General features: G+C 70.1%; 56 protein-coding genes, 1 pseudogene and 1 riboswitch. Of the genes and pseudogenes, 37 read left to right on the top strand and 20 right to left on the bottom strand.

Features of this window, described 5'->3' with window-relative positions:
• The first annotated feature begins 209 nt into the window (after positions 1–209).
• Both KUM03_RS11035 and KUM03_RS11030 read left to right on the top strand, forming a co-directional pair.
• A complete protein-coding gene (locus KUM03_RS11035) occupies positions 210–713 on the top strand; it encodes an ATP-binding protein (RefSeq protein ID WP_217246849.1) in 504 nt (167 codons plus the stop codon).
• Positions 714–834: 121 nt separating this feature from the next.
• Positions 835–1,449: an ADP-ribosyltransferase gene (locus tag KUM03_RS11030; RefSeq protein ID WP_217246848.1), complete on the top strand. Its 615-nt coding sequence runs from the start codon at positions 835–837 to the stop codon at positions 1,447–1,449.
• Between the two features lie 7 nt (positions 1,450–1,456).
• On the opposite strand, the gene KUM03_RS11025 is transcribed toward KUM03_RS11030, so the two are convergent.
• Positions 1,457–2,095 (bottom strand): GNAT family N-acetyltransferase, encoded by a 639-nt coding sequence (locus KUM03_RS11025; protein WP_217246847.1) that lies wholly within the window; start codon positions 2,093–2,095, stop codon positions 1,457–1,459.
• A gap of 48 nt (positions 2,096–2,143) precedes the next feature.
• On the opposite strand from KUM03_RS11025, the gene KUM03_RS11020 reads away from it, so the two are divergent.
• Complete coding sequence (locus tag KUM03_RS11020) at positions 2,144–3,058, top strand: MerR family transcriptional regulator (RefSeq protein ID WP_217246846.1); 915 nt, start codon at positions 2,144–2,146, stop codon at positions 3,056–3,058.
• A gap of 60 nt (positions 3,059–3,118) precedes the next feature.
• A complete protein-coding gene (locus KUM03_RS11015) occupies positions 3,119–3,331 on the top strand; it encodes an EF-hand domain-containing protein (RefSeq protein WP_043379704.1) in 213 nt (70 codons plus the stop codon).
• Between the two features lie 186 nt (positions 3,332–3,517).
• Here KUM03_RS11015 and KUM03_RS11010 read toward each other — a convergent pair whose 3' ends face one another.
• The 3 genes from KUM03_RS11010 to KUM03_RS11000 form a co-directional block, all read right to left on the bottom strand.
• Complete coding sequence (locus KUM03_RS11010; protein WP_217246845.1) at positions 3,518–4,753, bottom strand: IS701 family transposase; 1,236 nt, start codon at positions 4,751–4,753, stop codon at positions 3,518–3,520.
• Between the two features lie 128 nt (positions 4,754–4,881).
• The gene (locus KUM03_RS11005; RefSeq protein ID WP_217246844.1) at positions 4,882–6,099 is read right to left on the bottom strand and encodes an acyl-CoA dehydrogenase family protein; all 1,218 of its coding nucleotides are present in this window, start codon (positions 6,097–6,099) and stop codon (positions 4,882–4,884) included.
• Between the two features lie 17 nt (positions 6,100–6,116).
• Positions 6,117–7,313, bottom strand: coding sequence for an acyl-CoA dehydrogenase family protein (locus KUM03_RS11000; protein WP_217246843.1), 1,197 nt, complete (start codon positions 7,311–7,313; stop codon positions 6,117–6,119).
• 292 nt (positions 7,314–7,605) lie between these two features.
• Here KUM03_RS11000 and KUM03_RS10995 point away from each other — a divergent pair, with 292 nt between their 5' ends.
• The 10 genes from KUM03_RS10995 to KUM03_RS10950 all read left to right on the top strand — a co-directional run bounded on the left by KUM03_RS10995 (position 7,606) and on the right by KUM03_RS10950 (position 17,490).
• Positions 7,606–8,760: an isopropylmalate synthase gene (locus KUM03_RS10995; protein WP_217246842.1), complete on the top strand. Its 1,155-nt coding sequence runs from the start codon at positions 7,606–7,608 to the stop codon at positions 8,758–8,760.
• A gap of 68 nt (positions 8,761–8,828) precedes the next feature.
• Positions 8,829–9,014 (top strand): lysine biosynthesis protein LysW, encoded by a 186-nt coding sequence (locus tag KUM03_RS10990; RefSeq protein ID WP_217246841.1) that lies wholly within the window; start codon positions 8,829–8,831, stop codon positions 9,012–9,014.
• 22 nt (positions 9,015–9,036) lie between these two features.
• Positions 9,037–9,864 carry a RimK family alpha-L-glutamate ligase gene (locus KUM03_RS10985; protein WP_308406292.1) on the top strand — a complete coding sequence of 276 codons (828 nt, stop codon included), beginning with the start codon at positions 9,037–9,039 and terminating at the stop codon, positions 9,862–9,864.
• Positions 9,861–10,919 carry an N-acetyl-gamma-glutamyl-phosphate reductase gene (argC, locus tag KUM03_RS10980; protein WP_217246839.1) on the top strand — a complete coding sequence of 353 codons (1,059 nt, stop codon included), beginning with the start codon at positions 9,861–9,863 and terminating at the stop codon, positions 10,917–10,919. Before KUM03_RS10985 ends, argC begins: the two co-directional genes overlap by 4 nt.
• A complete protein-coding gene (locus tag KUM03_RS10975; RefSeq protein WP_217246838.1) occupies positions 10,916–11,719 on the top strand; it encodes an acetylglutamate kinase in 804 nt (267 codons plus the stop codon). The genes argC and KUM03_RS10975 overlap by 4 nt, the downstream gene beginning before the upstream one ends.
• Positions 11,720–11,730: 11 nt before the next feature.
• Entirely contained in the window at positions 11,731–12,294 is a 564-nt protein-coding gene (locus KUM03_RS10970; RefSeq protein ID WP_217246837.1) for a gamma-glutamyl-gamma-aminobutyrate hydrolase family protein, read from the top strand.
• 56 nt (positions 12,295–12,350) lie between these two features.
• The gene (locus tag KUM03_RS10965; protein WP_217246836.1) at positions 12,351–13,469 is read left to right on the top strand and encodes a Glu/Leu/Phe/Val dehydrogenase dimerization domain-containing protein; all 1,119 of its coding nucleotides are present in this window, start codon (positions 12,351–12,353) and stop codon (positions 13,467–13,469) included.
• On the top strand, positions 13,466–15,118 hold the full coding sequence (locus KUM03_RS10960; RefSeq protein ID WP_217246835.1) for an AMP-binding protein: 1,653 nt from the start codon (positions 13,466–13,468) through the stop codon (positions 15,116–15,118). Before KUM03_RS10965 ends, KUM03_RS10960 begins: the two co-directional genes overlap by 4 nt.
• Positions 15,119–15,187: 69 nt before the next feature.
• Positions 15,188–16,492 (top strand): pyridoxal phosphate-dependent aminotransferase, encoded by a 1,305-nt coding sequence (locus KUM03_RS10955; protein ID WP_217246834.1) that lies wholly within the window; start codon positions 15,188–15,190, stop codon positions 16,490–16,492.
• Positions 16,493–16,575: 83 nt separating this feature from the next.
• Positions 16,576–17,490, top strand: coding sequence for a fumarylacetoacetate (FAA) hydrolase (locus tag KUM03_RS10950; RefSeq protein ID WP_217246833.1), 915 nt, complete (start codon positions 16,576–16,578; stop codon positions 17,488–17,490).
• On the opposite strand, the gene KUM03_RS10945 is transcribed toward KUM03_RS10950, so the two are convergent.
• Complete coding sequence (locus tag KUM03_RS10945) at positions 17,454–17,879, bottom strand: MerR family transcriptional regulator (RefSeq protein ID WP_217246832.1); 426 nt, start codon at positions 17,877–17,879, stop codon at positions 17,454–17,456. The two genes, KUM03_RS10950 and KUM03_RS10945, sit on opposite strands and share 37 nt — an antisense overlap.
• A gap of 64 nt (positions 17,880–17,943) precedes the next feature.
• Here KUM03_RS10945 and KUM03_RS10940 point away from each other — a divergent pair, with 64 nt between their 5' ends.
• Entirely contained in the window at positions 17,944–19,152 is a 1,209-nt protein-coding gene (locus tag KUM03_RS10940; protein WP_217246831.1) for an MFS transporter, read from the top strand.
• A 128-nt stretch (positions 19,153–19,280) separates the two neighbouring features.
• Here KUM03_RS10940 and KUM03_RS10935 read toward each other — a convergent pair whose 3' ends face one another.
• A complete protein-coding gene (locus tag KUM03_RS10935) occupies positions 19,281–19,946 on the bottom strand; it encodes a ScbR family autoregulator-binding transcription factor (protein ID WP_217246870.1) in 666 nt (221 codons plus the stop codon).
• Positions 19,947–20,294: 348 nt separating this feature from the next.
• On the opposite strand from KUM03_RS10935, the gene KUM03_RS10930 reads away from it, so the two are divergent.
• Positions 20,295–21,164, top strand: coding sequence for a ScbA/BarX family gamma-butyrolactone biosynthesis protein (locus tag KUM03_RS10930; protein WP_217246830.1), 870 nt, complete (start codon positions 20,295–20,297; stop codon positions 21,162–21,164).
• On the top strand, positions 21,161–22,027 hold the full coding sequence (locus KUM03_RS10925) for an NAD(P)H-binding protein (RefSeq protein ID WP_217246829.1): 867 nt from the start codon (positions 21,161–21,163) through the stop codon (positions 22,025–22,027). Before KUM03_RS10930 ends, KUM03_RS10925 begins: the two co-directional genes overlap by 4 nt.
• Before the next feature lie 68 nt (positions 22,028–22,095).
• On the opposite strand, the gene KUM03_RS10920 is transcribed toward KUM03_RS10925, so the two are convergent.
• Together KUM03_RS10920 and KUM03_RS10915 are read right to left on the bottom strand one after the other, a co-directional pair.
• A complete protein-coding gene (locus KUM03_RS10920; RefSeq protein ID WP_217246828.1) occupies positions 22,096–23,232 on the bottom strand; it encodes a cytochrome P450 in 1,137 nt (378 codons plus the stop codon).
• 234 nt (positions 23,233–23,466) lie between these two features.
• Entirely contained in the window at positions 23,467–24,138 is a 672-nt protein-coding gene (locus KUM03_RS10915) for a ScbR family autoregulator-binding transcription factor (RefSeq protein ID WP_217246827.1), read from the bottom strand.
• A 378-nt stretch (positions 24,139–24,516) separates the two neighbouring features.
• Here KUM03_RS10915 and KUM03_RS10910 point away from each other — a divergent pair, with 378 nt between their 5' ends.
• Positions 24,517–25,194: a response regulator transcription factor gene (locus KUM03_RS10910; protein WP_308406291.1), complete on the top strand. Its 678-nt coding sequence runs from the start codon at positions 24,517–24,519 to the stop codon at positions 25,192–25,194.
• On the opposite strand, the pseudogene KUM03_RS10905 reads toward KUM03_RS10910, so the two are convergent.
• From KUM03_RS10905 to gcvT, 7 genes and pseudogenes are all read right to left on the bottom strand, one after another.
• A pseudogene (locus KUM03_RS10905) lies at positions 25,191–25,990 on the bottom strand (helix-turn-helix domain-containing protein). The gene KUM03_RS10910 and the pseudogene KUM03_RS10905 overlap by 4 nt on opposite strands.
• A 101-nt stretch (positions 25,991–26,091) precedes the next feature.
• On the bottom strand, positions 26,092–26,652 hold the full coding sequence (locus KUM03_RS10900; RefSeq protein WP_217246825.1) for a glycoside hydrolase family 25 protein: 561 nt from the start codon (positions 26,650–26,652) through the stop codon (positions 26,092–26,094).
• A gap of 130 nt (positions 26,653–26,782) precedes the next feature.
• Complete coding sequence (locus KUM03_RS10895; protein ID WP_217246824.1) at positions 26,783–28,198, bottom strand: MFS transporter; 1,416 nt, start codon at positions 28,196–28,198, stop codon at positions 26,783–26,785.
• Positions 28,199–28,332: 134 nt separating this feature from the next.
• Positions 28,333–29,700, bottom strand: a complete 1,368-nt coding sequence (locus KUM03_RS10890) for an L-serine ammonia-lyase (protein WP_217246823.1) — start codon at positions 29,698–29,700, stop codon at positions 28,333–28,335.
• A gap of 102 nt (positions 29,701–29,802) precedes the next feature.
• Positions 29,803–31,080 carry a serine hydroxymethyltransferase gene (glyA, locus tag KUM03_RS10885; protein ID WP_217246822.1) on the bottom strand — a complete coding sequence of 426 codons (1,278 nt, stop codon included), beginning with the start codon at positions 31,078–31,080 and terminating at the stop codon, positions 29,803–29,805.
• Positions 31,081–31,095: 15 nt separating this feature from the next.
• Positions 31,096–31,473: a glycine cleavage system protein GcvH gene (gcvH, locus tag KUM03_RS10880; RefSeq protein ID WP_217246821.1), complete on the bottom strand. Its 378-nt coding sequence runs from the start codon at positions 31,471–31,473 to the stop codon at positions 31,096–31,098.
• A gap of 110 nt (positions 31,474–31,583) precedes the next feature.
• Complete coding sequence (gene gcvT / locus KUM03_RS10875; protein WP_217246820.1) at positions 31,584–32,702, bottom strand: glycine cleavage system aminomethyltransferase GcvT; 1,119 nt, start codon at positions 32,700–32,702, stop codon at positions 31,584–31,586.
• Between the two features lie 160 nt (positions 32,703–32,862).
• A riboswitch (glycine riboswitch) is annotated at positions 32,863–32,956 on the bottom strand.
• 180 nt (positions 32,957–33,136) lie between these two features.
• On the opposite strand from gcvT, the gene KUM03_RS10870 reads away from it, so the two are divergent.
• The 9 genes from KUM03_RS10870 to KUM03_RS10830 all read left to right on the top strand — a co-directional run bounded on the left by KUM03_RS10870 (position 33,137) and on the right by KUM03_RS10830 (position 43,048).
• On the top strand, positions 33,137–33,805 hold the full coding sequence (locus tag KUM03_RS10870; protein WP_217246819.1) for an AAA family ATPase: 669 nt from the start codon (positions 33,137–33,139) through the stop codon (positions 33,803–33,805).
• 79 nt (positions 33,806–33,884) lie between these two features.
• Entirely contained in the window at positions 33,885–34,652 is a 768-nt protein-coding gene (locus KUM03_RS10865; protein ID WP_217246818.1) for an enhanced serine sensitivity protein SseB, read from the top strand.
• Between the two features lie 167 nt (positions 34,653–34,819).
• Entirely contained in the window at positions 34,820–35,617 is a 798-nt protein-coding gene (locus tag KUM03_RS10860) for an enhanced serine sensitivity protein SseB C-terminal domain-containing protein (protein WP_217246817.1), read from the top strand.
• Positions 35,618–35,932: 315 nt separating this feature from the next.
• Positions 35,933–36,940: an ABC transporter permease gene (locus KUM03_RS10855; RefSeq protein WP_217246816.1), complete on the top strand. Its 1,008-nt coding sequence runs from the start codon at positions 35,933–35,935 to the stop codon at positions 36,938–36,940.
• 70 nt (positions 36,941–37,010) lie between these two features.
• On the top strand, positions 37,011–38,810 hold the full coding sequence (locus tag KUM03_RS10850; protein WP_217246815.1) for an ABC transporter substrate-binding protein: 1,800 nt from the start codon (positions 37,011–37,013) through the stop codon (positions 38,808–38,810).
• A 106-nt stretch (positions 38,811–38,916) separates the two neighbouring features.
• Positions 38,917–39,915 carry an ABC transporter permease gene (locus tag KUM03_RS10845; RefSeq protein WP_217246869.1) on the top strand — a complete coding sequence of 333 codons (999 nt, stop codon included), beginning with the start codon at positions 38,917–38,919 and terminating at the stop codon, positions 39,913–39,915.
• Positions 39,912–41,009 carry an ABC transporter ATP-binding protein gene (locus KUM03_RS10840; protein ID WP_217246814.1) on the top strand — a complete coding sequence of 366 codons (1,098 nt, stop codon included), beginning with the start codon at positions 39,912–39,914 and terminating at the stop codon, positions 41,007–41,009. The genes KUM03_RS10845 and KUM03_RS10840 overlap by 4 nt, the downstream gene beginning before the upstream one ends.
• A 35-nt stretch (positions 41,010–41,044) precedes the next feature.
• Entirely contained in the window at positions 41,045–42,307 is a 1,263-nt protein-coding gene (locus KUM03_RS10835) for an ABC transporter ATP-binding protein (protein WP_217246813.1), read from the top strand.
• 81 nt (positions 42,308–42,388) lie between these two features.
• Positions 42,389–43,048, top strand: a complete 660-nt coding sequence (locus tag KUM03_RS10830) for a trimeric intracellular cation channel family protein (protein ID WP_073731674.1) — start codon at positions 42,389–42,391, stop codon at positions 43,046–43,048.
• A gap of 1 nt (position 43,049) precedes the next feature.
• Here KUM03_RS10830 and KUM03_RS10825 read toward each other — a convergent pair whose 3' ends face one another.
• Positions 43,050–44,279: an erythromycin esterase family protein gene (locus tag KUM03_RS10825; protein ID WP_217246812.1), complete on the bottom strand. Its 1,230-nt coding sequence runs from the start codon at positions 44,277–44,279 to the stop codon at positions 43,050–43,052.
• Positions 44,280–44,337: 58 nt separating this feature from the next.
• On the opposite strand from KUM03_RS10825, the gene KUM03_RS10820 reads away from it, so the two are divergent.
• On the top strand, positions 44,338–45,060 hold the full coding sequence (locus tag KUM03_RS10820) for a TioE family transcriptional regulator (protein ID WP_217246811.1): 723 nt from the start codon (positions 44,338–44,340) through the stop codon (positions 45,058–45,060).
• 50 nt (positions 45,061–45,110) lie between these two features.
• Positions 45,111–45,971: a thioesterase family protein gene (locus KUM03_RS10815; protein ID WP_217246810.1), complete on the top strand. Its 861-nt coding sequence runs from the start codon at positions 45,111–45,113 to the stop codon at positions 45,969–45,971.
• A gap of 51 nt (positions 45,972–46,022) precedes the next feature.
• On the opposite strand, the gene KUM03_RS10810 is transcribed toward KUM03_RS10815, so the two are convergent.
• The gene (locus KUM03_RS10810; protein ID WP_217246809.1) at positions 46,023–46,649 is read right to left on the bottom strand and encodes a TetR family transcriptional regulator; all 627 of its coding nucleotides are present in this window, start codon (positions 46,647–46,649) and stop codon (positions 46,023–46,025) included.
• A 115-nt stretch (positions 46,650–46,764) separates the two neighbouring features.
• Here KUM03_RS10810 and KUM03_RS10805 point away from each other — a divergent pair, with 115 nt between their 5' ends.
• The 3 genes from KUM03_RS10805 (at position 46,765) to KUM03_RS10795 (ending at position 48,497) form a co-directional block, all read left to right on the top strand.
• Entirely contained in the window at positions 46,765–46,932 is a 168-nt protein-coding gene (locus tag KUM03_RS10805) for a hypothetical protein (protein ID WP_217246808.1), read from the top strand.
• 35 nt (positions 46,933–46,967) lie between these two features.
• Positions 46,968–47,234: a DUF4190 domain-containing protein gene (locus KUM03_RS10800; protein WP_217246807.1), complete on the top strand. Its 267-nt coding sequence runs from the start codon at positions 46,968–46,970 to the stop codon at positions 47,232–47,234.
• A 93-nt stretch (positions 47,235–47,327) separates the two neighbouring features.
• A complete protein-coding gene (locus KUM03_RS10795) occupies positions 47,328–48,497 on the top strand; it encodes a cysteine desulfurase family protein (protein WP_217246806.1) in 1,170 nt (389 codons plus the stop codon).
• A gap of 23 nt (positions 48,498–48,520) precedes the next feature.
• Here KUM03_RS10795 and KUM03_RS10790 read toward each other — a convergent pair whose 3' ends face one another.
• Positions 48,521–49,234: an N-acetylmuramoyl-L-alanine amidase gene (locus KUM03_RS10790; protein WP_217246805.1), complete on the bottom strand. Its 714-nt coding sequence runs from the start codon at positions 49,232–49,234 to the stop codon at positions 48,521–48,523.
• A 60-nt stretch (positions 49,235–49,294) separates the two neighbouring features.
• On the opposite strand from KUM03_RS10790, the gene mnmA reads away from it, so the two are divergent.
• Positions 49,295–50,425, top strand: coding sequence for a tRNA 2-thiouridine(34) synthase MnmA (mnmA, locus tag KUM03_RS10785; protein ID WP_217246804.1), 1,131 nt, complete (start codon positions 49,295–49,297; stop codon positions 50,423–50,425).
• Positions 50,426–50,462: 37 nt separating this feature from the next.
• Here the strand turns inward: mnmA and KUM03_RS10780 are convergent, their stop codons facing one another.
• Together KUM03_RS10780 and KUM03_RS10775 are read right to left on the bottom strand one after the other, a co-directional pair.
• Entirely contained in the window at positions 50,463–51,242 is a 780-nt protein-coding gene (locus KUM03_RS10780) for an alpha/beta fold hydrolase (RefSeq protein WP_217246803.1), read from the bottom strand.
• 37 nt (positions 51,243–51,279) lie between these two features.
• A complete protein-coding gene (locus KUM03_RS10775; protein ID WP_308406290.1) occupies positions 51,280–51,606 on the bottom strand; it encodes a DUF427 domain-containing protein in 327 nt (108 codons plus the stop codon).
• Between the two features lie 91 nt (positions 51,607–51,697).
• On the opposite strand from KUM03_RS10775, the gene KUM03_RS10770 reads away from it, so the two are divergent.
• From KUM03_RS10770 to ligA, 4 genes are all read left to right on the top strand, one after another.
• On the top strand, positions 51,698–52,237 hold the full coding sequence (locus KUM03_RS10770) for a TIGR00730 family Rossman fold protein (RefSeq protein WP_217246801.1): 540 nt from the start codon (positions 51,698–51,700) through the stop codon (positions 52,235–52,237).
• Between the two features lie 27 nt (positions 52,238–52,264).
• Positions 52,265–52,954 carry an SDR family oxidoreductase gene (locus tag KUM03_RS10765; RefSeq protein ID WP_217246800.1) on the top strand — a complete coding sequence of 230 codons (690 nt, stop codon included), beginning with the start codon at positions 52,265–52,267 and terminating at the stop codon, positions 52,952–52,954.
• A gap of 160 nt (positions 52,955–53,114) precedes the next feature.
• Complete coding sequence (locus KUM03_RS10760) at positions 53,115–54,116, top strand: methionine synthase (RefSeq protein ID WP_217246799.1); 1,002 nt, start codon at positions 53,115–53,117, stop codon at positions 54,114–54,116.
• 15 nt (positions 54,117–54,131) lie between these two features.
• Entirely contained in the window at positions 54,132–56,327 is a 2,196-nt protein-coding gene (gene ligA / locus KUM03_RS10755) for an NAD-dependent DNA ligase LigA (RefSeq protein ID WP_217246798.1), read from the top strand.
• Positions 56,328–56,391: the final 64 nt, after the last annotated feature.

The following is a 56,391-nucleotide window of genomic DNA, read 5'->3' as shown; positions in this document are numbered from 1 at the left end:
TGGGAGCCTTAACGCACCATTAAGCGCGTCTTGTCGAGGGAGTCCGTCGCTTGTCTCGGGCCGAGCCGTCCGTGCAGGTCAGTGGGGTTGTTCGCGGTCCCGAACTGCCTGCGGCATATGCCGAACGACCGTCGTCGGACCCGGCCTCGGCGGGGGTGTATTCCCCGGGAACGGCCCCGGAGCCCCCCGAGGACGGCCATGATGGGGGCATGGCGGGGCTGGAGGGTACGGAACAGCCGCGGGGAGCCGGACGTGCGACCGCGGCGCGCTGGTCGCCGGCGGTCGAGGACGAACACGCGCTCAAGGCATTGGAGTTGTTCGGCAACCCCACGGAGCGCGAAGTTCCGTTACCGTCCCGCCCCGAGTCCGCCGCCACCGCCCGCCGACTGGCCCAGGTCATCGCCCTGCGTCAGTGGCAACTCGGCCCCCGCGTCACGGAGGACACCGTCCTGCTCGTCTCCGAGCTGGTGGGCAACGCCGTGCGGCACACCGGCGCCCGCGTCTTCGGCCTCCACATGCGCCGCCGCCCCGGCTGGATCCGCGTCGAGGTCCGCGACCCCTCCAGGGGGTTGCCCTGCCTGATGCCGGTGCAGGACACGGACATCAGCGGACGCGGCCTCTTCCTCGTCGACAAGCTGTCCGACCGCTGGGGCGTCGACCTGCTGCCGCGCGGCAAGACGACCTGGTTCGAGCTGCGGGTGGTCGACCGGTGAGGCGCCGGTGAGTATGCCGGTGAGTGCCCATCTTCCGCCGAGAGCAAGGTGGTTCGGCGGACACGCCACCTACGGGTGAAGATCCGGAGCCTGTCGCTCCGCACCCGGGATCGTAGGCCCCATGTTCACCACTCGCCTGCGCCGCAGGGGCGCCGCCGCCGTCCTGTCCCTCTCCGCCGTCCTCGCCACCACGGCCGCCACGGCCCCCGGGACGACGGCCGCGCCGACGGCGCCCGCCGCGAAAGCCGCCCCCGCCTGCCCCCAGTTCGACGACAAGCTCAAGGCCGCCGCCGACCCCGACGTGGACCTCGACCGCATCACGCCCGAGCCGGTCTGGCGCACCACCTGCGGCACCCTCTACCGCAGCGACAGCCGCGGCCCGCAGGTCGTCTTCGAGGAGGGCTTCCACGCCAAGGACGTCACCGACGGCCAGTACGACGTCGAGAAGTACGTCCTGGTCAACCAGCCCTCGCCGTACGTCTCGACCACCTACGACCACGACCTCTACAAGACCTGGTACAAGTCCGGCTACAACTACTACATCGACGCCCCCGGCGGCATCGACGTCAACAAGACCATCGGCGACACCCACAAGTGGGCCGACCAGGTCGAGGTCGCCTTCCCCGGCGGCATCAAGCGGCAGTACATCGTCGGCGTCTGCCCGGTCGACCGGCAGACCAAGACCGAGATCATGAGCGAGTGCGAGAGCAACCCGCACTACAAGCCCTGGCACTGAGCACCGCTCACGGGCGGACGAACAGCGCCTCCGATCCCACCGGCCGGTAATCCGCCGCCTGGAACGCCCGCAGACCGCGGGCGTTCCCCGCCGCGACCTGAGCCCACACCGGCTCACCCCCGGCCAGTTGCCGCGCCGCCGCCACCAGGCGCCGCCCCAGCCCCCGGTGCCGCGCCCCCTCCGCCACCTCCACCGCGGCCTCCAGCCGCCCGGCGACCCCGCGGCCCAGCACCAGCACCCCGCCGTCCGCCGCCCACACCCGCACCCCGTCGCGCCGCCTGCCCGCCGAGACCACCCGGGGATGCCCGGGATCGCCGACCTCCTCCAGCACCACCTCCGGCCGGCCCGGCAGCGGAGCGCCGGTCAGCAGCACGTCGATCGTGTCGTTGGTCCGCCCGGCCCGCTCCCCGAAGGCGCTCAGGAACCGGGAATTCATGGCCGCGGCGAGGGGATCGCACCGCAGCGCCCCCAGCGTCTCGCGCACCCACCCCTCCTCCTCGTCCGTGAAGACGACCGAGTGCGCCGTGAACGCGATCACCCCCGCGTCCCGGTCGCCGTGCTGCGGCACCACGGTGATCCCGCCGTCCGCCACCGGGAAGACACCCCGCCCCGCCGCCTCCAGAATGTCCCGCAGGCTCTCCGCCACACCGCGCTCCTTGAGTCTCCACCCACTGGAAGGCCCAGGCTCACACACGTGAACGACGACGGCACCGTACTGATGACCATCGGCGAGCTGGCCCGCGCCACCGGACTGACGGTGCGCACCATCCGCTACTGGTCCGACGAGGGCGCCCTGCCCCCGGTGACCCGTTCCACGGGCGGCTACCGCCTCTACGACGCCGCCTCCGTGGCCCGCCTGGAGCTGATCCGCACCCTGCGCGAACTCGGCCTCGGTCTGGACGCCGTACGCCGCGTGCTGGCCGGCGAGGAGACGGTCGCACAGGTGGCGGCGGCCCACGTGAGCGCGCTGGACGCGCAGATCAGGTCGCTGCGGGTGACCCGCGCGGTGTTGTCGACCGTGGCGAGACGTGGCTCGACCGCAGAGGAGACGACCCTGATGAACAAGCTGGCGCGACTGTCCGCCGCCGAACGGCGACGCATTATCGACGACTTCATGGCGGAGGTCTTCGAGGGTATCGACACCGCCGACCCCGACATCCGCACCCGCCTGCGCTTCGCCGCGGCCGACCTGCCGGACGATCCCACCCCCGAGCAGGTGGACGCCTGGGTGGAGCTGGCCGAGCTAATCCAGGACCCGGAGTTCCGGGCGACGATGCGCCGGATGATCGAGTTCAACGCCGCCGACCGGGGGCCGGACGTTCCCGCCGGCTCCTCCATGTGGTTCGTGAGCCGTCTGGTGCGGCTCGCGGACGAGGCGCTGAGCGAGGGCGTCGCACCGGACTCGCCCCGGGCCGCGGGCATTCTGCGCACACTCATCGGCGACGCCGACCCGGCCGCCGTACGGGAACGCCTCACCGCGGTGACCAACACCCGCCTCGCGCGCTACCGGGAACTGTCGGCTGTCGTGAACGGCGTGGAGCCACCGTCCGCCTACGAGGAGCAGTTCGGGTGGGTGGTCGCCGCACTGGGCGCTCGCACGGGCAGCTAATCTGACCTGCGTCAGACGCGTCCACAGGACGAGCAGAGCACGGAAATGAGGGGCGGACCGGTGGCGGACATCGAGGAAGCACGCAAGCAGTTCGAGCGGATCGACACGGACGGTGACGGCTTCATCACCGCGGCCGAGTTCAAGACCGCGCTGGCCCAGGGCGGCGACTGGAACGTCACCGAGTCGGTGGCCGAGGCGATCATCGCCGGCCGCGACCTGGACGGCGACAAGGTGCTGTCGTTCGACGAGTTCTGGGCGCACCTGAACAAGTAGCGACGCCGCGAGGGGCGCCCGTCCGGTCACCGGGCGGGCGCCCCTTGGCGATGACATTGCCCCTAGTAGTGCTTCGTTAGGTTCTGGATCTGATTCTGCGTGTGGTGAGTGGTCGGCCGCAGGTGGTGCAGGTGCCGGTCCAGCACCTCAGCAGGTCCTGGAGGACGTCGAGGACCTGGTAGAGGGTCAGGCCGGCATATGGGCTTTTGGGTCGAGCCGCCGGAGGGTGAGGAAGGCCTGGGCGGCGGTGACAAGGGTGACGTGGTGGTGCCAGCCGCGCCAGGTGCGGCCTTCGAAGTGGTCCAGGCCCAGGCCGTGCTTGAGGTCGCGGTAGTCGTGCTCGATCCTCCAGCGCATCTTGGCCCACCGCACCAGGTCGGTGACCGGTGTGGTGACGGGCAGGTTCGATATCCAGTAGCCCGTCGGAGCGTCCTGCCCGTCCGGCCATTCGACCAGGAGTGTCCGGGCGGGCAGGACGCCGTCCCACCGGTTGCGGCCGCCGCCCGCTTCCTGGGCTACGGCCAGGGACTGCTTGCCCGCGGGCCGCACTGTCAGTACCGCGAACCGTGAGGTCATCACGCCCTTGCTGCCGCGGCGCCAGGTCACCTCGGTGAACCGGCCGTCACCGGCCTCCGACGCGAGGACCGAGACGGCATGCGGCGGGGTGCGGTATCGAGGCAGCGTCGGCGGACCGAGCCCGCCATAGTCGGGCTGGTGCGGCAGGGCATTCTCCGGGCGAGCGACTTCTTTCCCGGTCAACGCCAGGACATAGGCCAGCCCTCGCTCCTCGAGACCGAGCCGGAACGGGGTGCTGACGCCGTAACCGGCATCGGCGACTACGACCGGCGCCTTCAACTGCCAGCCGGTGAGTGTGTCCAGCAGGCCGAGCGCCAGACGCCACTTCTCCTGGTGGGCGACGTGATCGGGCACTCCCGCCTTGCGGCATCGGCCCGGCTCGTCCGTCCACTCACGCGGCAGATACAACTCCCAGTTCAGCGGGCAGGACGCGGTGTCGGTGGCGGCATGGACGCTGACCGCGACCTGGCAGTTCGCCCGTTTCCCGACCGCTCCGCAGTACTGACGGGCCACACCCACCGACGCGGTGCCGCACTTGGGGAACGACACGTCGTCGACCACCCAGACCTCGGGCGTGACCACTTCGGTCAGCCGCTGGGCGATCCGCTGCCTGACGGGAAGCGGATCCCACGGTGACTGATTCACGAACTGCTGCAGGGCCTGCATGTTCCCGTCCGGCAGCCGCTCGGCCATGGGCTGGATCGACTTGCGCCGTCCGTCCAGCATCAGACCCCGCAGATAACAGGCACCCCACCGCCGCTGGTCCCGCCGCGGCACCGAGGCGAACACATCGGCAACGAACTCCGATAACTCACCCCGGAGCCGTTCCACCTCCCCCAACCTCATACCGGAGCAACTGCCCACCACCAGGCGAGATCACCCGACGTAACGAAGCACTACTAGACGGCTTCGTCGCCCGGTCGCGAGACCCGCGCACGCCGACCGCGTCTGCCGCAGCACGGTCCGTCGAGCGCTCAGGCGACGGCCCTCACCGGCCGTGGCGGACCCTCCAGGCCGGCCGGGTTGTGGCGCAGACCCGTGGGGGCCAGCCAGTCGAACGAACGGTAGACCGCCGGACCGAGGCCGAGCCCCTCGGCCAGCTGCTCGCGCAGGCGGTTTGACGCGAAGGCCCCGATGACGTTCATCTGGGCGTCACGGTAGTGGCGTTCCACCTCATGGCCCTGGGTCACGCCTGTCGCGCCGTGGATCTGGACGGCCCGTGCCGCCACCTGCACTGCCATTTCGGTGGCGTAGATCTTCAGCATGCCGATCAGCTGCCGGGACGGCCGGCCCGCCACACGCTCGTGCACGGCACGCCGGGCCAGGACGCGGGCGGCGTCGATCTGTGCCTGGGAGTCGGCGAGTTGGGCCTGGACTCCTTGCATGTGGGCGAGCGGGCGGCCGAAAGAGACACGCTGCTGGGCGTGGCGGACGGAAGCGGTCAGTGCCGATTCGGCAGTGGCGATCGCCGCGATGGACACCAGGAGCCAACCCCAGGTCATGCCGTCGGAGAGCGCCTGGAACGGCACCGGGACCACGTTCTGCTCGGGGATGTGTGCGTCAGTGAAGACGATGCCGCCCCAAGGCATGCCACGCAGGCCCATGTGCGGGGTCTCGTAGCGGTGGACTCCGGGTTGGTGCAGGTTCACAAAGGCCAGACACCACTCCGGGCCGCCGTCGTCCTCGTGTCCCTCGCGGCGCGCGAGGGTGACGGCCAGGTCGGCGGTCGGGGCGTTGGTGATCCGAGACTTCTCGCCCCGGATGACGAAGCCGCCGTCCGGTCCCCCGGAGGGGCGGACCGTGGTGCGGTAGGTGCCGGCGTCGCTGCCCGCGGTCGGTTCCACGATGCCGAAACACGCCAGCCGGTCCCCTGTGACGAGCGGGCGAAGCAGATGCTCGTGGTCGCGTGAGTTGCCGTACGACGAGATCAGGTTGGCGCACAGGAGCGCGGACACCGTCACCGACCAGTAGGTGCTCGAGCAGGCGCGGGCCAGTGCATCCATGGCTTGTGCCTGGGCGGCCGCGTCGGCACCAGAACCGCCGATCTCCGGTGGATGGAAGAGTCTCGGATATCCGCTGTCGACGAGGTCCGACCAGTTGGAGGCCGGTATTCGGGCAAGGGCGTCGGTCTCGGCGGCCCGGGCCGCGATGCCCGGGAAGCTCAGCGTGGTCATGTCGTGGTCGCCTTTCATGTCAGGAACTCCCCGTTTCAGCCGAGGCCGAGCAGGGCAGCCGCGATCACCGGCCGCAGCACTTCGGTGCCGCCGCCGCTCTCGCTGAGGAACAGGACATCTCGATGTGCCCGCTCGATCAGGCCGTCGCCCGAACGGGGAAGGGGGCCGGTCAGACGTGCCGCGCCCTGTACGACCGTCCGGGCAGCGGACGCCGTGAACAAACGCGCCGTGGCTGCCTCCTGCGGAGTCGGCCGGCCGCCGTGGTCGAAGCGGGAAGCGACCTGGCGCAGCAGGCCCTCGGCCAGCTCGCTCTGGGTGGTCAGGTCGGCCAGCGCGAAGCGGGCGGACTGGTCGTGGGACAACGGGCGCCCGAAGAGCCGACGGTCACGGGCGGCCTTGACGGAGTCCCGGATCAACGCCCTCATGATGCCGAGCCAGGGGGCGCTGGTGAAGACCCAGTCCAGCACTGCGAGCAGGGGCGCGACCTCGGCCGAGGCGCCGTGCACGGTGCCGAGCACCGCGTCGTCCGGGAGGAAGCAGTCGTCCAGGACCAGGCGCCCCCACGGGCAGGTAGGCATGGCCGCCGGGCCGTCGTTCGTGACGAGCAGCCCCGGCGTCTCGCGGTCCACGACGAAGGCTGTGCACGCACCGTCGCCGTGCGCCGCGATAATCAGGAAGTGGTGGGCCACCGGGGCGCCGGCCACCAGATCGATAGCGCCGCCGAGTATCCAGCCGTCCTGCCCGGGACCGGCGGGACGCGCGTGCACTGTGGGGGTGTGAGCCGTTCCCTGGGTCTGCTGCAGCGACAGCGCTCCGGTCCACTCGCCCGACGCCATCCGGGGCAGGTAGCGCTCCCGCTGTCGCGCCGTGCCGAACGCGCGTATCGGCACCGTCACGAGAGCGGCGTGCACGGCCACGGCGAGGGCCAGCCCGGGGTCGCGTGATCCTTCGGCGAGCCCTTCGAGCATGAAGCAGGCGTCCGTCGCGGTCAGAGCGGCGCCGCCCAGAGCTCGTGGGACCAGGGGGCCCGCGAAGCCCGGACCGGGTGGTGCGGTCGCGAGCTCGTCGAAGAGGCCCGCGTCCCACCGGCCGTCGTGGTCTCGCCGGCTCGTGCTGGGCCAGGCGATGCGGCCGGCCCACGCGCGGGACCGCGCCGCGAGCGCGGCGCCCGAAGTCTCTGCGAGCGGACCGGTGTCCGGGCCGTTGTGGGGCGGTGACTCTGGAAGCGCCATGATACCTACCTCTTTCTCGGGATTCTTGAGTCAGGAATGGAATCGCTGATATGGGGGGAGGCATTCCGCGTTGCGACACTAACTGAAGCGTGGGTAAACGGACTCCATTGGACGAGTATTTTCCTTGCCCTTGGTTCCGGATTGACCAATGTCAAGGGCCTTGGCGCAAGTTGACGTTGCGTGCCAGGCATTGACATTCTCACCGTTGACCTCGTTCGACGGTTCGGGCAAGGTTTTGAACGGCCGGTGACGGCAGATGTGAAATGTGCCTCCGGAAAGAGAGAGGGAAGCAATGCAATTCGCTGGTGAAGAAGGCGGCCCGGTTCGGCTGCCGCGTCTTTCGGATGCCACCCTGCGGGACTCCGCGCACATGGCCGGCGTTGAATTCGCCCCCAAGGACGCCTCGGCGATCGCGGACCTGCTCGTCAAGACGGGCGTCGAGCTGGTGGAGGTCGGCATGGTGTCCGGCCCCGGTTCCAAGGACGCCGATCTCGTGCTCGCGACGCACGAGGCAGTTGGTCCCGACCGCAGCATGACGCTCGTGGTCGTCCGCGACCGTCAGCAGGTTGCCAAGGCACTTGACGAGGCCGAGCGGCTCGGGGTGCGGCACATCATGTATTCCATCCCCACTTCCGAGCAGCACGCCAAGTTGAAGCTCGGGTCACCCAGCCCCAAATTCCTTCAGACGCTGGCCAGGTCGGCCATTGCGCAGGCCAAGGAACGCGGTTTTCACGTCACGTTCAGCGGCGAGGACGGCGCCCGTACACCGAAGGAAAGACTCGTCCCCTACGTCACCGCGGGATTCGAGGCCGGGGCGGATCGCTTCCGGCTGGCGGAGACCGTTGCCTGCCTGTCGCCCTGGCAGATGGAGGAGGTGATCGCTGATCTCACCGCGATAGACGGCTCCGAGATCGAAATCCACTCGCACAACATGCTGGGCATGGCTGTGGCCAATTCGCTTGCGGCGGTCCGCGCGGGAGCGCGCTGGATCTCGGCGACCGTCGGCGGCATCGGCGAGCGCGGTGGCAATGCGCCACTGGCCGAGCTGCTCACGAGCCTGCGGGTCATTCACGGCGATACCCGCTTCGACCTGTCCCACCTGACCGAACTCTCCCGCCTGGCGCTCACGGGCGCCCGTCTCGGAAACGCGTTCCAGTCGGGGCCGACCGCCCCCCACGCCTTCGCGTACGAACTGCCGGGGCAGCTGACGCACCCGGAGGCGTACGAGACCGTACCGGCGGAGCTCGTCGGCAACCGTCGTGACGTGCGCGTCCGCACCCGCCTCACCGCGCCGCTCGTCAGGTGGGCGCTGCAGGACTCCGGCGTGTTCGTCGACTTGGACGTGTTCACGCCGTGGCTGGTGCGGCGCCAGGAGGAGGGAGGCCGGCTGCTGCTGGACCGCGACACGATCCGCAAGGCCGCCATCGACTTCCAGGCCTCCGTCTGAGACGACGGCACCACGGGCCGAGCGCCCCGCCTCCACCCACCACATTCACCCGAAAACGGAGTTGAGTCATGACCACCGCCACACTTACCGGTGTCTGCCCCGAGTGCGAGACCGACCTGACCGTCCCGCCGATCATCCAGGGCGAGACGCTCTCCTGCCCCGAATGCATGCTCACCCTGCGTGTCGAGGACATACAGGGTGGCGAGCTCACGCTCGCGATGGTCGAGGTTCAGCTGCGCGACTGGGGCCAGTGAGGTGGGCACCACCATCGCTGTCGTGGCTGACCGCGTCGGCTGGGAGGAACGCCGGCTGATCCGGTCGGCGCCGGACGCGGGCCTGCGCATCGACTGGATCAACGACGAGTCCCTGTGTCTCGGCCAGGCGGGCGCCTCGCCCCTCGCGGAGTACGACGCCGTGCTGGTGCGCAGCCGCAGCTACACCCGTGGCGGGCTGATCGCGACCCTGGCCGAGGCGGACGGCACCCGGACACTCAACTCCGCGGCTGCGATACACGCCTGCGAGAACAAGCTGGTGCTGCGCGCTGTGCTGCGTGAGGCCGGTGTCCCCGTCCCGGACTTCCGGCTCGCCGTGTCGCGCAAGGACTTCGACAGGGCGCTGAGCCAACTGGGCACGCCCGTTGTGCTCAAGCCCGTCTACGGAGGCATGGGCAAGCGCGTCACGCTGGTCCGCGACCGCGACCTCGCGCACTCGGTCTACGACTACGTCGAGGACCTCGGCCACGCGTTCGAGCAGGCGTGCCTCGTGGAGCCGTACCTGGGCGGAGGCTCGATCCGCTGCCTGGTCATCGGCCGGGAGATCGTGGCCGCGGCGGAATTCGAGAGCGCCGGCGGCGACTGGCGCAGCAACGCAGCGCTGGGCAACCGCAGCCGATCCCTGGCTCACGACCCCGAGGTGCACAAGATCGTGGACGGGGTGGTGGACCGGCTCGGCGCCGGGCTCTACGGAATCGACCTGTTCAGGACCCCGTCGGGCTACCTCGTCAACGAGGTCAACCACGCTCCGGCCTGGCGCGGCGTGGCGTCCACCACGGATGCGGACATCACGTCCGCCGTCCTCCGCCACGTTCAGGAGGCCCTCATATGATCCGGGTAGGAATCGTCGGCGCATCCGGGCTGGCCGGCGGTGAACTCATCAGGCTCGTGCTCCAGCATCCGGAGCTCGAACTGACCTTTCTCGGCGGCAACTCCAGCGCGGGGCGGCGTCCTGCCGAGCTGCACCCCGGACTCCGGCTCGACCTGGGGCTCACCGTGGAACCGGTTGTGACAGACCGTGTCGTCGAGCGCTGCGACGTCGTCTTCCTGGCCACGCCCGCACCGGTGTCCGCCCGGCTGGCGGCCAAGCTCGCCGACCGCGTCCCGTGCGTGATCGACCTGAGCGGCGCCTTCCGGATCCGCACGCCGGAGCTGCACGAACGCTGGTACCCCCAGGCCGGGCGGTCCGGTGAGCTGGCCGACCGCTTCGTGTACGGAGTTCCGGAGCTGGTCGGGGACGAGCTCGAGTACGCGCCCCTCATCTCGGTGCCCGGATGCTACGCCACCGCCATCACCCTGGGCCTCGCACCGCTCGTCCTCGAGCTCGGCCTCGACCTCAGGACTGTGGTGGTGGACGGCAAGAGCGGATCCAGTGGTGGCGGCCTGCAGCTACGCGTTCCGGACCTGCACCCGCTGCGCAACGGGGCCATCGCCCCGTACGCCCCCACCGGGCACCGGCACGCGGCGGAGGTCGGTGACTGGTTCCAGGGCGCCAAGCCCGGCACCCTCGGCTCGCTGACCATGTCCGCGTACGGGGTGTCGCATGTGCGCGGTCTGCTGGCCAGCGCCTACGTGTTCACCGACGACGAGGTCGACGGGCGTGAACTGCAGCGTGCCTACCTGCGCTTTTACAGAGGGCACAGGTTCGTACGGGTGCGCCGCAACAACGAGACCCTCATCCCCGTCCCCGACCCGCAGGCCGTCGTCGGTTCCAACTACTGCGACGTGAGTGTGCTGCACGATCCGGACGGGGGACGCATCGTCGTTCTCGCAGCGCTGGACAACCTGGTCAAGGGCGCGTCCGGGCAGGCGGTACAGGCCCTGAACAAGCGTTTCGGACTGCCCGAGGAGACGGGCCTGACCATGCAGCCGGTGATGCCGACGTGACGCACGAACCGCACACACAGACCCCGACCGTCGTGAAACTGGGCGGCAGCTGCCTGGAGGATCTCGCGGAGGCGTGGTGGGACGATCTCGCCCGGCACGCGCAGGAGCGGCCATTGGTGCTGGTGCATGGCTGGTCGAAGCCACTGAGGAAGCTCAGCCCCCGTTACAGCGAGCCGTCGGCCGTGCTGCGTGACCGGTACGGCAACCAGAGCCGCTGGACCACGCCCGAGGTCATTGAGGACATCCGCAGGGTCAGCGCCGAACTGGCCGAGGACGTGCTGGGCCGGCTCGGACGGCGAGGTGTCGTCACCGAGCGTCTGCTCGGCAGCGACGGGCTGGTCAGGGCGGGTGAGGCCGAGCGGCTCTGGTGGAAGGACAAGCAACTCGTCGAGGTGGAGAACCTGGTCGGCCCGATCACGGGTGTCGACCCTGCCGCGCTGCAGAACCAGCGGCCGGGCCACGCGTACCTGGTCACTCCGTTGGCCCGCAACGAGTTGGGTCAGGAGGTGAACACCGACGCGGACCGGGCCGCGGCCGCGGTCGCCGGGGCCACCGGGGCGAGCGATCTGATCCTGGTCACGGACGTGGCGCACCTGCTGATCGACGGCCGGCCGGTTCGCGAGATCGGCGCTGGGGACGTGGCTCGCTTCCGCGACAAGGGCGCGACCGGCGGTATGCGCAAGAAGCTCCGGGCCGCCGGCGAGGCCCTCGACGGCGGTGTGCGGCGGGTCGTCATCGGTAGTGCCCCGGTCACCGACCTGCTCGCCGCTCGTACCGGCACTGTCATCACACGAAACTGAGGAGCATCAACGTGGCCAGACCTCGTGTCCTGGTTGTCAACAACGGAACACTTTCCCTGAAGCAACTCCGCGCCCGACTCGAGGAGCTGGGTTCGGACACCGACACGGTCGATGCGGCGTCCGTGCCGTCCCGGATCGACGGCCGGTACCAGGCCCTCGTTCTCAGCGGCACCAAGGTCAGGGCCTTCGACCAGAACTACTACAAACCCCTGACCGACCTCGTGATGGAGGCCGACGTTCCCGTCTTCGGCATCTGCGGTGGCATGCAGATCCTCGCGGTCTCGGCGGGCGGCCGTCTGACGGAAGGCCCGCAGCGGGTGGGCGGGCACGACGTCATGGTGGACAAGGAGGAACCGCTCTTCACGTACGTCAAACCGACCGTGACCGTGTTCCATCGTCACACCCTCTACCTGCGGAGGGCGCCCGCCGGGTTCCGATCCATCGGCCGGTCAGAGCACGCGCCCGTGGAGTTTCTGCGGTCTGACGACGGCCGGATCCTCGGTGCGCAGGCCCATCTGGAGTTCCGCAGCGACGGCCGGGAGATCCTCCGGGGCTTCGCGGATCTCTACCGCTGACGACGCGCCGCTACGTGTACCGCTTCACTTCCCTACACTCGATCAAGGACTTGACCATGCCACATCCGGAATCGCAGAAGCCTGCCTTCAGTGTCCACCTGCACGGCAGCGGCGGCGGACTCAGGGGCTGGGTCGTGGTCGACACACTCGTCGACGGCCTCGCCATGGGCGGCACGCGCATGACCCCCGGGGTCACCGAGGAGGAGGTCGCGGGACTCGCTCGCGACATGACCCAGAAGTTCACGCTCGCCGGACTGCGCATCGGGGGTGCCAAGGCCGGCATCGTCGCCGACGGCAGCGACCGTGAGGACACCTTCCGCACGTTCGGCCGTACAGTGAAGCCACTGCTGCACGGCGGCATCCATCTCGGCATCGACATGGGGGTAACGCCGGCCGACCGCGCCGTGTTCTTCGACGAGGCCGGCTACGACCCGCGTTTTCGTCCGGGCGTACCGGACATGCCGATCGACTGGCGCACCTACTACGAGCCACTGATCGACTGCACTGGGCACGGCGTCGGCGTAGCCGCGGTCGCCGCCCTCGAGGCCAGCGGTCGCAAGGGACCGGCCCGGGTCGTCGTGCAGGGATTCGGCGCGGTGGGCCGCGCGGTGGCGACCTTCCTGGAGGAACGGGGCCATGTCGTCGTGGGCGTCGCCGACGTCCAGGGAACCGTCAGCGCCGACCGGCTGCCGGTGGCGGACCTGATCGCCGTCACCGACGAGTTCGGCCGGATCGACCACTCCCGCCTGCCGCAGAACGTCACCGTGACCGGCGAGCCGGACGCCTGGCTGGACGTCGACGCCGACCTGCTCGTCCTCGCGGCACAGAAGCACGCGCTCAACGCAGAGAACGCGCACCGGCTGCGCGCCGGTCTGGTGGTCGAAGGCGGCAACATCTGTTCCACCGAGGAGGCGCGGGAGAAGATCGCGGCCTCCGGCTCCGTGCTGGTGCCCGGCGTGATCGCGAACATCGGCGGCGCCGGCTCGGCCGCCCTGGCCGTCACTCGCGTCGTCCCCTTCGGTCTCCCGGCCGAGGCGCGCAAGGCATGGGTGTTCGACTGGGTCGCCGACCGGGTGCGGCGCAACACCCGCGACCTGCTGGAGATCGCCGCCGCACGCGCCGGTGACCCGCTGCCGGAGCTGCTGGAGTCCCGCCGCAAGGACCTGCTGCGATGACGACGACCGCTTCCTACCTGGCCACCGCCTCGGCCGCGGACCGGATGGCCGAATACCGGCGGCGGGGCTGGTGGCGCGACGCGACCTTCCTCGACGATCTGCGCCACCAGGCGCGCGTACGGCCGCGCAAGCTCGCCATCGCGGGCCGCCGCCTGGACGAGTCCCGCACGGACACGCTCGACTACGCGGAACTGGTGCGGCTGTCCGACCGGTTCGCGGGTGCTCTGCTCGAACTGGGCGTACGGCGCGGCGACGTGGTCGCCGTGCAGCTGCCGAATCGGTGGGAGATGGTGCCGCTGATGTTCGCCTGCATGGCGGTCGGTGCCGTCATCTGCCCGGTCGCCCCAGTGTGTCAGGAGCAGGAGCTGCGGCATCGGCTGGCACTCACCGAGGCCCGGGTGTGCATCACCCTCCCGGAGTGGGATGGCTGTCCGCTGGCCGAAACCGTGAGCGCCCTGCGCTCCGAACTCCCCCTGGAACACGTAGTGGTGGTCGGCGGCCATGCGCCGGCGGGCACGGTCGACTTCCACGACCACTTCGTCTCCGCCCACTGGGAGAAGCAGCACATGGGCGACCTCGAAGGCCGCGAGCTGCGGCCCGACGAGCCGTTCGTGGTGCTGTTCACCTCGGGTACGACGGGCTTCTCCAAGGGCGTGGTGCACAGCCAGAACACGGTTCACTCGGGCGTGCGCGGCTACGTGGACACCTTCATGCTGCGCGACGACCTGGTGGCCGCCGTCACGACGCCACTGGTGCACTATTCGGGCTTCGGCCAGGGGGTCCTCGCCGGGGTGATGCTCGGTGGGACGGTCGCCTTCCAGGACGGTCCCGACCACGCCAGTCTGCTGGACCTGGTGGAACGCTACGGTGCCACGCTGCTGTACGGGCCGCCGCCCACGCTCTCCGGTGTCGCTGCGGCCCAGCAGGCGAAGCGGCACCATGTGTCCAGCCTCCGCCACACGGTCACCGGCGCGGCACCGGTCCTCCAGGAACTGGTGGACGAGCTGCGCGACACGTTCGGCGCGCGCACCTACTCGGTGTGGGGCATGTCCGAGTTCGGCCCGGTCACCATCAGCCGCCTCGACTACAACCAGGACTGGGCGGCGCACAGCCACGGACGGCCCATCGACTCGATGGAGATACGCATCGACCAGTGCCACGACGCCGGCAAACGGGCTTCGGTGGGACGGTTGCGGGTGCGCGGTGCCTCGCAGGCGCTCGGCTACTACAAGCAGCAGGACGCCTTCGATTCCGAACTCACCGTGGACGGCTGGTTCGACACGGGCGACGTGGCACGAGAGGACGGCCGCGGCGGCATCAGAATCCTGGGCCGGTCCAAGGACACCATCCTGCGCGACGGCATCGTGGTACCGATGGCCGAGCTGGAGGCGATCATCGCCCGTCACCCGAAGGTGACCGAGGCCGCCGTCGTCGGGCCCACCGGCCGGCTGGACGACCTGATCCTCGGTGTGGTTGTCCCCAGCGGGGCGGACCATCCGACGCTCGAGGAGATCCGCGGTCATCTGCGTGACTTCGACCAGGACGAACGCTTCCTGCCCGACCGGCTGGAGTTGGTCGACGACTTGCCCAAGACCCTGACCGGCAAGGTGCGCAAGGTCGAACTTCGAAAGCGGTACGCCGGGCCCTGACCGGCCACCCCGTCCACCACCCGGCGCAGCGAGCGCCGTGGTCACCGAACCGTCCCGTGGGAGTCCAACATGCCCGAAACAGCGCCGGTGAACATGTCGGCGACGCTCGCCGCCGATGAGGCGCTGGCCCGTCGCAGGCTGGCGGGGGAGCAGGTGCTGTCCCTGGCCAGCGGGGAGGTCGGGCTGCCGGTCCTGCCCGCACTGCGCGAACGGCTGGCGGCCGCGGCGGGGCTCAACGCCTACGGCCCAGTGGCCGGGAGCCTGCCGGTGCGCGCCGCGGCGGCGGGCTACTGGTCCCGCCGAGGCCTCGTCACGAGCCCTGACTCCGTGGTCTGCGGGCCGGGCAGCAAACCGCTCCTGTTCGCGCTGACGCGTGCCATCGGCGGCGACGTGGTGGTGCCCGTCCCGAGCTGGGTCAGCTATGCGGCACAGGCCGAACTGGCCGGGGTCCGGCCGGTCCCGGTGCGGACTCGTCCCGGGGAGGGGGGAGTGCCCGACCCGTCGGCGGTGCGCGAGGCAGTGCTGCGCGCCCGAGGCGCCGGCCGGGACCCGAGGTGCGTGGTGGTCACTCTGCCGGACAACCCGACCGGAACCGTCGCCGCGCCGGCGACCGTGGAGCAGCTGGGGGAGGTGGCCAGGGAGCTGGATCTGCTCATCGTCTCCGACGAGATCTACGGTGACCTGGTCTTCGGCACCGCCGAGCGGGTGGCGTCCCCCGCCATGTTCGCCCCCGAGCGTACGGTGGTCACCACCGGTCTGACCAAGAACCTGGCTCTCGGCGGCTGGCGGATCGGGGTCGCGCGCCTCCCCGACAGCGCCCTGGGGCGGCGGACTCACACCCGGCTGGTGGCCGTCGCCAGTCAGATCTGGTCGTCGACCGCGGCACCCGTGCAGGAGGCCGCGGCCTATGCCCTGCGGGAGCCACCGGAGGTGATTGCGCACATCGCCGCGGCCCGGCGGCTCCACGAGACCGTCGTGCGCGCGGTCGCCGAGCGTTTCGTCGCCATCGGGGCGAAGCTGGCGCCGGTACGGGCGACCTGTTACCTCTACCCCGACTTCGAACCGCTCCGCGAGCACCTCGTCGAGACATTCGGCGTCGACGGCAGCGACGACCTCACCGCCCTGCTGAGCGAGCGGTACGGCGTGGGGGTGCTGGCGGGCACGGCGTTCGGCGAGGACGCCCGGCCGCTGCGGATCAGGGTTGCGACAAGCCGCCTGTACGGCGACAGCGACGCCGAGCGTGCCGAGGCACTGCTCGCTGCCGATCCCCTCCGCCTCCCCTGGATATCGGCCTCGTTGACCCGCCTCGACGAGGTCCTCGGTGAACTCTGCGGAGCGTCCGCCGCCCCGTTCGAGCACGATCGGCCGGTGTGAACCTCCCCTTCCACCAGCACTCCGGCCCTGACCGGGCCGTGCCATGTACGTCCACGACAACGACCCAGGAGGTCGCCGCGGTCATGTCCATCCTTTTCGAATGCGATTACAAGGGGCGCCGGTACGCCGGGATCGGCATCCCGGAGGCCGGCAAGCCCCACACGCTGTACGCCGTGGAGGACGGTGAGCTGCTCGCCGCCGTCGTGGCCAGCGGCGAGCGGGACCTGGTCGAGCACGTCGGCTCGCGCCCGGAGACCGTCTCGGTGAGCGCCGGCGACCCGGAACTGCGTTTCCTGCCGCCGCTGCTGCCGACGAGCACGAACAACTCCCTCGTCAACGGGTTCATGGGAACTCATCGGTCCAAGTTCGACCGGGCCCCGGAGCCGGACGAGCCGTTCACACCGCCCAACTACTACATAAAGGGATTCGGCTCGTGGCTGCGGATGCCCGGCGAGCCCCTGACGACCCCGGCCGATCCGATCTGGTTGCTCGAGGAGCCGGAGGTCGTGCTGGTCTACGTCAACGACGACGAGGGGAACCCGCACTATGCCGGGTACACCTTCGGCAACGACCTGAACGACATCGGTCTGCACCTCGAGAACCGCTGGGCCTGGACCCCGTACGCCAAGCTCTGCGAGACATCCGTGACTCCATGGCTGTTTCTCGGCGCTGCGCCCCGGACGGCGACCGGCCGGGTCAGCGTCGAGCGTGGGGGCGAGACGGTGTGGCAGGGGGACTTCTCCTGCGGCGCCGACTCGATCTTCCATCGGTTCCCGGACATGACCGACTACCTGTTCTCGTACCCGATGCTGCGTCGGCCGGGCCTGGTGAACTACCTGTTCCTCGGTGCGGACAAGGCGACGTACCACGACGGGTTCCGCATCGACGACGGTGACCGCATGGTCATCGACGTGGCCAGCCACGGTGTCGTGCTCGACAACACGGTCCGGTACGACCGCCGTCAAGCGGCTCCGCTCGCGGGCACGGCGGCCTCGTAGGGTTTGGTCGGCCGCACCACTCCGGGCTGCCGCGTTCGGCGTACGGCTTCGAGGTACTGAGAGATCGCCTCGTGGCTGCGCGACAGACACGCCATCCGGTCCGCCATGCGGTCCCGTTCACGCTCCAGCACGGCGATCGTCGCTGCCGTCGCGTCGGAGACATGGATGGCCCTGGGGTCGTCGATGCACGGCAGGATCTGCTTGATGATCCTCGTCGGCAACCCGGCCTCCAGCAGGCCGCGGATCTGCAGCACCCGGTCCACGCACCCTTCGGCGTAGTCCCGGTAGCCGTTCGGCGACCGGCCCGGGACGAGGAGGCCCTGCTCCTCGTAATAGCGCAACAGGCGCCGAGGGGTTCCGGTGCGCTCGGAGAGTTCGCCGATTCGCATGTGCACGACCCCGTTTCGCGTCCATTTGACATTCACATCAATGTGAGGGTTTCAGGATACAGCCATGTCAACTTCCCAAGCAGAGCTGCTGGGCGACGGCCCCGTCGCAGCCAAGACGCAGAAGCTCCCCCTGTCTCCTCTTCTGGCGCTGGCCACCGCAGCGTTCATCGGGATTCTGACCGAGGCACTCCCGGCGGGCGTGCTTCCCGAGATGGCCCGCGACATGTCGGTCAGCGAGGCCATGATGGGCCAGGCGCTGACGGTGTACGCCATCGCCACAGGGGTGTCCGCCATCCCGCTGTCCTTCGTCACATCCGCCTGGGGGCGCAAGAACCTCCTGCTCCTGGCGGTGTCGGTCATCGCCGTCGCCAACGTCGTCACGGCCGTGTCGTCCAGCTACGCGCTGACCATGGTGTTCCGCCTCCTCGCCGGTGTGGCGGCGGCCGCGGTGTGGGCCGAACTCGTGGGCTACGCACGCCGGCTGGCCCCGCCCCACCTCCAGGGCCGTGCCATCGCCCTGACCATGGCCGGTGTACCGCTCGCTCTGTCCCTGGGCATTCCGGTCGGTACCTTCCTGGGTGGGCTCTTCGGCTGGCGTCTCACGTTCGGCCTGGTGGCCGTGGTCTGCGTCGCCCTGCTGGTGTGGATCTCCGCCAGCGTTCCGGCTCACCCGGGCCAACGGGCCGGAGCCCGTGAACCGATCCTGAAGGCCCTGTCCCTGCCCGGTGTGGTGGCAGTGCTGTTCGTCGTCGCGGCGTATGTGCTGGCCCACAATGTCCTCTACACCTACATCGCCACCTTCCTTGACGCCTATGAGGTGGGAGACGCCAGGGACACCGTCCTCCTGGTGTTCGGTATCGCCTCCGTCGTGAGTATCTTGATCACCGGAGCCCTGGTCGACCGAAGGCTGCGCCAGCTGACCATCGCCAGCACCTCTCTGTTCATCGTCGCGGCGGTCCTGCTGGGCGTTCTCGGGGGCAACCTGATCGTCATCTATGTCGCGATGGTGCTGTGGGGGCTGGGCTGGGGCGGTGTGACAACGCTGCTGCAGACGGCCGTCACCGACGCCGGCGGCGACCGGGGGCAGGCGCTGCTGGTCACGACCTGGAATTCGTTCATGGCGGGTGGCGGCGCGGTGGGCGGTATCCTCCTGGACGGCCTGGGCGCCAAGTCCTTCCCCTGGAGCGTCCTCGCGCTGCTGCTCCCCGTACTGCTCGTGGTGGTCGCCGCACGCAGGCACGCCTTCCCCGCGAAGCGTCCCGGCAACGACTGAGTTCCGGGGGTCGAACGCGCCGCGTCGCGAGCTGACTCCGCAATCCCCCGCCGGATCATCTCAGGCCCGGTGCCTGGAAGGGCCCCGTTCCGTTTGTCGGAACGGGGCCCTTCCTCCGGCTCGCACCGTCATGTACGGGGCTCGGGGTCGGATCCCTGTTCGGCCGTGGCGATGAGGTGCTTGCCCCGTTGGGCGCTGAGATCCAGGGCTCCGAGGACGACGGGCTCCGCGATGCTGGGCATGATGCCTCTCAGGAACACCGACAGGCGTTCGGGAAGATCGGCATACCCGGCGACCAGCTGCGACATCTGCTGCAGTCCCGCGAAGGTCCCCACGAAGAGCTCGGCGGTGGCCGCCAGGTCGACATGGGGCCTCAGCTCGCCCCGCCGGCGTGCCTCCTGAAGTATGGCCAGGTTGAAGTCGGACCAGATACGGAACGCGCCGCCACGGTCGAGATCCTCGGCCTGTGGGTCGAGACTGAGGCGGATGCTGGCCCGGACCAGCGGGCTGGTCCGCAGACGTTCGGCCAGCACCATGGCGGAGTCGGCGATCTCCTGCAGTTTGACCGGCTGAGGCGTGAGCGCGGGCTCCCCGTCCTGCTGTTGTTCGCCGAGGATGATCTGGGCGATCTCTTCCTTGCCGTTGAAGTGGAAGTAGACGGCCCCCTTGGTGGTGCCGGCGGTGGTGGCGATCTCGCTCACCGTGGTGGCCTCGTACCCGCGACGCTCGAAGATCGCCGCTGCTGCCTCCAGCAACTTCCGTCGGGTACGAACTGATCGATCCTGCTTGGCCACTGTGTTCCTGCCCTTCGTCACGCCCTGGGTCGTAAAAACGACGTCAGCGTACGAATTCTCGCGAAAGATTTCCGTCTCTACGGTATGCGAGCCCTCTGTACGGGTCGATCCTCAGCCGATGTGCCCACGGTTGCGCCCCCATGGAAACCGGACGGGATGCCTCCGACCTGCGAAAACGCTTGCCGACGAGAAAGTGAAACAGATCACTCGGGAGAGTGGGTTGTGAAAAATACCTTTGAGTACGTAACTTAACCGCGCGCTGCTCATGGGGGGCAGCCGAGCCAGGTGGGGGTGTGGAGCGTGACGAGCGCTGCATATACAGCTGAAGAGTCGCGTACGGGTCTGCCCATGGAATGGGTTCACCGGGTCAGACCGGAGGACGTCGTGCCGTCGGCGTGGGCGTCGCTGGGGGGCGACCGATTCCGGGTCGACGGGGTCTGGCCCCGGTCGCACCGCTTCTTCGGACCTGTGGACGGCCTGCACGATCCGCTGCTGTTGGTGGAATCCATGCGTCAGAGTACGATTTTGCTCAGCCACGCCGCATACGGTGTCCCGCTCGACAGTCACTTCTTGATGCGGTCGCTCGACTATACGGCCAGCCCGGAATGCCTCGCTGTCGAGGTGAGAGACCGGATCGACATCGAGGTGGCCTTCTCCGAGATCACTCGGCGCGGTGGCCGGCTCGCGGGGATGCGCAGTGACCTGACGGTCCGACGGAATGGTCGGACCGCCGGAACGGGCAGCAGCCGCATCGAGATACTCAGCGCGCGGGCGTACTGCCGGGTGCGCGGCGACCGTCTGCGGCGGAGTCCGCTGCCGCCACCCGAGAACGGTGTCCCGCATCAGTGGGTCGGCCGTACTCGCCCGGAAGACGTGCTGTTGGTACCGACGGCCCGGGCCGACCGGTGGCAGCTGAGAGTGGACACCGGGCACAGCACGCTCTACCAGGGGCTCAAGGATCACATCCCCGGCATGGTGCTCATCGAGGCCGCTCGGCAGGCGGCCCATACGGCGATCGGGCGGGCGGCCTTCAGGGCGTGCGCGGGGACGAACACCTTCCACCGCTACGCGGAGTTCGGGGGTCCGCTGTGGATCCGGCTGGAGGACCTGACCACGGCCGGACCGGACGGGACGAGGGTCACGGTCGAAGGCCGCCAGGACGGCGAAGTGGCCTTCGTGGCCACCCTCACGGCGCGCTGTCCGAAGAGGGCCCGATGATTCTGGTCACCGGTGCCACGGGCACCGTCGGCGGGGAGGTGGCGAAGCGGCTCGCCACCGGGCACGGGCTGCGCGTGATGACGCGGGAGCCACGGCGCTGCGCAGTGGCCGGACCACGCGCCGAGGTGGTCCGCGGCGACTACCGGGACACCGCGTCCCTCGAACGCGCGCTGTGCGGCGTTCGTGCCGCGTTCCTGGTGACGAACCACTTCACCGAACCGCACGACGAGCGCTTCCTGGAGGCGGCCCGCCGTGCCGGAGTCGAGCATGTGGTCAAGCTGTCGGCCGCGGTGGTCGACGACGACGTCGACGACGCCGTGACCCGTCGCCAGCGCCGGAACGAGGCGGCGGTCCGTGCATCCGGCATCGCGTGGACGTTGCTGCGGCCGAGGGCGTTCATGTCCAACACGCTGTCCTGGTGCTCGGACATCCGCTCGCACGGTGTCGTCAGCGCGCTGTACGGGGACGCCCCGAACGCGCCGGTCGATCCCCGCGACGTTGCCGCGGTGGCCGTGCGGGCGCTGACCGAGCCGGGGCATCGTGGACGGTGTTACACCCTGGCGGGCCCTGAGACGCTGACCGCCCGTCAGCAGACGCGCATCCTCTCCGCCGTACTGGGACGCCCGTTGATGTTCCGGGAGATGAGCCGCTTCGAGGCCGGGCGCGTCCTGCGCGCACGACACTCCCGTCCGTTGGCCGACGCGCTGCTACAGCGCGCGGACCTCCAACTGGCCGGCGGGAAGTCCCTGCTGAGCGATTCGGTGAGCGCGCTCACCGGCAGCGCACCGCGCAGCTACCGTGTCTGGGCGTCGGCCCATGCCCACTGTTTCGCGGAGGAGGGCAGCCCGGCGCTCAGGGTCTGAACCGGCGGTGCCGGCCGAGAGGGCCGTCCCTTCCAGACACCGGGGAGAGGCCCTCTCGGCCGGTCTGCTCAGTCGACGTCGCCCAGCAGGACGGGAAGCTCCTGGTGGCCATTGGAGATGAAGGTGGGCAGGAGTGCCAGACGTCTCTCCGGATGTGCGAGCCGGAGGTCGGGGAAACGCTCGAAGAGGGCCCGCACGGCGACCACTGCCTCGAGCCGGGCCAGCGGCGCGCCGAGGCAGTAGTGGACCCCGTGCCCGAAGGCGATGTGGTCGCGTCGCGTCACTCGCGTCACGTCGAATTCGTCGGCGCTCTCGCCGTGGATCTCCGGGTCCCGTCCCGCGCCGGCCGGTGAGACGAGGATGGGGTCTCCCTTGGCGATCACCACACTGCCTATGGCGATGTCCTCAACGGCGTAGCGCAGCGGTACGTGGAAGCCGGCTCCTTCCAGACGCAGGGTCTCCTCGATCACGTCGTCCCAGCCGGCCCGGCCGGCCCATACCGAAGCCAGCTGGTCCGGGTGCCGCAGCAGGCAGTGCACGGCGTGATCCAGGAGGTTCACCGTCGTCTCGTAGCCCGCGGAGATGACGAGCAGCAGGGTGTCCACCAACTCCTGCTGACTGAGTGCCCCGTCCTGTTCGTCGCGCGCTGCGATGAGATGAGTCACCAAGTCGTCCGCCGGGGTGATGCGCCGGACCTCGACCAGCTCCGCCAAAGAAGAATAGAGAGCGTTCGTGTTGCTTTCCATTTCGCGGGCCGAAATCGACGTGAGGAACGTCAGGCCAATCATTTCCTGCAGTCGATCGCGTACTTCTTCAGGTATGCCGATGAGCTCGCAGATGACCTGAGCGGGGAGACGCGCGGCGAAGTTCTTGCGTAGATCCACTACGGCACCGGCGGGCGTGGTGGCGAGCTGATCAAGCAGTGATTCCGTTATCGCTTCGATGCGTGGGCGCAGGCCGGTGACGTTGCGTGCGGTGAAGGCTTTGGCGACGAGTTTGCGCAAACGCTTGTGGTCGTCGCCGTATGCGGTGATCATGCTGCGCACGGACACCCACAGGGAGAGCGGCCACCCAGCGGGTATTTCGCCGCTCATCCAGGCGGGCCAGTGCTGTTCCGCGTCCTTGGAGACGCGTGGGTCCGTCAGCAACTCCTTGATGGCGTTCTGGCTGGTCGCTGACCAGGCGGGAATCTCGCCGGGGAGCATGACCCGGGTTAACGGGCCCTGGCGTCGGACGTCCCGGATTTCGGCGTGCGGATCGCTGCCGCGGGGATCGAGTCGGATGGGGCAGGCGATAAGTGCTTCAGAATTCCTGTCCAACGTGGCACACCCTTATGACGTCGGCCAACTGCTAGTGTCAGGCACTGCACTCTACAATAGGTATCTCGTCACTCCAGCTCCTTATATCAGCATGCGGACATTGATTGCGGGAGTCATTCCTCAGTCCGTGGCCGGCCTGCCGTCGGCCACGGCCGCGCAGGGAAGCGAGAACCGCCAGAAGTCTCTGAGCGTTTCGCGGGAGACCCACTCACCGTTGTCTCTTCCGAGCACGGCGAATCCTGTTGTCGCCGCCACCACCACTTCTCCGAGCGTGTGAAGGGAAACGCCGTCGCTAAGGCTCCCTTCCTCGGCCGCCCGCACCAGCAGGTGCTGGACACAGCCCTGCCATTCCTGGCGCAGGCTGAGGCGGGTGCGCGGTGTCGCGTCGCTGTTGAGCCGTAGGCCGGCGCGTGCGACCACGTCCTCGCGAAGCAGTCCGGCGAAGGCGTGCGAAAGATCGATCAGCTGCGCGAGGGCTGCGGCCCGCGTTCGTCGGGTGTGCCGTGCCGCTCGGTAGAAGCCGCGGATGGCGGACGCCTCGACCGCGTCGGCAAGCTCCTGCTTGTTGCTGAAGTGGAAGTACAGCGCCCCACTGGTTACCCCTGCCCCCTCGCTCACCTCGCTCAGGCGGGTTCTTTCGAAGCCGTGATGCTCGAACTGCTCGGCAGCTGAGCGGATCAGGGTGGTGCGGGTGCGGGCCGAGCGCTCCTGCTTGGTCCGAAGCCTGCAGCAGGGGCGGGGAGAACTCTTTGCGGCGGACTCCGGGTCCGGTGAGGGAGGGGGCGGCAGCATGAACAATAAGTACCGTCATGAATCTTTGAACGCCACCCTCCTGCACTGTAAGCCCGTTTTATTACTTAAGTGCAAGCTAGGGAGGTGGAGAGTGCGGCAGAGGGTGTGTGGCCTGCAGGGCGCAAATGACCCCTAACCCTCATAGCTGGACATTACTTCCAGGGTCGCAGCTTTGACAAGAACATTCGGTGCGGTATTTAATCTCGGCACTGGTCACGTGAGCGTCGATCGGAGGGGGCGGAGCAAGTCATGACCCGGACTACAGAGTCGTTGAAACGGCATCGCCGAACAGGTCACAGGCCTGCGCGGCGGCGCGACCAGGTGCGCGCACCGCGCGGCTTGCCCCGAGTGGACTCGGGCGGGGTCCAGAGGTGGTGTGTGCTGGTCGTCGATAGCGACCCGCATGACGCGGCCCCGCTCATTCGCGGCCTCCAGCGCCACGGCCACCGCGTCACGAGCGTGGACACGGGCGCGGAGGCCCTTCGGGCCTACCGGGAAGCGAATCTCGTACTCCTCGACCTCGACCTGCCCGATCTGGACGGACTGGAAGTCTGCCGGACCATTCGAGGCGCGGACGACACGCCTGTGATCGCGCTCACCACCCGGGACAGCGAGCTCGACCGGGTGCTCGGGCTGCAGGCCGGGGCCGATGACTACATGGCCAAGCCGTACGGCTTCCGTGAACTGATGGCCCGTATCGACGCCGTCATGCGCCGCGTGAGCCTGGCGGGGGAGCGGCCGGCCGACGGGGTCGTGACCCATGGCAGCCTGTGTATCGACACCGAGGCGCGCGAGGTGTACGTGGCGGGGCGCCATGTCGAGCTGACGCGCAAGGAGTTCGACCTGCTCCACCTGTTGGCTTCACATCCGCAGGACGTGGTCTCCCGCGCGCGAATCATGCAAGAGGTGTGGGGCGATTCTTGGTCCCGGCGGACGGTCGATACTCATGTCTGCAATCTACGCAGCAAGCTGGGATCGACCAGATGGATCCTCACCGTCCGGAGCGTCGGCTTCCAACTCGGCGCGGCCGACCGGTCAGGCCCGGACAGGCCCTAGGTGTATTGACCCGCAGCGTTGTTCACGCGGGTGATCGGTGGGTGGCCGCCGAGTGCGGTGTGGCAGCGGTGGTGGTTGTAGGTGTGCAGGAAGTCTGTCAGGTGGCGCGGGTGAGTTTGCCGGCCGCGCCGAGGTCGGTCAGGACTCGTTCGATGCGGTCGATGCCGTGGGCGGTGAGGAAGGCGGCGGCCCGGCGGAGGAAGGTGGCGCAGGTGGAGGCCTTCTCGTCGCCGTAGATCTCGCTGTAGGCGAGGCGGGTGTGGTCGTCGGCGGCGGAGTGGATGTAGTCGAAGCCCATGTTGCTGCGGGTGGCGCGGCCGGCTTGTCGGCCCAGGACCTTGTGGCCGCCGCCGTCGGGGATCCGGCCGAGTTTCTTGACGTCGACGTGGACGAGTTCGCCGGGCCGGTCGCGTTCGTAGCGGCGGATGGTCTCTCCGGTGGGCCGGTCCAGGAAGGCCAGACGGTTCAGGCCGTGGCGGGTCAGGATCCGGTGGGTGGTCGCGGGCAGGCCCAGGATCGGGCCGAGACGTGCGGGCCCGGGCTTGCGGTCCCGGCGGAGCCGGCATACCTGGGCCTCGGTCGCCGTCGGGGTGCGGTGCGGTGTCGTCGGGGGCCGGCCCGAGCGGTCGTGCAGCCCTTGCTCGCCTTCGGACCTCCAGCGGCGAACCCACTTGTGGGCCGTGACGCGCGAGATGCCCATCTCGGCTGTGACGTGCGCGACGGGACGGCCTGCACGGACACGCTCGAGGAGCAGCCGCTTGTCGTGAACAGTCAGCCGGGCATTACGGTGGGACAGGCAGACCTCCGTGCGGTGCAGTCCTGAACAGCTCCACCACACCGGAGGTCTTCGTCATGATCAAGCCCCGCCAGCGTTGACAACGCTCGTGATCAATACACCTAGTAGGCGCCGTCGACCCACTCCCGCAGCGCGGCCTTGCTGTCGAAGTCCGCCACGTTCGTGTCGACCGGGTCGTCGGTGTACTGGTGGAAGCGCCACTTGGCCTGGATACGGGGCTTGCCGGCCGACACGTAGTCGGCGATCCAGAGGCCGTCACCGGCGTACGAGGTCGTGTCGACGTTCAGCCAAAAGTTCCGGTTGCAGTAGAGAATGACCCGGTTGTCCGGCCGCAGCTCCTTCACCTTCCGGATGAACCGGTCCTTCTCCGAGTTGCTCGCGTGGGTGCCCTCGCCCGTCGTCTCCCAGTCGACGGCGAGGATGTCGCCCTTCCTCTCGGGCGCCTTGGAGACGAAGTACTCGGCCTGCGCGGTCAGGTTGCCGGGCCACAGGAAGTGGTAGAAGCCGACGACGAGCCCGGCGTCGCGGCCGCGTTCGGTCTGGGCCGCGAGTCTGGGGTTGACGTACGAACGGCCCTCCGTCGCCTTGATGAAGACGAAGGAGAGGCCGTCCGTGTCGTAGCTGGAGGACTGGTACGAGCTGACGTCGATGCCGCGCAGCATGCGGACTCCCTCGGATGCCGGTGGGGCGGGTGGGCCTTCGGGGCGGAGGTTGTTGTTATGCCCGGGGGGCGGCGGCCGTACGCAGGGCGCGCGGGTGTTCGGCGTACGGCGGTGGTGAACGCCGGTCGGATCAGGGGGCGGAGGTGGTGGCCGGGGCCGCCGGGGTGTCCTCGGCGGCCGGTGCGGCCTCGCCCTCGTCCAGGGAGACGTCCTTGGTCTCCTTGCCGAGGAGCAGCGCGACCAGCGTCAGTACCGCCATCGAGGACAGGTAGACGCCGACCAGCCACGGGGAGCCGCCCCCGGCCTCCCACAGCGCCACCGCGATGAACGGCGCGACGGCCGCGCCGAGGATCGAGCTGACGTTGTACGAGATGCCGGAACCGGTGTAGCGCACGCTGGTCGGGAACAGCTCGGGCAGCAGCGCGCCCATCGGGCCGAACGTCATGCCCATCAGTGTGAAGCCGAGCACCAGCCACAGCACCACACCGAGCGTGCCGAGGTCGATCAGCGGCACCCAGACCAGGCCGAAGACCACGATCGCGGCGGTGATCCAGATCAGGGTGGTGCGCCGCCCGTACTTGTCCGCGAGCGGGCCGGAGACCAGCGTGAACACGGCGAAGAACAGCACACCGAAGATCATCATCAGGACGAAGGTGGTGTAGCTGTAGCCGAGCCCGGGCACGTCGGCGTCCTCGGCGGTGCGGCCGTAGCTCAGCGAGAACGTCGTCATCAGGTAGAAGAGCACGTACGTCGCCAGCATGATGAAGGTGCCGAGGATCAGCTGCTTCCAGTGGCCCTGGACCACGGTGGCCAACGGCAGCTTGCGCACCTTCCCGGTCTCCTGCGTCTTGGCGAACACCGCCGACTCCACCAGCCGCGAGCGCACCCACAGGCCGATCGCGACCATCACGGCGGAGAACAGGAACGGGATGCGCCAGCCCCAGCTGGTGAAGGCCTCGGACGGCTGGGTGGGGTCGGCGCCGGCCGCGGACGGCAGCAGCGCGCCGATGATCAGGAACAGGCCGTTGCCGATGATGAAGCCGAGCGGGGCGCCGAGCTGCGGGAAGGTGCCGTACAGGGCGCGCTTGCCCTTGGGGGCGTTCTCGGTCGCGACCAGCGCCGCACCGCTCCACTCGCCGCCGAGCGCGAAGCCCTGCGCGAGGCGCATCAGCACCAGCAGCCCGGTGGCGATCCAGCCGGCCTGCGCGTAGGTGGGCAGCACGCCGATGAGGAAGGTGGCGATGCCCATGGTCAGGAGGGAGACCACCAGCGTCTTCTTGCGGCCGAGCCGGTCACCGAGGTGCCCGAAGAAGACGGCGCCGATCGGCCGGGCGACCATCGCGGCACCGAAGACCGCGAAGGACGACAGCAGGGCCGTGGTCGGGTCGCTGCTCGGGAAGAAGAGCTTCGGGAAGACCAGTACGGCGGCGGTCGCGTAGATGTAGAAGTCGTAGAACTCGATCGTCGTGCCGATGAGGCTGGCGATGAGGACCCGCGACCGGGGATTGACGGGGGTCTGGGCTGAACCGGGTGCTGGTGCGGGCATTGCTCGGTCTTTCACGCGCGAAACATGGGTACCGCAACGATCTCAGCCGTCTTGTTTTTCGGAAAGCGGGTGTCATCATGTGAGACGCCCGCATCCTGGGCCGGCCCCGGCCGTGCCCGCGAGCCCCCGCCGGGTCAGCACTCGATGATGTTCACCGCCAGCCCGCCCCGCGCCGTCTCCTTGTACTTCACCGACATGTCCGCGCCGGTGTCCTTCATGGTCTTGATGACCTTGTCCAGGGACACCTTGTGCGAGCCGTCGCCCCGCATCGCCATCCGCGCCGCCGTGACCGCCTTGACCGCGGCCATGCCGTTGCGCTCGATGCACGGGATCTGGACGAGGCCGCCGACCGGGTCGCAGGTGAGGCCGAGGTTGTGCTCCATGCCGATCTCGGCGGCGTTCTCCACCTGCTCGGGGGAGCCGCCCAGCACCTCGGCGAGGGCGCCGGCCGCCATCGAGCAGGCGGAGCCGACCTCGCCCTGGCAGCCGACCTCGGCGCCGGAGATGGAGGCGTTCTCCTTGAAGAGCATGCCGATCGCGCCCGCGGCCAGGAGGAAGCGGACCACACCGTCCTCGTCGGCGCCGGGGACGAAGTTCACGTAGTAGTGCAGGACCGCCGGGATGATGCCCGCCGCGCCGTTCGTCGGGGCGGTGACGACCCGGCCGCCGGCCGCGTTCTCCTCGTTCACGGCCATGGCGTAGAGGGTGATCCACTCCATCGCCAGGGCCTGCGGGTCGCCTTCCGAGCGCAGCTTGCGCGCGGTGTTGGCGGCGCGGCGGCGGACCTTCAGGCCGCCCGGCAGGATGCCCTCGCGGGACATGCCGCGGTCCACGCAGGCCCGCATCACGCGCCAGATCTCCAGCAGGCCCTCGCGGATCTCGTCCTCGTCGCGCCAGGCTCGCTCGTTCTCCAGCATCAGGGCGGAGATGGACAGGCCCGTCTCGCGGGCGAGGCGCAGCAACTCGTCGCCGGTGCGGAAGGGGTACTTGAGGACCGTGTCGTCGAGGACGATGCGGTCGGCGCCCACCGCGTCCTCGTCGACGACGAAGCCGCCGCCGACCGAGTAGTACGTCTTGGAGAGCACTTCCGTGCCCGCCGCGTCGTACGCCCACAGGGTCATGCCGTTGGCGTGGTAGGGGAGGGCCTTGCGGCGGTGCAGGACCATGTCGTCGTCGTAGGAGAAGGCGATCTCGTGCTCGCCGAGGAGGCTGATGCGGCCGGACGACCTGATCGTCTCGACGCGGTCGTCGGCCGTCTCCACGTCCACGGTGCGGGGCGAGTCGCCCTCCAGGCCGAGCAGCACCGCCTTGGGGGTGCCGTGGCCGTGGCCGGTGGCGCCGAGCGAGCCGTACAGCTCGGCGCGGACCGAGGCGACGGAGCCCAGCAGCTCCTCGCCCCGCAGGCGGCGGGCGAACATGCGGGCCGCGCGCATCGGGCCGACCGTGTGGGAGCTCGACGGGCCGATGCCGATCGAGAACAGGTCGAAGACCGAGATGGCCACGGGGGACTCCTCAGAACGGGGGTGGTGCAGAGGTGGTGCTTCGGGGGACGGGGTGCCGTGCCCGCTCGTGACGGGCACGGCACCCCCGTGCACACGCGGTGTCTACTTGTTCAGACCCGGGTACAGCGGGTGCTTGTCGGCCAGGGCCTTCACCCGGGCCTTGAGGGCTTCGGCGTCGGCCGCCCCGAAGGGAGAGGGTGCCTTCAGCGCCTCGGCGATCACGTCCGCGACCTCGGCGAAGTCCTCGGCCGTGAAGCCGCGGGTCGCCAGGGCCGGCGTACCGATGCGCAGACCGGAGGTCACCATCGGCGGACGCGGGTCGTTCGGGACGGCATTGCGGTTGACCGTGATGCCGACCTCGTGGAGACGGTCCTCGGCCTGCTGTCCGTCCAGCTCGGAGTCGCGCAGGTCGACCAGGACCAGGTGGACGTCCGTGCCGCCGGTCAGGACGGAGACGCCCGCCGCCTTCGCGTCGTCCCGCACCAGGCGCTCGGCGAGGATGCGGGCACCCTCCAGCGTACGGCCCTGGCGCTCCTTGAAGTCCTCGCTCGCGGCGACCTTGAAGGCGACGGCCTTCGCGGCGACCACGTGCTCCAGCGGGCCACCCTGCTGACCGGGGAAGACGGCGGAGTTGATCTTCTTGGCCAGCTCGGCGGTGGAGAGAATCACACCGCCGCGCGGGCCGCCCAGCGTCTTGTGGGTGGTGGTGGTCACGACGTGGGCGTGCGGGACCGGGTTCGGGTGCAGGCCCGCCGCGACCAGACCGGCGAAGTGCGCCATGTCGACCATCAGGTACGCGCCGACCTCGTCCGCGACCTTGCGGAACGCGGCGAAGTCCAGCTGACGCGGGTACGCCGACCAACCGGCCACGATCAGCTTCGGCTGGGTCTCCTTGGCGAGGCGCTCCACCTCGGCCATGTCGACCTGGCCGTCGTCGCCGACGTGGTACGGGACGACGTTGTAGAGCTTGCCGGAGAAGTTGATCTTCATGCCGTGGGTCAGGTGCCCGCCGTGGGCGAGGTTCAGACCCATGATCGTGTCGCCCGGCTTGAGCAGCGCGAACATCGCCGCCGCGTTGGCCTGGGCGCCCGAGTGCGGCTGCACGTTGGCGTGCTCGGCGCCGAAGAGCGCCTTGACCCGGTCGATGGCGATCTGCTCGACCACGTCGACGTGCTCGCAGCCGCCGTAGTAGCGGCGGCCCGGGTAGCCCTCGGCGTACTTGTTGGTGAGGACCGAGCCCTGGGCCTCCATGACCGCGACCGGAGCGAAGTTCTCCGAGGCGATCATCTCCAGGGTGGACTGCTGGCGGTCCAGCTCGGCGTCGACGGCGGCGGCGACGTCGGGGTCGAGCTCGTGCAGGGGTGTGTTCAGAAGCGACATGCGGTCCGTGTCTCCTCAGCCGGCGGTGAAGGCGGTGTACTCGTCGGCCGAGAGCAGGTCGGCCGGCTCGTCCGTGATCCGCACCTTGAACAGCCAGCCGCCCTCGAAGGGCGCGGAGTTCACCAGCGACGGGTCGTTGACGACGTCCTCGTTGACCTCGGTGATCTCACCGGAGACGGGGGAGTACAGGTCGGAGACCGACTTGGTGGACTCCAGTTCGCCGCAGGTCTCGCCCGCGGTCACCGAGTCGCCGACCTCGGGGAGCTGGACGAAGACCACGTCACCGAGCGCGTTGGCCGCGTGCTCCGTGATGCCGACCGTCGAAGCGCCGTCCTCGGCGCCCGACAGCCACTCGTGCTCCTTGCTGTAACGCAGCTGCTGGGGGTTGCTCATGGCCTGAATTCTCCTGTACGCGGGGGAGTGCTGATGAAGGGGGGACTGCGGAAACCGCTGGTGATCAGCGAGAACGCGCGCGGGACGGCGAAGGTCCCGCCGCCCAGTGTCTACTTCTGGCGCTTGTAGAACGGCAGCGCCACGACCTCGTACGGCTCGTGGCTGCCCCGGATGTCCACGCCGACACCCTCGGTGCCCGGCGCCGCGTGCGCGGGGTCGACGTACGCCATGGCGATCGGCTTGCCCAGCGTCGGGGACGGCGCGCCGGACGTCACCTCGCCGACCACCTCGCCGCCGGCGACGACCTGGTAACCGGCGCGCGGGACCCGGCGGCCCTCGGCGACCAGGCCGACCAGGACGCGGGGAGGCTCCGAAGCGGCGCGCTCGGCGGCCTCGGTCAGCGCGGCGCGCCCCACGAAGTCGCCCTCCTTCTCGAACTTCACCACCCGGCCGAGCCCGGCGTCGAAGGGCGTCAGGGCGGTCGTCAGCTCGTGCCCGTACAGCGGCATGCCCGCCTCCAGGCGGAGCGTGTCCCGGCAGGACAGGCCGCACGGGGCCAGCCCGGCGCCCTCGCCCGCCTTGGTCAGCGCCTGCCACAGCTCGACGGCGTGCTCGGGCTTCACGAACAGCTCGAAGCCGTCCTCGCCGGTGTAGCCGGTGCGCGCGATGAGCGCAGGGACGCCCGCGACGGTGCCGGGAAGGCCGGCGTAGTACTTCAGACCGTCCAGGTCGGCGTCGGTGAGGCTCTTCACGATGGCCGGGGACTGAGGGCCCTGTACGGCCAGCAGCGCGTACGCGTCCCGGTCGTCGCGCACCTCGGCGTCGAAGCCGGCGGCCCGCTCGGTCAGCGCGTCCAGCACCACCTGGGCGTTGGAGGCGTTGGCGACCACCATGTACTCGGTGTCGTCGAGCCGGTAGACGATCAGGTCGTCCAGGATGCCGCCGTCCTCGCGGCAGATCATCGTGTAGCGGGCACGGCCCGGCTTCACGCTGCCGATGTTGCCGACCAGCGCGAAGTTCAGCAGATCGGCGGCCTGGGGGCCGGTGACCGTGATCTCGCCCATGTGCGAGAGGTCGAAGAGCCCGGCCCGGGTGCGCACCGCGACGTGCTCGTCGCGCTCGGAGCCGTAGCGCAGGGGCATGTCCCAGCCGGCGAAGTCGGTCATCGTCGCGCCCAGCGCGCGATGCGTGGCATCGAGCGCGGTACGGCGGAGTTCTGTGCTGCTCATCGGTCGGTCGTCTCCCAGGACAGGACGGCACGGGCGAGGTCGTTCCTCCCCATCTGTCATCGGAACCTGAGAGGTTCGCCACGACCACCGGAGTACGGCGATCAGGGCTTGCACCTTGGGTGGGGCCGCCGTCTCAGGGCGGCCCGCTTTTCAGATGTGCCTCGCCCGCGCGGTAACGGTGCCTGAGAGATTCAAGGGAGGGACTTGCTCCTTCGGCGCCCCGGCGCGGCCGGGGACTCTCCCGCGCGGATTCAAACGGCCGGTATGCAGTTGGCGCCGCCATCATTGCACGCCGCCCACGTCCGTGGGCAGACCGATATCTGTAACCGGCCTGTGGCAGTAAGCGCACGAAAACGCGAGACCTGCGCATTACCTTCTCTTTACACTCGACGGGGACGGTAACTCGTGAACCGCCCCAGGGGAGGACGATCACGGTGAACAGGACCACGGCGTACGCCACGACCTCGGGTCTCGCGCTGCCCAAGCAGCCCGTCGCCCCGGCACCTCAGGCGTGCGCCGAACTGCCCGCACCCGTCGTCCGCGACCTGAGGGACCGCGGCGGCCGCAGCCCGCACGCCCTGCTCTTCGGACCCCGGGACCTGGTGGTGATCACCGGCCTGCCCGGCAGCGGCAAGTCCACGCTGATGGAGCGCACCGTGCGCGGCCGGCGCATCGACTCCCAGGACACCCGTGACCGCTGGGACCGCCGCATGCCGCGCTTCCTGCCGTACGCCCTCTACCGCCCCCTCGTCCGCCTCGCCCACTACGCCGGACTGCGCGAGGCGCTGCGCTCCGGTGAGGGTGTCGTCGTGCACGACTGCGGCACGCAGTCCTGGGTGCGCGCCTGGCTGGCCCGCGAGGCCCGCCGCCGCGAGGGCACCCTGCACCTGCTGCTCCTCGACGTCGACGCCGACGACGCGCTGGCCGGCCAGCGGGAGCGAGGCCGGGGCGTGTCCCGGTACGCCTTCCTGCGGCACCGCACGGCCAACACCCGCCTGCTGCGCGCGGTGACCGAGGGCACCCTGCCCGCGGGCTGCACCTCGGCCGTCCTCCTGGACCGTGCCGCGGCCGACACGCTCCACCGGATCGCGTTCACCGGGTGACGCACCGTAGGGCCGCACACCCGAACGGGTTAGCCTTTTCAGCCACAGCAGCGGTACCAGGCAGGCGGTAGGCGGACAGATGGACTTCCCGGCACAGGCGCACCCCCACCCGCACGGCGGATGGCCCGGCAACGAGCTGGAGGAGGTGCTGTCCGCCTCCCTCGGCGTCCCGTCGGCCGGCGGCCGGATCGTGGAGGTGCTCGGCCGCAGCTTCCTGTGGATACCCCTGCCGAACGGCGGCGGCCCGCACAGCGGCCCCCTCGACCTGCCCTCGCTGGAGATCGACGGCCAGGCCTACGTCCCGGTGTTCAGCTCCGAGGAGCAGCTCCGCCAGGTCGCCGGCGCGCAGATGGGGTACACCGTCGCCCCGGCCGTGGAGTTCGCCCGGGGCCTGCCCCCGCAGGTCGGCATCGCCGTCAACCCGGACGGCGTGGTCGGCATCCCGCTGCCGCCGCCCGCCGTGGCCGAGCTGTGCCGAGCCGGCCGCACCCCGCTGGACGGGCCCGCGTCCGGCGGCCGGGTCCGCCTCTTCGAACCGGACTGGCAGGACGACCCGGTGGACTTCCTGGCCGCCGCCTCCGCCGAGTTCGCCGCGACCGGCGTCGTCCGCACCGCCCGCCGCTGCATGGCCGCCATCGAGACCGCCGACCCGGTGGTCTTCGTAGGCGTCGAACTCACCCACTGGGAGGACGACGCCCGCACCCTCCCCCTGGACGCCCTCGGCCGAGCCCTCACCAAGGCCCCCCTGAAGACCCAGGTCAACCTGGTCCTCCTGGAGGCGGCCCAGGACCCGGTCTGCGACTGGCTGCGAACGAACGTCCACCCCTTCTACGACCGGGACTTGTAATCGCCGGGTAGGGAATCGCACCCAAGGGGCGCGGGGAACTGCGCGCGCAACCACGACGAACCCGCACCCGCCAACGCACACCACCCCCCGAGCTCATAGGCGCCCCCCACCCCGCGGAGCCTTAAGCTGGGTTCACAACCGGGGAACTTCTCGAAGGGGCGATACACGTGAGCGCCAGCGGCACCACGACCGGACAGGTCGAGCACATGCTGCGCCAGGTGACCCCCGGGCGCTACGACGCTTACGAGGCCCTGCTCCGCGCGCTCGCCACCCCCACCTCCGGCCAGGTCTGGATGCTGCTCTGGCACGGCCAGGCCGGCTCCCCGGACGCCCAGTACGGGAACATGGAGGTCGACGGCTTCGGCTACGCGCCCTGCGTCACCTCCGCCCAGGAGCTGTCGGCCAGCGGCTGGAACCGGTCGTACGAGGTGGTCGACGGCCTGGAGGCGGCCCGCGCCCTCTACCCCGACCACTACGGCCTGTGGCTCAACCCGCACGCCCCCGGCGGCGGCGTCGGCATCCCCTGGCTGGATCTGCGCCGCATCGCCTCCGGCCTGGACCGCCAGCCCGCCGGCCCGCTGCGGCTGTCCGAACCGGCCATCGAGGTCCCGCAGTTCTACGCCCTGCTCGCGCAGAACGCCCACCGCACCCCCGCGGTCCGCGCGTTGCGCCGCGCCTGGGTGCAGCCGGCGCTCGGGGCGCCGTACCTCGCCATCGGTCTCGACGTGTACGACACCTCCCCGCCGGCCGTCGACGCGGTGCGCGCGATGATGCAGCAGTCCGTCGGCGCGGTCCCGGACGGGCTGCCCGTGTCGACCGTCGCGATGACCGACGCCCACGACCCGGTCGCCATGTGGCTGCGTGCCAACGCCCGCCCGTTCTACGACCGCGAGGCCCACGCGGCCGCCCCCGCACAGGCACCGGCGGGCGGGTACGGATACCCTCCGGCCCAGGGCCGGTACTGACCGCCCGGCGACTCCTCCCGTCCGCGGTGGACGGACATCTTCGCGCGTAGACGAAGGCGGATGGCACCACTGTGCCACCGATGCCCCAACTCGTCCGCGTCCGGCCCCCGTTACCCACTGTCCGGATAACGGAACACCTCGAACAGCATCACGGTTGCGCATCCATTCCCCGTCAAGTCTGGCTACAGATCGCCAAAGCGTTGAAGACTCCCGCACCAAGGGGTGGTTGTTCGCCCCTGTGTACGACGGACTGATCACGCCGCTACAGCGGCAAGTGCGGGCCGGCTACCGCCGGTTGAGAGGGGTCCCTGCCAGATGACGGCACCATTGCACGAGCCGACCGCGGAGGCGGCCCCGAGCGCGGCCGAGGAAGCGGCGGTTGCCGGCGGCGAGGCCAAGGCGGTTCAGGGGCGTTCCCTCGGCCGCATCGCCTGGGAGCGCCTGAAGCGGGACAAGCTGGCCCTCGCGGGCGGCATCGTCGTGCTCTTCCTCATCGTCGTCGCGATCCTCGCGCCCCTGATCACCTCGCTCTACGGCCAGGACCCCAACGAATTCCACGAGGACCTGATCGACCCGCTGTTCGGCACGCCCACCGGCTCCCTGGGGGGCATGAGCGGTGAGCACTGGCTGGGCGTCGAGCCGGTCAACGGCCGCGACATCTTCGCCCGCATCGTCCACGGCGCCCGGATCTCGCTCCTCGTCGGCTTCCTGTCCGCGATCGTGGCCGTGATCATCGGTACCGTCCTCGGCGTCCTGGCCGGCTTCTTCGGCGGCTGGGTCGACGCCCTCATCAGCCGGATCATGGACGGCCTGCTGGCCTTCCCGCAGCTGCTTTTCATCATCGCGCTGGTCTCGGTCATGCCGGACAGCATGCTGGGCCTCAGCGGCACCGGTGTCCGCCTGCTCATGATGATCCTGGTCATCGGCTTCTTCGGCTGGCCCTACATCGGCCGTGTGGTCCGCGGTCAGACCCTCTCCATGCGCGAGCGGGAGTACGTCGAGGCCGCCCGGTCCCTGGGTGCCGGACGCTTCTACATCCTGTTCAAGGAACTGCTGCCCAACCTGGTGGCGCCGATCATCGTCTACACGACGATGATGATCCCGACCAACATCCTCACCGAGGCCGCACTCAGCTTCCTGGGCGTGGGCGTCAAGCCGCCCACCTCCTCCTGGGGGCAGATGCTGTCGAGCGCGATCGACTACTACAAGTCGGATCCCATGTACATGGTGATCCCGGGTGTGGCGATCTTCATCACCGTTCTTGCCTTCAACCTCTTCGGTGACGGCGTACGCGACGCGCTGGACCCGAAGGGCTCCCGCTGACCTGCCGTTCCGTAAAGCGACCCGTGGCACCTGCACGGGGTCTCTCATCTAATCCGGAGGATCCGAGATCGTGACTACCCAACGCACCTCAGGGCGGCGCAAGCAGGCTTTGGCCGCTGCCGCAGTGGTCGCCGCGCTGCTGACCACGGCGGCGTGCGGCGGCGGCGGAGACGACAGCGGCGGCGGCTCGAAGAACGGCGCGCCCGGCTTCAACGCGGCCAACAACAAGGTCGCCCAGGCCTCCGCGGCCAAGAAGGGCGGCACGCTGAAGTTCGCGAGCACGCAGGACGCCGACTCGTGGGACACCACGCGCGGCTACTACGGCTTCATGTGGAACTTCTCCCGCTACTACAGCCGCCAGCTCGTCACGAACAAGACCGAGCCGGGCAAGGCGGGCGCGGAGGTCACCCCCGACCTCGCCACCGGTCTCGCCAAGGTCTCCGACGACGGCAAGACGTACACGTACACCCTGCGTGACGGCGTCACCTGGGAGGACGGCAAGCCGATCACCTCCAAGGACGTCAAGTACGGCATCGAGCGCGTCTGGGCGCAGGACGTGCTGTCCGGCGGTCCGACGTACCTCAAGGAGGTGCTCGACCCCAAGGACGAGTACCCGGGTCCGTACAAGGACAAGTCCAAGGACAAGCTGGGTCTGAAGGCGATCGAGACGCCGGACGACAAGACCATCGTCTTCAAGCTGCCGAAGGCCAACTCGGACTTCGAGGAGATGCTGGCGCTGACCTCGGCGTCCCCGGTCCGCCAGGACAAGGACACCAAGTCCAAGTACGGCCTGCGCCCGTTCTCCTCGGGCCCGTACAAGTTCGAGTCCTACAACCCCGGCAAGGACCTCACCCTGGTCCGCAACACCGAGTGGAACCAGGACTCGGACCCGGTCCGCAAGGCGTACCCGGACAAGATCACGATCAAGTTCTTCTCCAACGCCAACGACCTGGACGCCCGTCTCATCGCGGGTGACTACGACCTGGACCTCGCCCAGACCGGTCTGTCCCCGCAGGGCCGCACCACCGCCCTGAAGGAGCACAAGGAGAACCTGGACAACCCGGTCTCCGGCTACATCCGCTACGCGACCTTCGCGACGAACGTGAAGCCGTTCGACAACATCCACTGCCGCAAGGCCATGATCTACGGCGCCGACCACGTCTCGCTGCAGACCGCGCGCGGCGGCCCGATCGCCGGCGGTGACATCGGCACCAACATGCTGCCGCCGTCCGTCCCGGGTTCCGAGGGCCAGAAGTACGACCCGTACCAGATCGCCGGTGCCAACAAGAAGGGCAACGTCGAGAAGGCCAAGGAAGAGCTGAAGGCCTGCGGCAAGCCCAACGGCTTCAAGAGCAAGATCGCCGTCCGCAACAACAAGCCGGTCGAGGTCGCCACGGCCGAGTCGATGCAGGCGTCGCTGAAGAAGGTCGGCATCGACCTCGAGATCGAGCAGTACGACGGCTCGCAGTACGCCAGCGTCGTCGGCAGCCCCTCGAACGTGGCCAAGAAGGGCTACGGCGTCATCATCATGGGCTGGGGTCCGGACTTCCCGTCCGTCCAGGGCTACGGTCTGCCGCTGTGGCACAGCGACTACATCCTTGAGAGCGCCAACAACAACTTCGCGCTGATCAAGGACAAGGAGATCGACGGCCTGTTCGACGACTACCTGACCGAGCTGGACGACGCCGGCAAGGCCAAGATCGCCACGGAGATCAACCACAAGGTGATGGAGGGCGCTTACTACCTGCCCTTCGTCTTCGAGAAGTTCATCAACTGGCGCTCGGACAACCTGGCGAACGTGTACACCACCGACGGCTACAGCGGTATGTACGACTTCGTCAACCTCGGTCTGAAGAACCCGAAGAAGTAACCGGCACACCCGCCGTACGGCACGAAAGGCAGGTGAAGGCCGGCGCGGCGTGACCGCGGGCACCGGACGATCTCCGGTGCCCGCGGTCCGCAGCGGGCCGCACGCTGTGCTCGCTTACCTCATCAGGCGGCTGTTCGCCGCCGCAGTGATGCTGGTGGTCATCATCCTGGTGGTCTTCTGCATCTTCTTCCTCGTCCCCAAGTGGGCGGGCGTCGACATCGCCCTGAACTACGTGGGCAAGCAGGCCGGCCCCGACGCCGTCGAGGCCGTGCGGCAGAAGCTGAGCCTCGACGACCCGGTCGTCGTCCAGGCCTGGGAGTTCATCAAGGGCATCTTCGTGGGGCGCACCTACGCCTCCGGCGGCGACGTGACCAACTGCGCCGCGCCGTGCTTCGGGTACTCCTTCAAGACCGAGCAGGCCGTCTGGCCCGTGCTGACCGAGCGCTTCCCGGTGACCCTGGCCCTCGCTCTCGGTGCCGCCGTGCTCTGGCTGATCTTCGGCCTCGCCGCCGGTGTGCTCTCCGCGCTGAAGCGGGGCACCCTGTGGGACCGCGGCGCGATGATCGTCGCGCTCGCGGGCGTCTCCCTCCCCATCTACTTCACCGGTCTGCTCAGCCTGGCGATCTTCTCCTACGGCCTGGGCTGGATCGACGGACAGTTCGTGCCCCTGGAGGACAGCCTCACCGGCTGGCTCGGCGGCATGATCCTGCCCTGGGTCACCCTGGCCTTCCTGTACGCCGCGATGTACGCCCGGATCACCCGGGCCACCATGATGGAGATCCTCGGCGAGGACTACATCCGCACCGCGCGCGCCAAGGGCCTGAGGGAACCGGTCGTCATCCGCAAGCACGCCATGCGGTCGACGCTGACCCCGCTGCTCACCATGCTCGGCATGGACCTCGGCGCCCTCATGGGCGGCGCGATCCTCACCGAGACCACGTTCAGCCTCCCCGGCCTCGGCCAGAAGGTCCTGGACGCGATCCAGAACCAGGACCTGCCGTTTATCCTGGGCGTCACCCTGATTACTTCCTGCGCGGTGCTGATCGCCAACCTCGTGGTGGACGTCCTGTACGCCGTGATCGACCCCCGAGTGAGGCTCGCATGACCGACCTCAGCAAGAGCGGAGCAGCCGTGGGCGAGCCCACCGGCTCCTCGCCCACGCCGAGCGCCTTCCTGGAAGTACGCGACCTGAAGGTGCACTTCCCGACCGACGACGGCCTGGTCAAGTCCGTCGACGGGCTCAGCTTCCAGCTGGAGCGGGGCAAGACCCTCGGCATCGTCGGCGAGTCCGGCTCCGGCAAGTCGGTGACCTCGCTCGGCATCATGGGCCTGCACACCGCCGGCCAGTACGGCAAGCGCAAGGCGCAGATCTCCGGCGAGATCTGGCTGGACGGCACCGAGCTGCTCTCCGCCGACCCGGACCACGTGCGCAAGCTGCGCGGCCGCGAGATGGCGATGATCTTCCAGGACCCGCTGTCCGCGCTGCACCCGTACTACACGATCGGGCAGCAGATCGTGGAGGCGTACCGCATCCACCACGACGTGGACAAGAAGACCGCCAAGCGCCGCGCGGTGGAGATGCTCGACCGCGTCGGCATCCCGCAGCCGGACAAGCGGGTGGACAGCTACCCGCACGAGTTCTCCGGCGGTATGCGCCAGCGCGCGATGATCGCGATGTCGCTGGTCAACAACCCCGAGCTGCTCATCGCGGACGAGCCGACCACCGCCCTGGACGTGACCGTCCAGGCGCAGATCCTCGACCTCATCCGGGACCTGCAGAAGGAGTTCGGCTCCGCGGTCATCGTCATCACCCACGACCTGGGCGTCGTCGCCGAGCTGGCCGACGACCTGCTGGTGATGTACGGCGGCCGGTGCGTCGAGCGGGGCCCGGCGGAGAAGGTGTTCTACGAGCCCCGGCACCCCTACACCTGGGGCCTGCTCGGCTCGATGCCGCGGCTCGACCGCGACCAGCAGGAGCGCCTCATCCCGGTCAAGGGCTCCCCGCCCTCCCTGATCAACCTCCCGTCCGGCTGCGCCTTCAACCCGCGCTGCCCGTACGCCGACGTGCCCAAGGACGATGTCACCCGCACGGTCCGCCCCGAGCTGACCGAGGTCGGCAGCAAGCACTGGGCCGCCTGCCACATGTCGCAGGAGCAGCGGGAGCGGATCTGGACCGAAGAGATTGCGCCGAAGCTGTGAGCGACGAAGCAAAGGCAAAGGCAGAGGACGAAGCGGTGACCATCCCGGCACAGAGCGACGGCTCGGCAGGTACTGCCACCCTCGCCAAGGACGCCGCCCGCGGCGAGACCCTGCTGAAGGTGACCGGGCTGCAGAAGCACTTCCCGATCAAGAAGGGCCTGCTGCAGCGCCAGGTCGGCGCGGTGCGCGCCGTCGACGGCATCGACTTCGAGGTCCGCTCCGGGGAAACCCTCGGCGTCGTGGGCGAGTCGGGCTGCGGCAAGTCGACCATGGGCCGGCTGATCACCCGGCTGCTGGAGCCGACCGCCGGCAAGGTCGAGTTCGAGGGCAAGGACATCACCCACCTCGGGGTCGGCGGCATGCGCCCGCTGCGCCGCGACGTGCAGATGATCTTCCAGGACCCGTACTCGTCGCTGAACCCGCGCCACACCATCGGCACGATCGTCAGCGCCCCCTTCAAGCTCCAGGGCGTCCAGCCCGAGGGCGGAGTCAAGAAGGAGGTCCAGCGGCTGCTGTCGGTGGTCGGCCTCAACCCCGAGCACTACAACCGCTACCCGCACGAATTCTCCGGCGGTCAGCGCCAGCGCATCGGCATCGCCCGCGCGCTCGCGCTCAACCCCAAGCTGGTCGTGGCCGACGAGCCGGTCTCCGCGCTCGACGTGTCGATCCAGGCCCAGGTCGTCAACCTCCTCGACGACCTCCAGCAGGAGCTGGGCCTGACGTACGTGATCATCGCGCACGACCTGTCCGTGGTCCGGCACGTCTCGGACCGGATCGCGGTGATGTACCTCGGCAAGATCATGGAGCTGGCCGACCGCGACCTGCTCTACAAGTCGCCGATGCACCCGTACACCAAGGCGCTGATGTCGGCGGTCCCGATCCCGGACCCGGCGCGGCGCGGCGCCAAGAGCGAGCGCATCCTGCTCAAGGGCGACGTGCCCTCGCCGATCTCCCCGCCGAGCGGCTGCCGCTTCCACACCCGGTGCTGGAAGGCGACGGAGGTCTGCAAGACGACCGAGCCGCCGCTGAAGGAGCTGCGGCCCGGTCAGCAGGTCGCCTGCCACCACCCGGAGAACTTCGAGGACCAGGCCCCGCAGGACGTCGTCCTGCTCTCCGACGCCAAGGAGGCGGCGGAGCTGGTGGCTGAGGACGCGCTCGCCGAGTCGGCCCGGACCTCGGCGGCGGTGGCCGCGGAGGTGGAGGACACGGAGACCGAGACTCCGGAGCCGGAGCCGGACGCAAAGGGAGCGAAGGCTGCCGAGGACACCGACGAGGAGCCTCCCGCCAAGGAGAAGTGACCCCGCGGCGCCCCTGCCGCACCGGTGAGCCCCCGCCTTCGTTTGCAAGGCGAGGGCTCACCGGCAGGTGAGAATGGCAGGGTGTACGAGCAACTCTTCACCCCCACCGTCCAGCACACGCTCGACCTGGTCGGCATCTTCGTCTTCGCCATCTCCGGCGCGCTGCTGGCCGTACGCAAGAACTTCGACGTGTTCGGCATCGCCGTCCTCGCCGAGGTCACCGCGCTGGGCGGGGGACTGTTCCGGGACCTGGTCATCGGCGCCGTACCGCCCGCCGCCTTCACGGACCTGGGGTACTTCGTCACCCCGCTGTTCGCCACCGCGCTGGTCTTCTTCCTCCACCCGCACGTGGAGCGCCTCCAGACCGGCGTGAACGTCTTCGACGCGGCGGGCCTCGGCCTGTTCTGTGTCGCCGGCACCACCAAGGCCTACGACTACGGGCTGGGCCTGACCGCCTCCGCCTGCCTGGGCCTGGCCACCGCCGTGGGCGGCGGCGTGCTGCGGGACGTCCTCGCCAACGAGGTGCCCTCGCTGCTGCGCTGGGACCGCGACCTGTACGCCGTCCCCGCGATCGTCGGCGCCACCATGGTCGCCCTCTGCATCCGCTACGAGGCCCTCACCCCGTTCACCACCGGGCTCGCGGTGGTCACCGCCTTCGTCCTGCGGCTGCTCGCCCTGCGCTTCCACTGGCGGGCCCCGCGCGCCTGGAACCGGCGGTCGGGTGTGGTGGAGGGGGAGTGAGTCACGGGCGGTGCGGGATGTCCGTGCGCGGCATGTCCTTGATGAAGACCACGCCGTCGATCGAGGGCAGGTGGTCCGGGGCGAGCGGCGCGTAGCCGAACCAGGGGGACTTGCGGGGAGCGGGCGCCGGGTGACCGAGGGCGGCGGCCAGCCGGGCGGCGTCGACGAGGCAGCGGTCCTGAGGGAGGGCGTACAGGAGCCCTTCGAGGGTGTCCGGCGGCGGCGTGTCCACACCCTGGTGCCGGATGGTGCCGAGGGCCGTGGCGACGAAGGCGTACTCCTCGCCGAGCCGCGCGCTCACCAGCGCACCGGCACTCCACCACTCCACCGGCCCCTGCCACATCCGCATGCCGCTCTTCTCCCGCTGGAGGTGGGCATTCTGCGCGTGGACGAGCACCGGGCCCCGGTCGGCGAGCGCGAGCAGGTTGTCCGCCATCATCCGGTCCCGCAGGCCCAGCAGCCGGTTCATGCGAGCCGGTGAGGGGTCGGCCATCCAGGAGTGGTAACGCAGCAGGCCGGTGGCGGTACGTCCGTACAGGAGCGCCCGGTCCAGGCCCTCCCGGCCCTCCCGCGAGCCCGCCGCGAGCAGTCGCGGTGCCTGCTCGTCGAGCAGCGACACCAGGTCGTCGGCGAGCAGTCGCAGCTCCCGGGCCTCGGCCGACCGCCCCACCGACCGGGCCGGGTCCGTCATCGCGGCGGGATCCGTCCACCGTTCGTCCGGACCCAGCAGACGGTCCAGGGTCTCCGCGTCGCAGGGGAGCAGACCGGCGTCCACCCGGTCCGCGAGACAGGCGTGCAGGGCGTTGAGGGCCCGCCTCGGGCTCTCGGCGTGGGTGATCTCCAGCGGGCCGTCGAAACCGGCGAACCGGACGCGTTCGGAGGCGGGCCGGCCCTCGTTGTACGCCCGCATCCAGCGCACCAGTTCCCGGTTGGCGGCGGACGCGCCGAACCCGTGGCTGAACCCGCGTTCCATGGCCTCGTCGAGCGTGCCCGCGCCCGAGGTGACGTGATCGTCGACGACCAGCCCCGTCAGGCAGTCGCTCTCGATCGCGATCGTCCGGTAGCCCTCCTCCTCGACCAGTCGCCGGAACAACTCGTTGCGCACCTCGAGCAGCAGCTCCTCGCCATGGGTCGGCTCGCCCAGCGCGAGCATCCGGGGCCGGGCCGGCAGCAGCTCCATGAGGGCGGCGGCCTCGACGGCACGGGCGGTGTCCTTGATGTTGGTAGCCATGCATTCAACGCTATCGTTGAACTTTCGGTGGAGACTTTCCAGCGATAACGTCGGTCTCGTGGCCCGAAACCTTCAAAGTGACGAACAGCTGCGCCCGGTGGACCTGGCGCGCGGCCACGGCCTGTCCACGCAGGCCGTCCGGAACTACGAGGAGTCCGGCATCCTCCCGGCCGCCGGTCGCACGGACAGCGGATACCGCACCTACACCCCGCTGCACGCGCGCGCCCTCGGCGCCTTCCTCGCCCTGGTGCCTGGGCACGGCCACCAGACCGCGGCGTCGATCATGCGGGCCGTCAACCGGGACACGGAGGGAGAGGCGTTCCGGCTCATCGACGAGAGCCACGCCCAGCTGCTCGCCGACCGGCGGACCCTCCAGGCGGTGGAGCGCGCGCTGCGCGACCTGACGTCCGCGCCCGCCGCGGAAGCGCCCGGCCGAGGTGGCGTGTTCGTCGGGCCGCTGGCCCAGGAGCTGGGCATCCGTCCCGCGACGCTGCGGAAGTGGGAGCGCGCCGGACTGGTCCGTCCCTGCCGGGACCCACTGACGGGGTACCGCGTCTACGACGAAACGGACGTACGCGACGCCCGGCTGGTTCACCAACTCCGGCGGGGCGGCTATCTGCTGGAGCAGATCGCCCCGGTGATCGGCCAGGTGCGCGGGGCCGGAGGACTGGAGCCGCTGGAGGCCGCCCTGCGGGACTGGCACGACCGGGTGTCCGCCCGCGGACGGGCGATGCTGGCGGGCGCCGCCGAGCTGGAGGCGTACCTGCGGGAGCGCTCCTGAGACACTCAGAAAAGCTACCGCTTAGTAATTGCGTGTTGTACCGTACAGCCATGCCAGAAGCAGCCTCCGCAGCGGCCACGCGGGCCACCATCGGCGACAGCGAGTTCGACCGGGACACCGCCGTCTCCCGGCGCACCCCCGGTGTCTACGACATCGACCTCTCCGCCGGATGGACGATCATCAACGCCGTCAACGGCGGCTACTTGCTGGCCGTCCTGGGCCGCGCCCTCGGGGACGCCCTCCCGCACACCGATCCCTTCACCGTCTCGGCGCACTACCTCACCGCCTCCCAGCCGGGCCCGGCGGTCGTGCGCACCGAGACCGTCCGGACCGGGCGCACACTCTCCACCGGCCAGGCCTCCCTCTTCCAGTACGACGACGAGGGCAACGAGGTCGAGCGCATCCGCGTCCTCGCCTCCTACGGCGACCTCGACACGCTGCCCGACGACGTCCGCACCTCGGCGAAGCCGCCCGCCATCCCGCCGATGGACCAGTGCTTCGGCCCGGAGGACGGCCCCGCCCCCGTCGACGGCAGTTCCGCCATCGCCGACCGCCTGATGCTCAAGCTGGACCCCGCCACGCTGGGGTGGGCGCTCGGGCAGCCCTCAGGCCGGGGTGAGATGCGGGCCTGGTTCGGCCTCGCCGACGGCCGTGACGCCGACCCTCTCTCGCTGCTCCTCGCGGTGGACGCGCTGCCGCCCACCGCCTTCGAGCTGGGGCTGAAGGGCTGGGTGCCGACGGTCGAGCTGACCGTGCACGTGCGCTGCCGTCCGGCCCCGGGCCCGCTGCGCGTCTCCATCACCACCCGCAACCTCGCCGGCGGCTTCCTGGAGGAGGACGCCGAGGTCTGGGACAGCGCCGACCGCCTGGTCTCCCAGTCCCGCCAGCTCGCCCGGGTCCGCCTCGGCTGACCGGGGCCGCCTCGTGGGGCCGAGGCCGTCGCACGCCGCCGGCGCCGGGGGTCACTCCAACCAGTGCCGGCGGCCGACGCTGATCAGCCGCATCTGACGCGTCGCGTTGTCCGCCGCGCGTCGGCGCTCCCCCTCCGGCGCGTCCAGCGTCTCCAGGAACAGCGAGGCCGTGGCCAGCATCTGGTCGACGTACAGGCCCGCGAGCATCAGCAGGTCGGCCTCGCTCCAGCCCGCCGACACCGGGTCCTTGGCCAGCTCGTCCTTCACCTCCCCGGCGAACCGGGCCAGTTGCTCCCGTATCGCCTCCCGCACCGGCCGCACCCCGCCATGCCGCTCGCGCGCGACGAAACGCACGTGCGCGGGATGGGCGGCCACATGCCCGGCGATCAACTCCACCGCCCGCGCGATGCGTTCCTCACTGCCCCCGTCCGGTGACACCGTGGCCCGGATCATCGGGTGCAGGCTCCCCAGCGCCTCCTCGACCAGCGCCACGCCCAGGTCGGCCGTGGAGCGGAAGTGGCGGTAGAAGGCGGTCGGCGCGACGCCCACCGCGCGGGTGACCTCCCGCAGGCCCAGGCTGCTCAGGCTCTGGTCCTCCAGCAGTACGAGCGCCGCGTCCAGCAGTGCCTGCCGGGTCTTCTGCTTCTGGGCCTGGCGAACGCCGGAGGTGTGACTCATGCCATGCAGTTAACAACTGTTCTCTGTAATTGAAAAGCCGTGAGGCGCGCTAGACTGGGAAGTCAGTGAACAAGTGTAACTACAATCGTTCACCGAAGGTTGGGAGATCCGCTCCATGCTGTTTCTCGTCGCCGCACTCCTGCTCCTCGGCGTGGTCCTGGGCACCGTCGCCCACGCGCCGCTGACCTTCTCCGTCGCCGCCGGCCTCGTCATCGCCGTCTGGCTCGGCATCTTCGCGATCCGCGAACGGCACGGCCGCCGACGGAGCACCTCCGCCCACTGACGCACGGTCCACCGACGCACGGCAGGGAGAACACCATGCAGCTCACCGCACCGGCCGCCCGCCGGACCGGCATCCGCGACACCGACGGCATGGCCGTCGCCTCCTTCGTCCTCGGCCTGCTCGGCCTGCTCGTCCTCAACGTCTTCCTCGGCCCGATCGCCATCGCCCTGGCGAGCGTCGCCCTCCGGCGCGGCACCGCGCGCCGCGGCCGGGCCCTCCTCGGCCTCGGCCTGGGCGTCGCCGACCTGCTCGTCCTGGCGGCGTTCATGTCCGCGGACGACACGATGTCCTGGAGCCTGTGACCAAGATGTCCCGGAGCCTGTGACCGAAAGGGTCCGACGAGGCCAACCTTGGTCTGAGGCTGGGCGGCACCGCCCCGTAGAATCGGCCCCACCATGGCTTACCTCGACCACGCCGCGACGACCCCGATGCTTCCCGAGGCAGTCGAGGCACTCACCGCGCACCTGAGCGCCACCGGCAACGCCTCCTCCCTCCACGCGTCCGGCCGCCGCGCACGGCGCACCGTCGAGGAGGCCCGCGAGACCCTCGCCGAGGCCCTCGGGGCCCGGCCCAGCGAGGTGGTCCTCACCTCCGGCGGCACCGAGGCCGACAACCTCGCGGTCAAGGGCCTGTACTGGGCTCGCCGCGACGCCGACCCGGCCCGCACCCGGGTCCTGGCCAGCCCCGTCGAGCACCACGCGGTCCTCGACGCCGTCCACTGGCTCGGCGAGCACGAGGGCGCGACCGTCGAGTACCTGCCCGTCGACTCCCACGGACGCGTCCACCCCGAGGCGCTGCGCGAGGCCATCGCCCGCGACCCCGGCGACGTGGCCCTCGCCACCGTCATGTGGGCCAACAACGAGATCGGCACGATCATGCCGGTCCGTGAACTCGCCGACGTGGCCGCCGAGTTCGACGTGCCGCTGCACGCCGACGCGGTCCAGGCGATCGGTCAGCTCCCGGTCGACTTCGCCGCCTCCGGGCTCGCCGCGATGACGGTTTCCGGCCACAAGATCGGCGGCCCCTACGGCATCGGCGCGCTGCTGCTGGGCCGCGAGTACAGCCCCGTACCGGTCCTGCACGGCGGCGGCCAGGAACGCCACGTCCGCTCCGGCACCCTCGACGTCCCCGCCATCGCCTCCTTCGCGGTCGCCGGGCGCCTCGCCGCCGGGCAGCGCGAGTGGTTCGCCCGCGAGATCGGCGCCCTGCGGGACGACCTGGTCGACGCGGTCCGTACGGCGGTCCCGGACGCGATCCTCGGCGGAGACCCGGCACCGGAGGGCCGCCTCCCCGCCAACGCCCACTTCACCTTCCCGGGCTGCGAGGGCGACTCCCTCCTCCTGCTGCTCGACGCCCAGGGCATCGAGTGCTCCACCGGCTCCGCCTGCACCGCGGGCGTCGCCCAGCCCAGCCACGTCCTGCTCGCCGCCGGCACCGACCCCGACCTGGCCCGCGGCACCCTGCGCTTCTCCCTCGGCCACACCTCCACCGAGGCCGACGTCGAGGCCCTCGCCAAGGCCATCGGCCCGGCGGTGGAGCGGGCGCGGGCGGCCGGGCTGAGCTAGGGCCTGTCAACCAGGGGCTGTCGTCAGGCGCTCTTCGAGGCGCCGGGGGAGGGGGCGCTCGTCGCCGCCCGCCGCACCAGCTCCATGTACCGGTCCCAGTCCCAGTGCGGCCCCGGATCGGTGTGGTCGGTGCCCGGCACCTCCACGTGGCCGATGATGTGCTCACGGTCCAGCGGTATGTCGTACCGCGCGCAGATCCCCGCCGTCAGCCGCGCCGAGGCGGCGTACATCGCATCCGTGAAGTCCTGCGGGCGGTCCACGAAACCCTCGTGCTCGATGCCGACACTGCGCTCGTTGTAGTCGCGGTTGCCCGCGTGGTAGGCCACGTCCAGCTCGCGGATCATCTGGGTGACACGGCCGTCCTGCCCCACGATGTAGTGCGTGGCCGCCTTGTGCGCGGGGTTCTGGAACGCCTTCACCGCGCTCGCGAAGCTGCCCTGCGTGACATGGACGATCACCATGTCGACGCCGAAGTCGTCGGGCCGGTCGGCACGCCGCCAGTTCTCCTCGGACGCCGCCACCCAGCGGGCCGCCGCGTAGTCGACCGCACCCGCCTCGCGGGGCCGCTCCACCCCCGGCACGCGCCACCACAGGCGGGCCAGCTCGTCGCGCGCCAGCACGGCGGTGCCCACGGCCGCCGCGGTACCGCCGACGAGCAGCGCCCGCCGGCCGATGCGCCGGTCCCCGTCCTTGGACCCGCCACCGGATGCGCCTGTGGATTCGTGCTTCGCCCCCATGTGATCGTGAACGCATACTCGCGCGCTCCGGTTCCCGCCTCCCCGTACCCTGGAGGAGTTATGACTGACACCCCGCAGCGCACCCGTCCCCTCCGCGTCCTCGCCGCCATGTCGGGCGGAGTCGACTCCGCCGTCGCCGCCGCCCGCGCCGCCGAGGCGGGGCACGACGTGACCGGCGTCCACCTCGCGCTCTCCGCGAACCCGCAGTCCTTCCGCACCGGCGCGCGGGGCTGTTGCACCATCGAGGACTCGCGGGACGCCCGCCGCGCCGCGGACGTCATCGGCATCCCCTTCTACGTGTGGGACCTCGCCGACCGCTTCCGGGAGGACGTGGTCGAGGACTTCGTCGCCGAGTACGAGGCCGGCCGCACCCCCAACCCGTGCCTGCGCTGCAACGAGAAGATCAAGTTCGCCGCGCTGCTCGACAAGGCGCTGGCGCTCGGCTTCGACGCCGTCTGCACCGGCCACTACGCCCAGGTGATCCTCCGCGAGGACGGCACCCGCGAGCTGCACCGCGCCTCCGACATGGCCAAGGACCAGAGCTACGTCCTCGGCGTGCTCGACGACCGGCAGCTCGCCCACGCGATGTTCCCCCTCGGCGACACGGTCACCACCAAGGACGAGATCCGCGCGGAGGCCGAGCGCAGGGGGCTGGCCGTCGCCAAGAAGCCCGACTCGCACGACATCTGCTTCATCGCCGACGGCGACACCCAGGGCTTCCTGGCCGACCGCCTCGGCAAGGCCGAGGGCGACATCGTCGACGAGGCGGGCAACCGGCTCGGCACCCACGAGGGCGCCTACGGCTACACCATCGGCCAGCGCAAGGGCCTTCGGATCGGCACCCCGGCCCCCGACGGCAAGCCCCGCTACGTCCTGGACATCTCCCCGGTGGACAACACCGTCACCGTCGGCCCGGCACAGGCCCTGGACGTCGACGCCCTGCGCGCGATCAAGCCCCGCTGGTGCGGCGCCGCCCCCACCGGCCCCGGCACCTACACCGCCCAGCTCCGCGCCCACGGCGGCGAGACCGAGGTGCGCGCGGAACTGGTCGACGGTGCCCTGGAGGTGACGTTCACGGAGCCGGTGCGCGGCGTCGCCCCCGGCCAGGCGATCGTGCTGTACGACGGCACGCGCGTGGTGGGGTCGGCGACGATCGCGTCCACGACGCGCGCGACGGCGGGCGCCGCCTGACCCCAGGGGAGGAGGGCCCCGCCCAGGTCCTCCCGGCTCACCGCCCGAAGAACTCCGTCAGCACCGGCGCCAGCATTCCCGGCTCCACCATGTGGGCCTGCCCCTCGACGGTGCCGTACGTGCCGTCGGGAGCCGCCTCGGCGACCGCGCGTGCCGCGTCGTGCCACCACGTGTCGCTCGCGCCGCCCGCCAGGGCCAGCACGGGACAGCCGACGGAGGCGATCGAGGACCGGGGCACCCGGTTGTCGCCCATCACCGCGGCGTCGTGGGCCAGACTCGGCGCGACCGACTCCATGCCCGCCCACATGGGCGACTCGCGGGCGCCCCGGATCATGTCCTCGCCCAGGCCGGCCAGCCGCAGGAACAGCTCCACCGCGTCCCCGCGCCGGCCCTGCCCGAGCGCCTCGGACAACCGCTCGCGGTACTCCGCGCCCGCCCGCACCGCCGCGTCGTCCATGGCGTACGGCACCTCGTACACGGCCACGCGGCGCACCGGCAGTCCGCTCGCCGCCGCCCGGAGCACCAGCGCACCGCCCGACGAGATGCCGTACAGCGACGCCTCGCCGCCCACCGCCTCGATCAGCGCCGCCAGGTCCTCCACCTCGCGCTCCACCCCGTAGGGCTCGGTGCCGGCGCTCTCTCCGCGCCCCCGGCGGTCGTACACGGTGACGTCGAAGCGCTCCGCCAGCTCGGCGGCCAGCGGTGCCATCGTGGCGCCCGTCGACATGGCGCCGCTGACGAGCACGACCGCCGGTCCGCGCCCCGAGCGTTCGTAGGCGATCCGGGTGCCGTCACGTGAAACAGTCGTCGTCTCCATGCTTGTGCAGACTGCCGCACGGCACGCGATTCAGCGTTCAGGACACCTCGACGTCGTAGAAACAGAGGTGCCCCTCGATCTCCGCCACCTCCGGCTTCGGGTCCGGGTACGCCCAGACCAGGTCCGTCGCGTCCGGCAGCGACCAGTAGGACGCGTCCCCCTTGAAGGGGCAGTGAGTGGTCGTGGCGGACGGCGTCAGCAGGTCGGTCCGCACATCCCCGGCCGGGATGTAGTACCGGTCCGGACAGCCCGTCTCGTGCAGCACCAGCGCCGCGTCGCTCTCCGCCAGCACCTGCCCGCCGTGCACCACGCGCACGTGCCGATCGCTCGGCTCGACGGCGATGCGGTGTCCCTTGAGTCCCACGGTTGTCCTCCCGGTGGCAGTGGTGTCCGTCACTACAGCGTGCCCGCAGGCGCGGTTCTTCCCTCCTCGACCGGGCCGTACGGTGGAAGCCATGAACATCTGCGTCTTCCTCTCCGCCGCCGACCTCGACGAGCGCTACACGCGCCCCGCGCGGGAGTTCGCCGAACTGCTGGGCAAGGGCGGTCACACCCTCGTCTGGGGCGGCTCCGACGTCGGTCTGATGAAGGTCGTCGCCGACGGGGTGCAGGAGGCCGGGGGACGCCTGCTCGGGGTCTCGGTCGACTTCCTGGCGGCCAAGGCGCGCGAGGGCGCCGACGAGATGGTCGTCGCGCGGGACCTCGCCGAGCGCAAGCGGCTGCTGCTGGAGAAGGCCGACGCCGTGGTGATCATGGTGGGCGGCACCGGCACGCTGGACGAGGCCACCGAGATCCTGGAGCTGAAGAAGCACGGGCACACCGACAAGCCCGTCGTCCTGCTCAACACGGCCGGCTTCTACGACGGCCTCAAGGAGCAGTTCCGTCGCATGGAGGACGAGGGCTTCCTGCCCCGCCCCCTCACCGAGCTGGTCTTCTTCGCCGAGGAGCCGGTCGGCGCGCTCGCCTACCTGGAGGAGAGCCAGGGCATCGAGTGAGGCGCCGGTGATGCGAGCATGGCGGGCATGGCTACACATGTGATCACCGGAGCGGGCTCCGGCATCGGCGCGGCCGTCGCCCGCCGCCTGCACGAACGCGGCGACGAGATCGTGCTTCACGCGCGCGACGCGGGCCGCGCGAAGGAACTGGCGGCGGCGCTCCCCGGCGCGAGGACACTGGTCGGCGACCTGTCGGACCCCGACAAGCTCTCCTGGGCCTTCTCCCACCAGACGCTGCCCGACCGCGTGGACTCGCTGCTGCACATCGCCGGCGTCGTCGACCTCGGCCCGGTGGGCGACCTCACCCCGAAGACCTGGCGCAACCAGCTCAACGTCAACCTGGTCGCCCCCGCCGAGCTGACCCGCCTCTTCCTGCCCCAGCTCCGCGTCGCCCAGGGCCACGTGCTGTTCGTCAACTCCGGCTCCGGCCTCAACGCCCACGCCGGCTGGTCCGCGTACGCGGCGTCCAAGCACGGCCTGAAGGCCCTCGCCGACTCCCTCCGCCACGAGGAGCACGCGAACGGCGTCCGCGTCACCTCCGTCTACCCCGGCCGCACCGCCAGCCCCATGCAGGCCAAGGTCCACCGGCAGGAGGGCAAGGAGTACGACCCGGCGAAGTGGATCGACCCCGAGTCGGTCGCCACGACGATCCTCATGGCCCTGGACCTCCCGAGGGACGCGGAGGTCAACGACCTGACGGTGCGCCCGGGGCGGTGAGGCTTCGAAACGCCGGTCCGGTCCTTCCAGCCCGTCCGGCGTTTGAGGACGAGGCCGTCCAGGCCGACAGCGGGGGTCCGGGGGCGCAGCCCCCGGGGACGGGACGGGAAGGGGCGGCGGGGGCGAAAACCCCTCCCGCCACCCTGCGTACGCTTCCCCTGTGAACGACAACCCCCGCTTCGGCCCCGCCACCGGCATCGGCTCCCTGCCGGCCCAGGACGCCCGCGAGGCCGCGAAAACAAGCACCGGCACCTTCGAGGACTTCCCCTTCCTCCCCGAACTGCCCGCCCGCGGCCCCGGCGCCGACATGATCGGCCGCACCGCCGGCCTGCTCGTCGAGCTGTACGCGCGCGTGGAGCCCAGCGGCTGGCGCCTCGGCGACCGCCCCGGCCGGGACACCAAACGGGCCCGCTCCTGGCTCGGGGAGGACCTCGACGCCCTGGAGGAGTTCACCCAGGGCTACGAGGGCCCGCTCAAGGTCCAGGCCGTCGGCCCCTGGACCCTCGCCGCAGCCCTGGAACTGCGCAACGGCGAGGCCGTCCTCTCCGACGCCGGCGCCTGCCGCGACCTCGCCGCCTCGCTCGCCGAGGGCCTGCGCCTCCACCTGGCCGAGGTGCGGCGCCGCGTGCCCGGCGCCCGCGTCGTCCTCCAGCTCGACGAGCCGTCCCTCACCGCCGTACTCCGCGGTCAGGTGCGCACCGCCAGCGGCTACCGCACCCACCGCGCCGCCGACCGGCAGGTCGTCGAGTCCGCCCTCCGCGACCTCACCGCCGTCCACGCCGACGGCCCGGTCGTCGTCCACTCCTGCGCCCCCGACGTGCCCTTCGCCCTGCTGCGCCGGGCGGGCGTCGCCGGTGTCTCCTTCGACTTCTCGCTCCTCACCGAGCGTGACGACGAGGCGATCGGCGAGGCGGTCGAGGGCGGCACCCGCCTGTTCGCCGGTGTCGTCCCGGGCACGGACACCGCATTGTCAGACCCTGCCGGTAGCGTCATGGGTGTCAGAACGCTGTGGCGCAGGCTGGGGCTGCATCCGGGGCTTCTCGCGGAGGCGGTCACCGTCACGCCGTCGTGCGGACTCGCGGGCGCGTCCCCCGAGTACGCCCGCCGGGCCCTCGCCCACTGCGTCCGGGCGGCGAGATCCCTCGCGGACAACCCAGAGTAACGGGAGGACAACACGGTGGCCGGCGACAAGCAAGCGGAGACGACGAACGTGCCCGCCGAGGCGCGCGAGAAGCACGTGCAGCTCGCTGAGCAGATCGAGGAGCACCGCTTCCGGTACTACGTGAACGACGCCCCCGTCGTCAGCGACGCGGACTTCGACCGGCTGCTGCGCTCCCTGGAGGAGCTGGAGGAGCAGTACCCGGAGCTGCGCACTCCGGACTCCCCGACCCAGAAGGTCGCCGGGTCCTACGAGACGGAGTTCACGGCCGTCGAGCACCGCTCCCGCATGCTCTCCCTCGACAACACCTTCAACGACGAGGAGATGGCCGCCTGGACCGAGCGCATCGCTAAGGAGCTGGGCGAGCAGGAGTACCACTTCCTGTGCGAGCTGAAGGTCGACGGACTCGCCGTCAACCTCACCTACGAGCGCGGCCGTCTCGTCCGCGCCGCCACCCGCGGCGACGGCCGCACCGGCGAGGACATCACGCCCAACGTCCGCACCATCGCCGAGATCCCGGAGCGCCTGAAGGGCGACGAGGTCCCCGACCTGGTGGAGATCCGCGGCGAGGTCTACTTCCCGATGGAGAAGTTCCAGGAGCTCAACGCCCGGTTGAACGAGGCGGGGGACAAGCCCTTCGCCAACCCGCGCAACGCGGCGGCCGGTTCACTGCGCCAGAAGGACCCGCGCGTCACCGCCACCCGCCCGCTGCACATGGTGGTCCACGGCATCGGCGTCCTGGAGGGGTACAAGGGCATGACCCGCCTCTCCCAGGCCTACGACCTGCTCAAGACCTGGGGCCTGCCCACCTCCCCGCACAACAGGGTCGTCGACGGCCTCGACGGCGTACGCGAGTTCATCGCCCACTACGGCGAGAACCGGCACTCGGTGGCCCACGAGATCGACGGCGTCGTCGTCAAGCTCGACGAGATCCGCCTCCAGGGCCGGCTCGGCTCCACGGCCCGCGCGCCCCGCTGGGCCATCGCGTACAAGTACGCGCCGGAGGAGGTCAACACCAAGCTCGTCGACATCAAGGTCGGTGTCGGCCGCACCGGCCGCGTCACTCCGTACGCGCAGGTCGAGCCGGTCACCGTGGCCGGCAGCGAGGTGGAGTTCGCCACGCTGCACAACCAGGAGGTCGTCAAGGCCAAGGGCGTCCTCATCGGCGACACCGTGGTGCTGCGCAAGGCCGGTGACGTCATCCCGGAGATCCTCGGCCCGGTCGCCGACCTGCGTGACGGCAGCGAGCGGGAGTTCGTGATGCCGGCCGAGTGCCCCGAGTGCGGGACGCCGCTCAGGGCCATGAAGGAGGGCGACATCGACCTCCGCTGCCCCAACGCCCGAACCTGCCCGGCCCAGTTGCGCGAGCGCGTCGCGTACCTCGCCGGCCGTGAGTGCCTGGACATCGAGCACTTCGGCGGCGTCGTGGCGGCCGCGCTGACCGGGCCGCTGGAGCCGGCCGACCCGCCGCTGGTGGACGAGGGCGACCTCTTCGACCTCACCGTCGAGAAACTGCTGCCCATCAAGGCGTACGTCCTCGACCCGGACAGCGGACTGCCCAAGCGCGACCCCAAGACGGGCGAGGAGAAGATCGCCACGGTCTTCGCCAACAAGGAGGGCGAGCCGAAGAAGAACACCCTCTCCCTGCTGAAGTACATCGAGGAGGCCAGGACCCGCCCGCTGGCCCGCTTCATCAACGGCCTCTCCATCCGGTACGTCGGGCCGGTCGCCGCCCAGGCGCTGGCCCGGGAGTTCCGCTCCATCGACCGGATCGAGCAGGCCACCGAGGAGGAGCTGGCGCTCGCGGACGGAGTGGGTGGCACCATCGCCGCCGCCGTCAAGGAGTGGTTCGCCGAGGACTGGCACCGCGAGATCGTCCGCAAGTGGAAGGCGGCCGGAGTTCCGCTGGAGGAGCAGTCGACCGGCGAGGACGAGGGCCCGCGCCCGCTCGAGGGACTCACCGTCGTCGTCACCGGCACCCTGGAGAACTTCACCCGGGACGGCGCGAAGGACGCCCTGCAGAGCAGGGGAGCCAAGGTGACCGGATCGGTCTCCAAGAAGACCTCGTTCGTCGTGGTCGGTGACAACCCGGGGTCCAAATACGACAAGGCCATGCAACTGAAGGTGCCGGTTCTGAACGAGGACGGATTCACCGTCCTGCTCGACCGGGGACCCGAAGCGGCGGCCGAAGTCGCGCTTTCGGCCGAGGAATAGCGGTTGAAGGCCACCCGATCGGCGCATACCAGATGCATACGGGAGGCCGGGTCGCATTCGGGCA

It is taken from the genome of Streptomyces sp. AC602_WCS936, from assembly GCF_019049125.1.
Lineage (GTDB): Bacteria > Actinomycetota > Actinomycetes > Streptomycetales > Streptomycetaceae > Streptomyces.
The sequence above is the reverse complement of the archived record's forward strand: the minus strand, read 5'-3'. Positions and strand labels throughout refer to the sequence as shown.

Coding starts and splice junctions, on each gene's coding strand:
- KUM03_RS10865 (WP_217246818.1), top strand. CDS start 33,885: ATGGACTTCCCGGCACAGGCGCACCCCCACCCGCACGGCGGATGGCCC.
- KUM03_RS10855 (WP_217246816.1), top strand. CDS start 35,933: ATGACGGCACCATTGCACGAGCCGACCGCGGAGGCGGCCCCGAGCGCG.
- KUM03_RS10840 (WP_217246814.1), top strand. CDS start 39,912: ATGACCGACCTCAGCAAGAGCGGAGCAGCCGTGGGCGAGCCCACCGGC.
- KUM03_RS10955 (WP_217246834.1), top strand. CDS start 15,188: ATGCCCGAAACAGCGCCGGTGAACATGTCGGCGACGCTCGCCGCCGAT.
- gcvT (WP_217246820.1), bottom strand. CDS start 32,702: ATGAGCAGCACAGAACTCCGCCGTACCGCGCTCGATGCCACGCATCGC.
- KUM03_RS11010 (WP_217246845.1), bottom strand. CDS start 4,753: ATGAGGTTGGGGGAGGTGGAACGGCTCCGGGGTGAGTTATCGGAGTTC.
- KUM03_RS10765 (WP_217246800.1), top strand. CDS start 52,265: ATGGCTACACATGTGATCACCGGAGCGGGCTCCGGCATCGGCGCGGCC.
- KUM03_RS10915 (WP_217246827.1), bottom strand. CDS start 24,138: ATGCTGCCGCCCCCTCCCTCACCGGACCCGGAGTCCGCCGCAAAGAGT.
- KUM03_RS10815 (WP_217246810.1), top strand. CDS start 45,111: ATGCCAGAAGCAGCCTCCGCAGCGGCCACGCGGGCCACCATCGGCGAC.
- KUM03_RS10995 (WP_217246842.1), top strand. CDS start 7,606: ATGCAATTCGCTGGTGAAGAAGGCGGCCCGGTTCGGCTGCCGCGTCTT.
- KUM03_RS10795 (WP_217246806.1), top strand. CDS start 47,328: ATGGCTTACCTCGACCACGCCGCGACGACCCCGATGCTTCCCGAGGCA.
- KUM03_RS10900 (WP_217246825.1), bottom strand. CDS start 26,652: ATGCTGCGCGGCATCGACGTCAGCTCGTACCAGTCCTCCAGCTACGAC.
- gcvH (WP_217246821.1), bottom strand. CDS start 31,473: ATGAGCAACCCCCAGCAGCTGCGTTACAGCAAGGAGCACGAGTGGCTG.
- KUM03_RS10945 (WP_217246832.1), bottom strand. CDS start 17,879: ATGCGAATCGGCGAACTCTCCGAGCGCACCGGAACCCCTCGGCGCCTG.
- KUM03_RS11005 (WP_217246844.1), bottom strand. CDS start 6,099: ATGAAAGGCGACCACGACATGACCACGCTGAGCTTCCCGGGCATCGCG.
- KUM03_RS10810 (WP_217246809.1), bottom strand. CDS start 46,649: ATGAGTCACACCTCCGGCGTTCGCCAGGCCCAGAAGCAGAAGACCCGG.
- KUM03_RS10920 (WP_217246828.1), bottom strand. CDS start 23,232: ATGCTCCCCGGCGAGATTCCCGCCTGGTCAGCGACCAGCCAGAACGCC.
- KUM03_RS11030 (WP_217246848.1), top strand. CDS start 835: ATGTTCACCACTCGCCTGCGCCGCAGGGGCGCCGCCGCCGTCCTGTCC.
- KUM03_RS10800 (WP_217246807.1), top strand. CDS start 46,968: ATGCAGCTCACCGCACCGGCCGCCCGCCGGACCGGCATCCGCGACACC.
- KUM03_RS10825 (WP_217246812.1), bottom strand. CDS start 44,279: ATGGCTACCAACATCAAGGACACCGCCCGTGCCGTCGAGGCCGCCGCC.
- KUM03_RS10940 (WP_217246831.1), top strand. CDS start 17,944: ATGTCAACTTCCCAAGCAGAGCTGCTGGGCGACGGCCCCGTCGCAGCC.
- KUM03_RS10895 (WP_217246824.1), bottom strand. CDS start 28,198: ATGCCCGCACCAGCACCCGGTTCAGCCCAGACCCCCGTCAATCCCCGG.
- KUM03_RS10780 (WP_217246803.1), bottom strand. CDS start 51,242: ATGGAGACGACGACTGTTTCACGTGACGGCACCCGGATCGCCTACGAA.
- KUM03_RS10930 (WP_217246830.1), top strand. CDS start 20,295: ATGGAATGGGTTCACCGGGTCAGACCGGAGGACGTCGTGCCGTCGGCG.
- KUM03_RS10790 (WP_217246805.1), bottom strand. CDS start 49,234: ATGGGGGCGAAGCACGAATCCACAGGCGCATCCGGTGGCGGGTCCAAG.
- KUM03_RS11000 (WP_217246843.1), bottom strand. CDS start 7,313: ATGGCGCTTCCAGAGTCACCGCCCCACAACGGCCCGGACACCGGTCCG.
- KUM03_RS11035 (WP_217246849.1), top strand. CDS start 210: ATGGCGGGGCTGGAGGGTACGGAACAGCCGCGGGGAGCCGGACGTGCG.
- KUM03_RS10990 (WP_217246841.1), top strand. CDS start 8,829: ATGACCACCGCCACACTTACCGGTGTCTGCCCCGAGTGCGAGACCGAC.
- KUM03_RS10925 (WP_217246829.1), top strand. CDS start 21,161: ATGATTCTGGTCACCGGTGCCACGGGCACCGTCGGCGGGGAGGTGGCG.
- KUM03_RS10960 (WP_217246835.1), top strand. CDS start 13,466: ATGACGACGACCGCTTCCTACCTGGCCACCGCCTCGGCCGCGGACCGG.
- KUM03_RS10950 (WP_217246833.1), top strand. CDS start 16,576: ATGTCCATCCTTTTCGAATGCGATTACAAGGGGCGCCGGTACGCCGGG.
- argC (WP_217246839.1), top strand. CDS start 9,861: ATGATCCGGGTAGGAATCGTCGGCGCATCCGGGCTGGCCGGCGGTGAA.
- KUM03_RS10965 (WP_217246836.1), top strand. CDS start 12,351: ATGCCACATCCGGAATCGCAGAAGCCTGCCTTCAGTGTCCACCTGCAC.
- mnmA (WP_217246804.1), top strand. CDS start 49,295: ATGACTGACACCCCGCAGCGCACCCGTCCCCTCCGCGTCCTCGCCGCC.
- glyA (WP_217246822.1), bottom strand. CDS start 31,080: ATGTCGCTTCTGAACACACCCCTGCACGAGCTCGACCCCGACGTCGCC.
- KUM03_RS10805 (WP_217246808.1), top strand. CDS start 46,765: ATGCTGTTTCTCGTCGCCGCACTCCTGCTCCTCGGCGTGGTCCTGGGC.
- KUM03_RS10770 (WP_217246801.1), top strand. CDS start 51,698: ATGAACATCTGCGTCTTCCTCTCCGCCGCCGACCTCGACGAGCGCTAC.